The 56,038-nt window shown below is 69.2% G+C and carries 54 protein-coding genes, 4 tRNA genes and 1 pseudogene (2 of these 59 only partly in view); 25 read left to right on the top strand and 34 right to left on the bottom strand.

Translation table 11 applies throughout. The annotated features are described in order from the left end of the window. The 3 genes from ACFVAV_RS08375 to ppgK all read right to left on the bottom strand — a co-directional run. Positions 1-56, bottom strand: the beginning of a protein-coding gene (locus ACFVAV_RS08375; RefSeq protein WP_379032029.1) for an MHYT domain-containing protein. Its footprint begins 850 nt before the window's first position; the window shows 56 of its 906 coding nt (coding positions 1-56); its start codon is at positions 54-56; its stop codon lies beyond the left edge, outside the window. A 248-nt stretch (positions 57-304) separates the two neighbouring features. Further along, positions 305-1,672, bottom strand: coding sequence for an RNA polymerase sigma factor (locus tag ACFVAV_RS08380; protein ID WP_379032032.1), 1,368 nt, complete (start codon positions 1,670-1,672; stop codon positions 305-307). Positions 1,673-1,916: 244 nt separating this feature from the next. After that, positions 1,917-2,675, bottom strand: a complete 759-nt coding sequence (ppgK, locus tag ACFVAV_RS08385) for a polyphosphate--glucose phosphotransferase (RefSeq protein ID WP_379032035.1) — start codon at positions 2,673-2,675, stop codon at positions 1,917-1,919. Positions 2,676-2,771: 96 nt separating this feature from the next. Here ppgK and ACFVAV_RS08390 point away from each other — a divergent pair, with 96 nt between their 5' ends. Beyond that, the gene (locus tag ACFVAV_RS08390) at positions 2,772-3,668 is read left to right on the top strand and encodes an inositol monophosphatase family protein (protein WP_379032038.1); all 897 of its coding nucleotides are present in this window, start codon (positions 2,772-2,774) and stop codon (positions 3,666-3,668) included. A gap of 44 nt (positions 3,669-3,712) precedes the next feature. Here ACFVAV_RS08390 and cei read toward each other — a convergent pair whose 3' ends face one another. Further along, positions 3,713-4,396: an envelope integrity protein Cei gene (cei, locus tag ACFVAV_RS08395; protein ID WP_379032042.1), complete on the bottom strand. Its 684-nt coding sequence runs from the start codon at positions 4,394-4,396 to the stop codon at positions 3,713-3,715. Between the two features lie 374 nt (positions 4,397-4,770). Between cei and ACFVAV_RS08400 the strand changes: the two genes are divergently transcribed. Further along, positions 4,771-5,073 (top strand): DUF4193 domain-containing protein, encoded by a 303-nt coding sequence (locus tag ACFVAV_RS08400; RefSeq protein WP_218716942.1) that lies wholly within the window; start codon positions 4,771-4,773, stop codon positions 5,071-5,073. A gap of 13 nt (positions 5,074-5,086) precedes the next feature. Here the strand turns inward: ACFVAV_RS08400 and ACFVAV_RS08405 are convergent, their stop codons facing one another. Beyond that, positions 5,087-5,623, bottom strand: a complete 537-nt coding sequence (locus ACFVAV_RS08405; RefSeq protein WP_379032045.1) for a DUF3093 domain-containing protein — start codon at positions 5,621-5,623, stop codon at positions 5,087-5,089. A gap of 72 nt (positions 5,624-5,695) precedes the next feature. On the opposite strand from ACFVAV_RS08405, the gene dut reads away from it, so the two are divergent. Continuing rightward, positions 5,696-6,166 carry a dUTP diphosphatase gene (gene dut / locus ACFVAV_RS08410; protein ID WP_218716944.1) on the top strand — a complete coding sequence of 157 codons (471 nt, stop codon included), beginning with the start codon at positions 5,696-5,698 and terminating at the stop codon, positions 6,164-6,166. A gap of 5 nt (positions 6,167-6,171) precedes the next feature. After that, positions 6,172-7,065 carry a DUF3710 domain-containing protein gene (locus ACFVAV_RS08415; protein WP_379033528.1) on the top strand — a complete coding sequence of 298 codons (894 nt, stop codon included), beginning with the start codon at positions 6,172-6,174 and terminating at the stop codon, positions 7,063-7,065. Positions 7,066-7,199: 134 nt separating this feature from the next. Here the strand turns inward: ACFVAV_RS08415 and ACFVAV_RS08420 are convergent, their stop codons facing one another. Then, complete coding sequence (locus ACFVAV_RS08420) at positions 7,200-7,937, bottom strand: alpha/beta fold hydrolase (protein ID WP_379032047.1); 738 nt, start codon at positions 7,935-7,937, stop codon at positions 7,200-7,202. 74 nt (positions 7,938-8,011) lie between these two features. Here ACFVAV_RS08420 and ACFVAV_RS08425 point away from each other — a divergent pair, with 74 nt between their 5' ends. The 3 genes from ACFVAV_RS08425 (at position 8,012) to ACFVAV_RS08435 (ending at position 9,917) form a co-directional block, all read left to right on the top strand. Beyond that, a complete protein-coding gene (locus ACFVAV_RS08425) occupies positions 8,012-8,419 on the top strand; it encodes an OB-fold nucleic acid binding domain-containing protein (protein ID WP_189023975.1) in 408 nt (135 codons plus the stop codon). Between the two features lie 3 nt (positions 8,420-8,422). Beyond that, positions 8,423-9,169, top strand: coding sequence for a DUF3159 domain-containing protein (locus ACFVAV_RS08430; protein WP_379032051.1), 747 nt, complete (start codon positions 8,423-8,425; stop codon positions 9,167-9,169). A 127-nt stretch (positions 9,170-9,296) separates the two neighbouring features. Continuing rightward, entirely contained in the window at positions 9,297-9,917 is a 621-nt protein-coding gene (locus ACFVAV_RS08435) for a sigma-70 family RNA polymerase sigma factor (RefSeq protein ID WP_379033530.1), read from the top strand. A 41-nt stretch (positions 9,918-9,958) separates the two neighbouring features. Here the strand turns inward: ACFVAV_RS08435 and ACFVAV_RS08440 are convergent, their stop codons facing one another. Then, complete coding sequence (locus ACFVAV_RS08440) at positions 9,959-10,630, bottom strand: potassium channel family protein (protein ID WP_379032054.1); 672 nt, start codon at positions 10,628-10,630, stop codon at positions 9,959-9,961. A 5-nt stretch (positions 10,631-10,635) separates the two neighbouring features. Continuing rightward, complete coding sequence (locus ACFVAV_RS08445) at positions 10,636-11,301, bottom strand: potassium channel family protein (protein WP_378854333.1); 666 nt, start codon at positions 11,299-11,301, stop codon at positions 10,636-10,638. A gap of 173 nt (positions 11,302-11,474) precedes the next feature. On the opposite strand from ACFVAV_RS08445, the gene ACFVAV_RS08450 reads away from it, so the two are divergent. Together ACFVAV_RS08450 and ACFVAV_RS08455 are read left to right on the top strand one after the other, a co-directional pair. Further along, positions 11,475-13,472 (top strand): APC family permease, encoded by a 1,998-nt coding sequence (locus ACFVAV_RS08450; RefSeq protein ID WP_379032057.1) that lies wholly within the window; start codon positions 11,475-11,477, stop codon positions 13,470-13,472. Then, positions 13,469-14,839, top strand: a complete 1,371-nt coding sequence (locus tag ACFVAV_RS08455) for a class I SAM-dependent RNA methyltransferase (protein ID WP_379032060.1) — start codon at positions 13,469-13,471, stop codon at positions 14,837-14,839. Before ACFVAV_RS08450 ends, ACFVAV_RS08455 begins: the two co-directional genes overlap by 4 nt. A gap of 256 nt (positions 14,840-15,095) precedes the next feature. On the opposite strand, the gene ACFVAV_RS08460 is transcribed toward ACFVAV_RS08455, so the two are convergent. Together ACFVAV_RS08460 and glsA are read right to left on the bottom strand one after the other, a co-directional pair. Then, positions 15,096-15,764 carry an SIMPL domain-containing protein gene (locus tag ACFVAV_RS08460; RefSeq protein WP_379032063.1) on the bottom strand — a complete coding sequence of 223 codons (669 nt, stop codon included), beginning with the start codon at positions 15,762-15,764 and terminating at the stop codon, positions 15,096-15,098. 77 nt (positions 15,765-15,841) lie between these two features. Next, the gene (gene glsA / locus ACFVAV_RS08465; RefSeq protein WP_379033533.1) at positions 15,842-17,650 is read right to left on the bottom strand and encodes a glutaminase A; all 1,809 of its coding nucleotides are present in this window, start codon (positions 17,648-17,650) and stop codon (positions 15,842-15,844) included. 316 nt (positions 17,651-17,966) lie between these two features. On the opposite strand from glsA, the gene dxs reads away from it, so the two are divergent. After that, the gene (gene dxs / locus ACFVAV_RS08470) at positions 17,967-19,859 is read left to right on the top strand and encodes a 1-deoxy-D-xylulose-5-phosphate synthase (protein WP_379032065.1); all 1,893 of its coding nucleotides are present in this window, start codon (positions 17,967-17,969) and stop codon (positions 19,857-19,859) included. A 308-nt stretch (positions 19,860-20,167) separates the two neighbouring features. On the opposite strand, the gene ACFVAV_RS08475 is transcribed toward dxs, so the two are convergent. The 3 genes from ACFVAV_RS08475 to ACFVAV_RS08485 form a co-directional block, all read right to left on the bottom strand. Next, positions 20,168-20,686 carry a hypothetical protein gene (locus tag ACFVAV_RS08475; protein WP_379032068.1) on the bottom strand — a complete coding sequence of 173 codons (519 nt, stop codon included), beginning with the start codon at positions 20,684-20,686 and terminating at the stop codon, positions 20,168-20,170. Between the two features lie 169 nt (positions 20,687-20,855). Continuing rightward, positions 20,856-21,476, bottom strand: a complete 621-nt coding sequence (locus ACFVAV_RS08480; protein ID WP_379033536.1) for a response regulator — start codon at positions 21,474-21,476, stop codon at positions 20,856-20,858. A 50-nt stretch (positions 21,477-21,526) separates the two neighbouring features. Then, positions 21,527-23,413 carry an ATP-binding protein gene (locus tag ACFVAV_RS08485; RefSeq protein ID WP_379032071.1) on the bottom strand — a complete coding sequence of 629 codons (1,887 nt, stop codon included), beginning with the start codon at positions 23,411-23,413 and terminating at the stop codon, positions 21,527-21,529. Positions 23,414-23,579: 166 nt separating this feature from the next. Here ACFVAV_RS08485 and ACFVAV_RS08490 point away from each other — a divergent pair, with 166 nt between their 5' ends. Genes ACFVAV_RS08490 through ACFVAV_RS08500 form a run of 3 tightly spaced genes read left to right on the top strand, consistent with a single transcriptional unit; the run spans position 23,580 to position 26,319 of the window. Continuing rightward, complete coding sequence (locus ACFVAV_RS08490) at positions 23,580-24,386, top strand: ABC transporter ATP-binding protein (protein ID WP_365006852.1); 807 nt, start codon at positions 23,580-23,582, stop codon at positions 24,384-24,386. Then, complete coding sequence (locus ACFVAV_RS08495) at positions 24,376-25,263, top strand: ABC transporter permease (RefSeq protein ID WP_379032075.1); 888 nt, start codon at positions 24,376-24,378, stop codon at positions 25,261-25,263. Before ACFVAV_RS08490 ends, ACFVAV_RS08495 begins: the two co-directional genes overlap by 11 nt. Positions 25,264-25,266: 3 nt before the next feature. Further along, positions 25,267-26,319, top strand: coding sequence for an ABC transporter substrate-binding protein (locus ACFVAV_RS08500; RefSeq protein ID WP_379032078.1), 1,053 nt, complete (start codon positions 25,267-25,269; stop codon positions 26,317-26,319). Positions 26,320-26,371: 52 nt separating this feature from the next. Here the strand turns inward: ACFVAV_RS08500 and ACFVAV_RS08505 are convergent, their stop codons facing one another. Further along, positions 26,372-27,619 (bottom strand): HRDC domain-containing protein, encoded by a 1,248-nt coding sequence (locus tag ACFVAV_RS08505; RefSeq protein WP_379032081.1) that lies wholly within the window; start codon positions 27,617-27,619, stop codon positions 26,372-26,374. A gap of 22 nt (positions 27,620-27,641) precedes the next feature. Continuing rightward, positions 27,642-28,193 (bottom strand): DUF3000 domain-containing protein, encoded by a 552-nt coding sequence (locus ACFVAV_RS08510; protein ID WP_379033539.1) that lies wholly within the window; start codon positions 28,191-28,193, stop codon positions 27,642-27,644. Positions 28,194-28,546: 353 nt separating this feature from the next. Here ACFVAV_RS08510 and hemE point away from each other — a divergent pair, with 353 nt between their 5' ends. The 4 genes from hemE (at position 28,547) to hemQ (ending at position 32,043) form a co-directional block, all read left to right on the top strand. Then, positions 28,547-29,611: a uroporphyrinogen decarboxylase gene (gene hemE, locus ACFVAV_RS08515; RefSeq protein ID WP_379032084.1), complete on the top strand. Its 1,065-nt coding sequence runs from the start codon at positions 28,547-28,549 to the stop codon at positions 29,609-29,611. 41 nt (positions 29,612-29,652) lie between these two features. After that, on the top strand, positions 29,653-31,011 hold the full coding sequence (locus ACFVAV_RS08520; RefSeq protein WP_379032088.1) for a protoporphyrinogen oxidase: 1,359 nt from the start codon (positions 29,653-29,655) through the stop codon (positions 31,009-31,011). Positions 31,012-31,125: 114 nt separating this feature from the next. Further along, positions 31,126-31,287, top strand: coding sequence for a hypothetical protein (locus tag ACFVAV_RS08525; RefSeq protein WP_379032091.1), 162 nt, complete (start codon positions 31,126-31,128; stop codon positions 31,285-31,287). A 60-nt stretch (positions 31,288-31,347) separates the two neighbouring features. Then, positions 31,348-32,043, top strand: a complete 696-nt coding sequence (hemQ, locus tag ACFVAV_RS08530) for a hydrogen peroxide-dependent heme synthase (RefSeq protein WP_189023939.1) — start codon at positions 31,348-31,350, stop codon at positions 32,041-32,043. Positions 32,044-32,088: 45 nt separating this feature from the next. Here the strand turns inward: hemQ and msrB are convergent, their stop codons facing one another. From msrB to ACFVAV_RS08550, 4 genes are all read right to left on the bottom strand, one after another. Beyond that, the gene (gene msrB / locus ACFVAV_RS08535; RefSeq protein WP_379032095.1) at positions 32,089-32,511 is read right to left on the bottom strand and encodes a peptide-methionine (R)-S-oxide reductase MsrB; all 423 of its coding nucleotides are present in this window, start codon (positions 32,509-32,511) and stop codon (positions 32,089-32,091) included. Positions 32,512-32,566: 55 nt separating this feature from the next. Continuing rightward, a complete protein-coding gene (locus tag ACFVAV_RS08540) occupies positions 32,567-33,895 on the bottom strand; it encodes a glycosyltransferase family 87 protein (protein ID WP_379032098.1) in 1,329 nt (442 codons plus the stop codon). A gap of 84 nt (positions 33,896-33,979) precedes the next feature. Then, entirely contained in the window at positions 33,980-35,533 is a 1,554-nt protein-coding gene (locus ACFVAV_RS08545; protein ID WP_379032101.1) for an alpha/beta fold hydrolase, read from the bottom strand. A 32-nt stretch (positions 35,534-35,565) separates the two neighbouring features. Beyond that, the gene (locus ACFVAV_RS08550) at positions 35,566-36,327 is read right to left on the bottom strand and encodes a pyrimidine reductase family protein (protein ID WP_379032105.1); all 762 of its coding nucleotides are present in this window, start codon (positions 36,325-36,327) and stop codon (positions 35,566-35,568) included. A gap of 35 nt (positions 36,328-36,362) precedes the next feature. Here ACFVAV_RS08550 and zapE point away from each other — a divergent pair, with 35 nt between their 5' ends. Next, positions 36,363-37,382 (top strand): cell division protein ZapE, encoded by a 1,020-nt coding sequence (gene zapE / locus ACFVAV_RS08555; RefSeq protein ID WP_379032108.1) that lies wholly within the window; start codon positions 36,363-36,365, stop codon positions 37,380-37,382. A 45-nt stretch (positions 37,383-37,427) separates the two neighbouring features. Here zapE and ACFVAV_RS08560 read toward each other — a convergent pair whose 3' ends face one another. Next, complete coding sequence (locus ACFVAV_RS08560) at positions 37,428-37,967, bottom strand: GNAT family N-acetyltransferase (protein WP_379032111.1); 540 nt, start codon at positions 37,965-37,967, stop codon at positions 37,428-37,430. Positions 37,968-38,038: 71 nt separating this feature from the next. Here ACFVAV_RS08560 and ACFVAV_RS08565 point away from each other — a divergent pair, with 71 nt between their 5' ends. Together ACFVAV_RS08565 and ACFVAV_RS08570 are read left to right on the top strand one after the other, a co-directional pair. Further along, positions 38,039-39,547, top strand: coding sequence for a flavin-containing monooxygenase (locus tag ACFVAV_RS08565; protein ID WP_379032115.1), 1,509 nt, complete (start codon positions 38,039-38,041; stop codon positions 39,545-39,547). A gap of 66 nt (positions 39,548-39,613) precedes the next feature. Next, positions 39,614-40,546: a LysR family transcriptional regulator gene (locus ACFVAV_RS08570; protein ID WP_379032118.1), complete on the top strand. Its 933-nt coding sequence runs from the start codon at positions 39,614-39,616 to the stop codon at positions 40,544-40,546. Here the strand turns inward: ACFVAV_RS08570 and ACFVAV_RS08575 are convergent. Beyond that, positions 40,543-43,059 (bottom strand): hypothetical protein, encoded by a 2,517-nt coding sequence (locus ACFVAV_RS08575; RefSeq protein WP_379032121.1) that lies wholly within the window; start codon positions 43,057-43,059, stop codon positions 40,543-40,545. The genes ACFVAV_RS08570 and ACFVAV_RS08575 overlap by 4 nt on opposite strands. A 384-nt stretch (positions 43,060-43,443) precedes the next feature. On the opposite strand from ACFVAV_RS08575, the gene ACFVAV_RS08580 reads away from it, so the two are divergent. Beyond that, the gene (locus tag ACFVAV_RS08580; protein WP_379032124.1) at positions 43,444-44,397 is read left to right on the top strand and encodes a hypothetical protein; all 954 of its coding nucleotides are present in this window, start codon (positions 43,444-43,446) and stop codon (positions 44,395-44,397) included. On the opposite strand, the gene ACFVAV_RS08585 is transcribed toward ACFVAV_RS08580, so the two are convergent. Both ACFVAV_RS08585 and mraY read right to left on the bottom strand, forming a co-directional pair. Further along, positions 44,363-45,553, bottom strand: coding sequence for a hypothetical protein (locus ACFVAV_RS08585; protein WP_379032127.1), 1,191 nt, complete (start codon positions 45,551-45,553; stop codon positions 44,363-44,365). The genes ACFVAV_RS08580 and ACFVAV_RS08585 overlap by 35 nt on opposite strands. Positions 45,554-45,619: 66 nt before the next feature. After that, positions 45,620-46,693 (bottom strand): phospho-N-acetylmuramoyl-pentapeptide-transferase, encoded by a 1,074-nt coding sequence (gene mraY / locus ACFVAV_RS08590; RefSeq protein ID WP_379032130.1) that lies wholly within the window; start codon positions 46,691-46,693, stop codon positions 45,620-45,622. Between the two features lie 292 nt (positions 46,694-46,985). On the opposite strand from mraY, the gene ACFVAV_RS08595 reads away from it, so the two are divergent. Further along, entirely contained in the window at positions 46,986-48,146 is a 1,161-nt protein-coding gene (locus tag ACFVAV_RS08595) for an NAD(P)/FAD-dependent oxidoreductase (RefSeq protein ID WP_379032133.1), read from the top strand. Positions 48,147-48,214: 68 nt separating this feature from the next. On the opposite strand, the gene ACFVAV_RS08600 is transcribed toward ACFVAV_RS08595, so the two are convergent. From ACFVAV_RS08600 to ACFVAV_RS08610, 3 genes are all read right to left on the bottom strand, one after another. Then, positions 48,215-48,289: transfer RNA gene (locus tag ACFVAV_RS08600), tRNA-Val, on the bottom strand. A gap of 1 nt (position 48,290) precedes the next feature. Continuing rightward, positions 48,291-48,361: transfer RNA gene (locus tag ACFVAV_RS08605), tRNA-Cys, on the bottom strand. A 46-nt stretch (positions 48,362-48,407) separates the two neighbouring features. Then, positions 48,408-48,479: transfer RNA gene (locus ACFVAV_RS08610), tRNA-Gly, on the bottom strand. 430 nt (positions 48,480-48,909) lie between these two features. Here ACFVAV_RS08610 and ACFVAV_RS08615 point away from each other — a divergent pair. Continuing rightward, positions 48,910-48,984 (top strand) — tRNA-Val (locus ACFVAV_RS08615). A gap of 207 nt (positions 48,985-49,191) precedes the next feature. On the opposite strand, the gene ACFVAV_RS08620 is transcribed toward ACFVAV_RS08615, so the two are convergent. After that, positions 49,192-49,503 carry an excisionase family DNA-binding protein gene (locus ACFVAV_RS08620; protein ID WP_379032136.1) on the bottom strand — a complete coding sequence of 104 codons (312 nt, stop codon included), beginning with the start codon at positions 49,501-49,503 and terminating at the stop codon, positions 49,192-49,194. On the opposite strand from ACFVAV_RS08620, the gene ACFVAV_RS08625 reads away from it, so the two are divergent. Then, on the top strand, positions 49,455-49,739 hold the full coding sequence (locus ACFVAV_RS08625) for a VOC family protein (protein ID WP_379032139.1): 285 nt from the start codon (positions 49,455-49,457) through the stop codon (positions 49,737-49,739). The two genes, ACFVAV_RS08620 and ACFVAV_RS08625, sit on opposite strands and share 49 nt — an antisense overlap. A 75-nt stretch (positions 49,740-49,814) precedes the next feature. Here the strand turns inward: ACFVAV_RS08625 and ACFVAV_RS08630 are convergent, their stop codons facing one another. The 7 genes and pseudogenes from ACFVAV_RS08630 to ACFVAV_RS08660 all read right to left on the bottom strand — a co-directional run bounded on the left by ACFVAV_RS08630 (position 49,815) and on the right by ACFVAV_RS08660 (position 54,905). Beyond that, positions 49,815-50,072, bottom strand: coding sequence for a tyrosine-type recombinase/integrase (locus tag ACFVAV_RS08630; protein ID WP_379033542.1), 258 nt, complete (start codon positions 50,070-50,072; stop codon positions 49,815-49,817). Between the two features lie 110 nt (positions 50,073-50,182). After that, positions 50,183-50,496 (bottom strand): annotated as a pseudogene (locus tag ACFVAV_RS08635) (DUF4158 domain-containing protein); the annotation flags it as partial. Positions 50,497-50,668: 172 nt separating this feature from the next. Continuing rightward, positions 50,669-52,084, bottom strand: a complete 1,416-nt coding sequence (locus ACFVAV_RS08640) for a cytochrome P450 (RefSeq protein WP_379032142.1) — start codon at positions 52,082-52,084, stop codon at positions 50,669-50,671. A gap of 10 nt (positions 52,085-52,094) precedes the next feature. Then, entirely contained in the window at positions 52,095-53,306 is a 1,212-nt protein-coding gene (locus ACFVAV_RS08645) for an MAB_1171c family putative transporter (RefSeq protein WP_379032145.1), read from the bottom strand. After that, entirely contained in the window at positions 53,290-53,796 is a 507-nt protein-coding gene (locus ACFVAV_RS08650) for a hypothetical protein (protein ID WP_379032148.1), read from the bottom strand. Before ACFVAV_RS08650 ends, ACFVAV_RS08645 begins: the two co-directional genes overlap by 17 nt. 27 nt (positions 53,797-53,823) lie before the next feature. Continuing rightward, complete coding sequence (locus tag ACFVAV_RS08655; protein ID WP_379032151.1) at positions 53,824-54,147, bottom strand: hypothetical protein; 324 nt, start codon at positions 54,145-54,147, stop codon at positions 53,824-53,826. Positions 54,148-54,245: 98 nt separating this feature from the next. Next, on the bottom strand, positions 54,246-54,905 hold the full coding sequence (locus tag ACFVAV_RS08660) for a hypothetical protein (protein WP_379032154.1): 660 nt from the start codon (positions 54,903-54,905) through the stop codon (positions 54,246-54,248). A 761-nt stretch (positions 54,906-55,666) separates the two neighbouring features. Here ACFVAV_RS08660 and ACFVAV_RS08665 point away from each other — a divergent pair. Continuing rightward, on the top strand, positions 55,667-56,038 hold the 5' portion of the coding sequence (locus ACFVAV_RS08665; protein WP_379032157.1) for an SMI1/KNR4 family protein. Its footprint extends 69 nt past the window's final position; the window shows 372 of its 441 coding nt (coding positions 1-372); it begins with the start codon at positions 55,667-55,669; its stop codon lies beyond the right edge, outside the window.

Consider the following 56,038-nt stretch of genomic DNA (forward strand, 5'->3'; position numbering starts at 1 on the left):
AAATACGCGAGAACGGGGGTGAACCAGCCGTAGCTGAAGTGATAGATGTCGAGCACGCCGCGAAAACCCTCAATGCCGTACCGGAGACCGGCGGCGGTAGAACGAAAAACTGTCTGTGACAATACGGTGAAGATCGCGAATCCGCGGCGTTCACAGTGCAATTCAGCACTGTGCGTTTGATCACGAAAAGGTTACCGTATCCGGTTTATTGGCAATACAGACCGTTCGGCATTTTTGTTCGGAAATGAAAAGAGGCCCGTATCCATCCGGATGAATGGATACGGGCCTCGCGGAGCCTGTGCGGTCAGTCGAGGTAGTCGCGCAGCACCTGCGACCGGCTCGGGTGCCGCAGCTTGCTCATCGTCTTCGACTCGATCTGGCGGATGCGCTCGCGTGTCACGCCGTAGACCTGACCGATCTCGTCGAGGGTGCGCGGCTGACCGTCGGTCAGGCCGAAGCGCAGCCGGACCACGCCCGCCTCACGCTCGGACAGCGTCTCCAGCACCGACTGCAGCTGATCCTGCAGCAGGGTGAAGCTCACCGCGTCGACCGCGACGACGGCCTCGGAGTCCTCGATGAAGTCACCGAGCTGGCTGTCGCCCTCGTCGCCGATGGTCTGGTCCAGCGAGATCGGCTCACGCGCGTACTGCTGGATCTCCAGCACCTTCTCCGGCGTGATGTCCATTTCCTTGGCCAGCTCCTCCGGGGTGGGCTCACGGCCCAGGTCCTGGAGCAGCTCGCGCTGGATGCGGCCGAGCTTGTTGATGACCTCGACCATGTGCACCGGGATACGGATGGTGCGGGCCTGGTCGGCCATGGCGCGGGTGATGGCCTGGCGGATCCACCACGTCGCGTAGGTCGAGAACTTGTAACCCTTGGTGTAGTCGAACTTCTCGACCGCGCGGATCAGACCGAGGTTGCCCTCCTGGATCAGGTCCAGGAACGCCATGCCGCGACCGGTGTAGCGCTTGGCCAGCGAGACGACCAGGCGCAGGTTGGCCTCGAGCAGGTGGTTCTTGGCGCGGTTGCCGTCGCGCACGATCCAGTTGAAGTCGCGGCGGGTGGTCACCGACAGCTTCTCGCCCGCCTCGGCGAACTCGCGCATCTTCTCCGCGGCGAACAGGCCGGCCTCGATCCGCTTGGCGAGTTCGACCTCCTCCTCCGCGTTCAGCAGCGCGACCTTGCCGATCTGCTTGAGGTAGGCGCGCACCGAGTCGGCGGAGGCGGTGAGCTCGGCGTCCTTGCGCGCCTGACGCAGCGCCTCGGACTCCTCCTCGTCCCAGACGAAATCGCCGGAGGCCTTGTCCTTCTCGGACGGCTCCTCGGTCTCGGCTTCCTCGGTGGTGTCCTCGGCCACCTCTTCGACCAGGGCGTCGCCGTCGGTGAGCTCGTCCTCGGAGACCTCGAGATCGCCGAGATCGTCGAGTTCGATCGCCTCGTCGTCGAGCTGTTCCTCGCCACCCTCGGCCGAGGTCGCCTTCTTCGCGGCGGTCTTCTTGGCCGGTGCCTTCTTGGCGGCAGCCTTCTTCGCCGGTGCCTTCTTGGCAGCGGCCTTCTTCGCCGGCGCCTTCTTGGCGGCGGCCTTCTTGGCCGGCGCCTTCTTGGCCGTGGTGGTGGCGTCGGCGTCGGCGTCGGCCGAGTCGGCGGTCTGACGGGTATTCGTGGCTACCACGTACGCCCTTTCGTGACGGTCTCGTGCGGCGTCACGCCAGAGTGGTTTTCCGGCGGAGCGGTCGGTCGGGTTGCACCGGCGGTGCGTCGGTCGGGTGAAGCCGGTATGTTCACCGGTCTTCTCGCGACCGGCCGCGGCCGGAAGGTTTCACCGGCTCACCGCCGGACGTGTTCCATTGTAACGATCCAACCAGGGTACTCATGGCACGATGCCACCGAGGCGTTGCGCCGCCCTGCGCGCCGCGCTACGGCGCGATGCCCGAATCGATGGCCATGGCGGCGCCGACGATACCCGCGGTGTTCTTCAGAACGGCCGGAATCACCGGAGTTCGGTTGGTGAGCAAGGGTATCCACTGGTCGTGATCACGGCTGATGCCGCCGCCCGCCACGATCACGCTCGGCCAGAACAGGTCCTCGATGTGGCCCAGCACGGTGCTCACCCGCTCGGCCCACTGCGGGTAGGTCAGCTCCTCGCGGTCCTTCACCGAGGCGGCGGCCAGGTGCTCGGCCTCGGCGCCGGTGACCACCAGGTGGCCGAGCTCGGAGTTGGGCACGAGGGTGCCGTTGTACATCAGCGCCGAGCCGATGCCGGTGCCGAAGGTGAGCAGCAGCGTCAGCCCGGTGAGGTCGCGGGCGGCGCCGTAGCTGTCCTCGGCCAGGCCCGCGGCGTCGGCGTCGTTGAGGACCGTCACCTCGCGCCCGTCCAGCGCCTTGGCGAACAGCGAGCGCGCGTCGGTGCCGATCCACCCGTGGTCGACGTTGGCGGCGGTCCTGGCGTGTCCGTCGAGCACCACGCACGGCAGCGTCAGGCCGACCGGACCGTCCCACTGCGCCTGCGCGACGAGCTCGGCCACCGCACCGGCGACCGCGTCCGGGGTGGACGGCTGTGGCGTGGCGATCTTGATTCGGTCGTGGGTCAGCGTGCCGGTGGCCAGATCGACCACCGCGCCCTTGACGCCGCTGCCGCCGATATCGATACCGAAGGCGTGCCCTCGAGCAGACATGGTTCAACCCCTCGCTGGTGCGGTCGATGTGCCTGACAAAGAGTAGCGGTAGTCACGTCCCGGGCGAGTCGACCCGGCATGTGATGGCATGGAGTGGTGCCCGAACCCGCAGCCTTCGAGACCACCGCCCCCACCGTCGCCGCCGATTACGACGAGTTGCGTTCGCTCGCCGTGGAACTCGCCGAAGCGGCCGCCGCGCACGTGCGTGCCCGCAGACCCGAGGTGTTCGCCGACGGTGGTCCCGCCGAGGGCGCCGTGGCCACCAAGGGACACGTCACCGATCCCGTCACCGTCGTCGACACGGAGTCCGAGCAGCTGATCCGTGGGCTGCTCGCCGTGCGCAGGCCCGCCGACGCGATCCTCGGCGAGGAGGGCGGCGGCGATGTCGGGGCGAGTGCGCCGGGCACTGTCACCTGGGTCGTCGACCCGATCGACGGCACCGTCAACTTCCTGTACGGGCTGCCCGGCTACGCCGTCTCGGTGGCCGCGGTGCGCGACGGCAGTCCGGTCGCGGGCGCGGTGGTCGACGTGGCGACGGCCACCACCTACAGCGCCGCGCGTGGCGGTGGCGCCACGGCGGTGCGTGCCGACGGCACCAGCACGACCTTGACCTGTGCCAGGGAGGACTCCCTGGCGGTGGCGCTGGTGGCCACCGGCTTCGCCTACGGCAGGCAGCGCCGGGCCCGGCAGGCTCAGCTGCTGACCGAGATCCTGCCGGAGATCCGCGACATCCGCAGGCTCGGTGCGGCGGCCATGGACCTGTGCCACGTCGCGGCGGGCGAACTGGACGCCTACTACGAGCACGGCCTCAACGCCTGGGACTGGGCGGCGGGTGCGCTGATCGCCGCCGAGGCGGGCGCTGTCGTGCGCGTCCCCGAGGTCACCGTCGGCGGTGCCGCGGGGGAGATCACGATCGTCGCCGCTCCCGGAGTGGCCGGGGAGCTGACCGCGTTGCTCGAGCGCGTCGGCGCCACCGAGTCGCTGCCGGACTGAACCGCGACGACGTTCCCGGCGTCAGCGCCGGGAACGTCGTCGGTTCAGCACTTGACGTCGCGGGCGGCGTCGATCAGCGCGGGGTCGATCGACGACGAGCTGGCGCCGGGCGCCAGGTTCTTCAGTGCCCGCAGGACCGCCTCGGCGTCGGCGCCGGGCCGCAGCGATTCGCCGAAGGCCAGGCCGAGGACCAGGTCGACCGAGTCGTCGGTGCGCGGGTCCTCGATCAGTTCGGCGCACGGTGCGATCAGCTGGACCGAAGCGGCCGCCGGCCTGCCGTTGACGCCGAAGCGGATCTGCCCGGTGCAATTGAGGTCGCCGCTGACATAGACCGGATCGTTACCGACCTGTGTCCCCGGCGCGCCCGCGAAGCCGAGGTCGCCCAGCGCGGAGGCGATGTTGCCGGCCTGACCGCTCTTGCCGTTGGCGTTGAAGACCCTGACCTTCGACTCCGCCAGTGCCGCGGGATCGACCTCGTCGAGGCGGGCGGGGCCCACCCGCGTGCCGAGGGGCGCGGGCTGGGCCGCGTTGGTGGCCGTCGGCGTGCTCGGTGCGTTGCAGGCCATCGGCTCGTTGCTGTCGTCATGGGTGCGAAACGCCGTGATCCAGACGAGCAGGCTCACCAGAGCCAGCACGAGGACCAGCGCAAGCCAGACCTCGGGCCGCCGTCGCGGGAAGGGTTTGCCGTCGCGATCGGTCGCGCTGCCTTCGGTGATCAGTGAAACCACGCGCTCACTCTACGAGCCCGGCGGCCATGTGCGGGTGCGGGATGTCTCGGCGAGTTTCCCGGCAGGTGAAGATTCGTCGTCGGTTTCGACTCGGCCGGGTTTTGATTGCGACATTTGTCCGTAGGTCCGCTATTGTCTGCCCGCCCAGATCGAATAATCACCGGTGAAACGGTGGTCGGTCGCGGGAACAACAAGGGCATGTCCTGCGTTAACCGAACGCTGTCGGAGTGATCGATCGCCGATCGACCCTGATAGGCGACCGGTGTACGTGTGAGGTGCACCACCGGCGGGGCGGTACGAACGCCGGACCCCTGCGGGGTACGGCAATCGAACTGATCCGGGATATACGGAGTAAGGACTGAGGGGAAGACGACATGGCAACCGACTATGACGCACCGCGGCGCACCGAATCCGACGAAGTGTCGGAGGATTCGCTCGAGGAGCTGAAGGCCCGCCGCAACGAGGCGCAGTCCGCCGTCGTGGACATCGACGAATCCGATACAGCGGAATCGTTCGAGCTTCCCGGCGCGGACCTGTCCGACGAAGTACTCAGCGTTCGGGTGGTCCCGAAGCAGGCCGACGAGTTCACCTGTTCGAGCTGCTTCCTCGTGCACCACCGCAGCCGACTGGCCAGCGAGAAGGGCGGCCAGCTGATCTGCATGGACTGCGCCGCTTAGGCGACGCGACGGGTCAGCCCGCGCTCGGGAGTCCGAGCGCGGCCAAGACCCGGTCCGGCCTGCGCGTACTGAGCAACCAGTACGGCGTCGGGTCGTCCGGGTCGTCGAGAACCAGCAGCACCATCGGGCCGATCCAGGCTCGGTGCTGCACATACGCGGCGGGGTCGAGCTGTCGGCCCAGCGCCGCACTCTTGGCCGTCGGTGCGACGGCCGCGGCGCGCGCGACGAAGCCCACCGGCAGATGGGCGCGGTCGACGCGCAGTTCCGCGGCGCCGTCGGGCGCGACGGTCACTTCCAGGCGATGCCTGCTCATCCACAACAGAATCCAGACCGGTACCGGCGCGAGGAGCACGTAGGGCAGCCAGGCGCGCACGCCGGGGGCTCCCATGTGGATCTCGGCGGCCAGCAGGCCCGCGATGGCGAAACCGATCGGCCACCACCACAGCGGCACCCACAGGCGTTCCCGGTAGGGCGAGGCGCCGTGCGCCGAGGGCGCGGGGCGGTCGGTGTCTGCGGTGTCGGTGGTCGGCGAATGGGGCTGGTCGGGCACCCCTCAACACTAGGTCACCACGCTGGGGCGGCAGCGAGAAGGTCCGGGGCCGACCGCGTAGGCTCGACCGATGTGAACGCACTTGCACCGATTCCGCTGCGGCGGCTCGATCCCGGCATCCCTGTGCCGACGCGTGCCCATCCGGGTGATGCGGGCGTCGACCTCTGTACCACCGAGGACGTGATCATCGAACCGGGCGAGCGGGTGCTGGTCGGGACCGGGATCGCGATCGCGCTGCCCGTCGGCACGGTCGGGTTGATCCATCCCCGGTCCGGCTTGGCCGCGAAGGCGGGCCTGTCGGTGGTCAACACCCCCGGCACGGTCGACGCGGGCTATCGCGGCGAGATCAAGGTGTGCCTGATCAACCACGACCCGCGCACGGCGATCGAGCTGCGCCGCGGTGACCGCATCGCGCAGTTGCTGGTGCAGCGGGTCGAGCTGGTCGATTTCGCCGAGGTCGACGATCTCGACGAGACCGCCCGTGGTACCGGCGGATACGGGTCGAGCGGCGGGCATGCCAGCCTGGCCGGCGAGGAGGCGTAATGGGTCTGTTCGGCAAGAAGAAGCGCGCACCGCGCGAGGACGAGTACGCGGCCTACGACGACGCGGTCGACTACGACGAGGCCGACGAGTTCGAGGACTCCGACGAGTACGACACCGACGAGTTCCAGCGTCCCGACTTCGCGCACCTGGACTTCGACGACGCGCCGACCGACGAGCGCATCTACGGCAATTTCGACCACGAGCCGGATGCCGCCGCAGGCCCGTACGACATCAGCGAGGTCTCCGACGAGATGATCGCGCGCCGCCTCGATCTGGGGTCGGTGGTCATCCCCGTGCCCGAGGGCGGGCAGCTGCAGGTGGAGATGAGCCCGGACGGGACCCCGCAGGCGGTGCATCTGGCCACCGAGCACGGCAGGCTCACCGTCGCCGCCTACGCCGCGCCGAAGTCGGCCGGGCAGTGGCGCACGGTCGCCGCGGATCTGGCCGAATCGCTGCGTGGGGACGGCGCGAGCGTCGCCGTGGAGAAGGGTCCGTGGGGTCGCGAGGTCAAGGCGATCACCGAGGGCGCCGATCTGCGCTTCATCGGTGTCGACGGTCCGCGCTGGATGATCCGCCTGGTCGCCGCGGGCCCGTCGGGCGCGGTGGACGAGCGCAGCCCGCTGATCACCGCGGCGCGCGCGGTCCTGGCCGATGCCGTGGTGCGTCGCGGTGAGGAACCGCTGCCCGTGCGCGATCCGCTCCCGGTGGTGCTGCCGCAGGAGCTGGCCGAACAGCTGGCCGCCGCCCACCAGCAGCAGGTGCTGGCCCAGCAGCAGGCGCTGGCCGCGCAGGCCGCCGCCGCGCAGGCCCCGCCGACCTCGGCGCTGCCCCCGAAGCTGCCCGACGAGCCGCGCCGCGGTGCGGACGGGTCCGCGATGCAACAGCTCGGCCTGAACTAGGTAGGTGCCCGCTGCGAGATAAGCAGCGGGCAATCCTGCAGGACAACTGATTTCGCGTGTACATGGGTAACTCGCCGGGCACGCCCAGCACACAACCCATCCCCGACTGCCAGCCCGGTCAGTAGGCGGGCCACCTAGTCGCGACCGGCAAAAGTCGCGGAGAGGCGGGGGAGCAGCGCGTCCAATTCGGCTAACCCGGCATGCCCGAGTACCGCTGGATCGGCACCCAGCTCGTCCAGGGTCACCCGATGCAGCCGCGCCTGCGGCAGGGTGGCGGCCCACTGTTCGGCCACGGCGATCGGGTGCACCGGGTCGTCGCTCGCGCCGACCACGGCCACCGGCACCGCGCTGCTCGCCAGCTGTTCGAGTGTCGGCCAGGCGTAGGCGGCGGCCTCGTCGAGTGCCTGCGGCAGGTGCGGCCACTGTCCGCGCCAGGATTGGGTGAGCGCGTCGGCGAGCCATCCAGGGCTCGAGGCCCGCATCCGGGCGATCACCGCGTCCAGTCCGTCGGCACGCAGTTGCTCGGCGGTAACCGAGGCGCTCAGCGCGGCGGGGCAGGCGGCGGTTTCGGCGCCCGTCCAGGCGGGTAATGCAGTGATGACACCGACCACCGCGGTGCGGTGGTCGGCTGCCCAGTCGAGCGCGATCGCGGCGCCGAGGGAGATGCCTGCGGCCAGGACGGGGCCGCGCGCTGCGGCGGCGTCCAAAGCCGCGGTACAGCTCGCGATCACGGCCTTCGGGTCCGGTTCGACGGCCTGGAACGCCAGTCCGTGCGCGGCTGCGGCCGGTCCGAACGCACGGGCGGCGAAATCGGCGTCGGATCCGGTTCCGGGCAGGGCGACCACGGTGACCTGGGGTGGGGTGCGCAACACGGACCGAGCGTAGCGGCCGCCCGTTTGCCCATCTACAGTGGCGGTGTACGGCCAACTAGCGGGAGAAGCGTGCCATGTCGTCATCCACGGGCGGACACAAGTCGGGATCGGGTCCGGACTCGGGATATTTTCGTCGACTCGGGCGCCGCTTGACCGCCGATATCGATCAGCTCGACGCCGAGGAGCTGGCGGAGACGGCCGACGCCTCCGGAGCCCGGCGCGCGGCAGACTGTTGTCGCGGTGAAGAAGCTACGATTCTGGGCAGGCTGCGGAGCGTCGAGGCGTGTCCCAAGGCCGCGGGCGCTACCGTGCAGGCAGAGTTCTTCGACGGCACCGACGCGATCACCCTCGTGTGGATCGGTCGCAGGCGTATTCCCGGTATCGAACCGGGCAGGCGCATCCTGGTCCGTGGCCGTGTGGGCGACCGTGACGGCCGCAAGGTGATCTTCAACCCCTACTACGAATTGCGCGGGAACAGCTGACGTATGCCCTCCAGCGACGAGTACCGCACTGCCGCGGACCCCGAACCCACCGTGGCGCTGCCGGTGGCGACTGATAACCCGGTCGACCCCGAGATCGACGGCGAGGTCGAGCAGGCCCAACAGACCCTGCTCGAGCAGCTGGGCGGGATCAGCGGCCTGATCTACTCCACCCTGCCCGTGCTCGTGTTCGTCCCTGTGAACACCGTCGCGGGCCTCACCGCGGCCATCTGGGCCGCACTGGGCGTGGCCGCGGGCGTGCTCGGGTGGCGGCTGTTCCGCCGCAGCCCGGTGCAGCCGGCGATCTCCGGTTTCCTCGGTGTCGGCGTGTGCGCGTTCATCGCCTCCCGGACGGGGGAGGCCAAGGGCTTCTTCCTGTTCGGCATCTACACCAGCCTGGTGTACGGGGGCGTGTTCGCGGCGTCGATCCTGTTCCGGTGGCCGCTGGTCGGCGTCATCTGGGGCGCCCTCAACGGGCACGGCACCGCCTGGCGCGGCGATCGCCGCATTCGCAGGCTCTACGACCTGGCGACGGTCGTGTGGGTGGTCGTGTTCGGCGCCCGCTACCTGGTCCAGTCGCAGCTCTACGACACCGACCACACCACCTGGCTGGCGGTGGCCAGAATCGGCATGGGCTGGCCGCTGACGGCGGTGGCGCTGGTGGTCACGGTGTGGGCGGTGCGCCGGGCCGGTCACCTGCCGGTCGGGAAATCCGATTCCGCCCGCGCCGGAACGGATTCCGCGCGCGCCTGAGCCGTGGCCGAAGCGCCGCAGGAGGTGGGGATCTACCCACCCTGGGGTGCCTGGTCCGGCCGTCGAGTTCGTCGCACGATCAATGTGTACGCAAAACGCAGTGATCGTGAAAGGACCGGCGACCATGATGGCTCCCGAGCACCGTCCCTCCGGCGCATCGAAGAACTCCGCCTCCGTGCTGTCCGAGAGCAAGCGCATCGGGGCCGAGCTGGACGCGCTGATCGCGCCCGCCGCGGCCGGTGACCGCGACGCCGTCGCCGAGATCGTGCGCCTGGTGCATCCGCTGGTCCGGCGCTACTGCTCGGCCAGGATGGGCGCCACCGGCCACCTGACCGTCACCGCCGACGATGTCGCCCAGGAAGTGCTGATGGCCACCGTCACCGCCATCCCGCGCTACCGCGATCAGGGCAAATCGTTCCTGGCGTTCGTCTACGGCATCGCCGCCAACAAGGTGTCCGACGCGTTCCGCCGCGCCAAGCACACCGCCTACCCGATGGCCGAGCTGCCCGACACGGCCAGTGGGTCGGCGGGCCCGGAGGAGTGGGCCCTGGCCCGCGAACGGGGCGTGGCCACCCGCGAACTGATGCAGGTGCTGGCGCCGAACCACCGCGAGGTGCTGGTCATGCGGATAGTGCTCGGTTGGAGCGCGGCGCAGACCGCCGAGGCCATCGGCACCAGTCCCGGCGTGGTGCGGGTGATGCAGCATCGCGCGCTGAACAAGCTGCGCGCGGAGCTGCAGGTCGCCTGAGCGGCACCGCCGCTCAGGCATCGTGAGCCGTATTCGGGGAGTTACGGTTTGATGCCGTGGGTGGCCAGTGTCAGGCGCAGGTCCTCTTCGGCTTCCACCGACGTGACGAACAGCAGTTCGTCCTCGCCTTCGAACGGGTCGTCGGGCTGCGGCACGATCACCCGGCCGCCGCGCAGGATCGTCACCAGGGCGGTGTCGCGCGGCATGACCAGGGTCCGGACCGGCTTGCCCGCCAGCTGGGTGTCGGCGGGCAGGGTGATCTCGACCAGGTTGGCCTGTCCCTGCCGCAGCGTCATCAGCCGGACCAGGTCACCCACCGACACGGCTTCCTCGACGAGCGAGGCGAGTAGCCGCGGCGTCGACACCGCCACGTCGACGCCCCACGACTCGTCGAAGAGCCATTCGTTGCGCGGATCGTTGACCCGCGCGACCACCCGGCGCACCCCGAATTCGGTCTTGGCGAGCAGGCTGTGCACCAGGTTCGTCTTGTCGTCGCCGGTGGCCGCGATCACCACCTCGTAGGTCTCGAGCTGAGCGTTCTCGAGCAGCGACAGCTCGCAGGCGTCGGCGTGCATCCACACCGCGTCGGGGATGGCGGCGGGGTCGATGTGGTCGAGCTGACGTTCGAGCAGCATCACCCGATGCCCGCCGCGTAGCAGTTCCCTGGCGATCGAGCGCCCGACGGCGCCCGCTCCGGCGATGGCCACCTTCATGTTGTTCAGTCCTCGCTCAGGGGAGCCTTGGCGGCCAGGGCGACCGCCTCACCGACACTGCCGGACGTCGCCGCGACGTAGACCACGTCGTCGGCCTGGACGATGGTCTTGGACTCGGGCAGCAGACCCTGGCCGAAGCGCAGGATGAACGCCACCCGCACCCCGAGCTCACGTTCCAGGTCGCGCACCGTGCGCCCGGACCAGTCCTCGTGCAGGGTGAGCTGCGTGACAGCCACCGCGCCGGTCGGATCGCGCCAGGTGGTGGTCGAGTTGTCGCCGATGAGCGTGCGCAGGAACCGGTCGGTGGTCCACGGCACGGTCGCGATGGTGGGGATGCCGAGCCGTTCGTAGACCTCGGCGCGCTTGGCGTCGTAGATCCGGGCGACGACGCGCTCGACGCCGAACATCTCCCTGGCCACCCTGGCCGAGATGATGTTGGAGTTGTCACCGGAGGACACCGCCGCGAAGGCGTCGGCGCGCTCGATTCCCGCGCGGGTCAGCACATCCCGGTCGAATCCGACACCCACCACTTCCTGCCCGGTGAACCCTTCACCCAGGCGGCGGAACGCGCTGGGATCGCGGTCGATCACCGTGACCTCGTGTCCCACCCGGACCAGGGCGCGCGCCAGCGACGAGCCGACCCGTCCGCACCCCATGATCACTACGTACACCGTGCACCCTCGTTCCTTGCCGAACCCGTGGCGTCCGGCAAGGACCGTACCCGCCGGATGCCCCCATCGCCCATTTTCCCCTGGGCGAGGCGACGCAAACAATCACGACACCGCTGCCGGGCCGGGCGAACGTGCGCGCGATGGCGCCGGTGAACTCCTCTATGCTCAGCCCGGTGTCCAAGTTGACGACGGCAGCCAAGCGTGTGCTGCTGGGCAGGCCGTTCCGTAGCGATTCGCTCGGCCACACGTTGTTGCCCAAGCGTATCGCTCTTCCGGTGTTCGCCTCCGACGCGATGTCCTCGGTGGCCTACGCGCCCGAGGAAATCTTCCTGGTGCTGTCGGCGGCGGGCATCTCGGCCTATATGTACGCGCCGTGGGTCGGGCTGGCCGTCGCGTTCGTGATGGCCGTGGTGGTCGCCAGCTACCGGCAGAACGTGCACGCCTACCCGTCCGGCGGCGGTGACTACGAGGTCGCGACCACGAACCTGGGGCCGACTGCCGGTCTGACCGTCGGCAGCGCGCTGCTGGTCGACTATGTGCTCACGGTGGCGGTGTCGATCTCCTCGGCCGCGTCGAACATCGGCTCGGCGATTCCGTTCGTCGCCACGCACAAGGTGTTGTTCGCCGTGGTGGCCATCGCGGTGCTCACCGCGATCAACCTGCGTGGTGTGCGCGAGTCGGGCACCGCGTTCGCGATTCCGACCTACGCCTTCATCTTCGGCATGGCCGTCATGCTCGGCTGGGGACTGTTCCGGCTCTACGTCCTCGGTGACGATATCCAGGCCGTGTCGGCCGGGTTCGGGCTCAATGCCGAGAACGAGCACCTCTACGGTCTGGCTTTCGCCTTCCTGATCGCGCGCGCCTTCTCCTCCGGCTGTGCCGCGCTGACCGGTGTGGAAGCCATCAGCAACGGCGTGCCCGCGTTCCGTAAACCCAAGTCGCGCAATGCCGCGACCACCCTGCTGCTGCTGGGTTCCATCGCGATCGTCTTGCTGATGGGCATCATCATCCTGGCCCAGAAGATCGGGGTCGTGTACGCCCACGACACGGCGAACCTGATCGGCGCGCCCGCCGACTACCACCAGAAGACACTGATCGCCCAGATCGCCGAGACCGTCTTCCACGGCTTCCCGATCGGCTTCTTCTTCATCACCATCGTCACCGCGCTGATCCTCGTGCTGGCCGCGAACACCGCGTTCAACGGTTTCCCGGTGCTCGGCTCGATCCTGGCGCAGGATCGCTACCTGCCCCGTCAGCTGCACACCCGCGGCGATCGGCTGGCCTTCTCCAACGGCATCCTGTTCCTGGCGGGTGCGGCGATCGCGTTCGTCGTGCTGTTCGACGCCGAGGTGACCAAGCTCATCCAGCTCTACATCGTCGGTGTGTTCGTCTCGTTCGTGCTCAGCCAGACCGGCATGCTGCGGCATTGGACGCGGCTGCTGCGCACCGAGACCGATCCGGCGCAGCGGGCGAAGATGAAGCGGTCGAGAGTGATCAATGCGATCGGCCTCACGTTGACCGGCACCGTGCTGGTGATCGTGCTCGTCACCAAGTTCTTCGCGGGCGCCTACATCGCGATCATCACGATGGTGGCGATCTTCATCGTGATGAAGCTCATCCGCAAGCACTACGACTCGGTCTCGCGTGAGCTCGACGAATCCGACTGGGACGGTGTGCTGCCCAGCCGCACCCATTCCATCGTGCTGGTCTCCAAGCTGCACCTGCCGACCCGGCGCGCCCTGGCCTACGCCCGCGCGACCCGTCCCGACACCCTCGAAGCGGTGACGGTGAACGTCGACGACGCCGACACCCGCAGGCTCGTGCGCGAGTGGGAGAACAGCGAGATCAACGTGCCGCTCAAGGTGATCGAATCGCCGTACCGCGAGGTCACCAAGCCGGTGCTGGATTACGTGAAGCGGGTGCGCAAGGACGCCCCGCGCGACGTCGTCACCGTGTTCATCCCCGAATACGTGGTCGGCCACTGGTGGGAGCAGGTGCTGCACAACCAGTCCGCGCTGCGGTTGAAGGGCAGGTTGCTGTTCGAGCCGGGCGTGATGGTGACGAGCGTGCCGTGGCAGCTCAGTTCCTCGACGCGAGCCAAGCAGCCCGCCGACGTGAACGCGCCGGGCTCGGTGCGCCGCGGCTTCGAGCAGCCGGGCCGCCGCGGATGAGCGACTGGCGCGGACAGGAATTCGAGATCCGGCTCGGGCCGCCGGGGCACGGCGGATTCTGTGTCGGCAGGCACGAGGGCCGCGTGGTGTTCGTGCGTCACGGCCTGCCGGGTGAGCTGGTGCGGGCCAGGGTCACCGAGGACCGGGGCGGATCGTTCTGCCGGGCCGATGCCGTCGAGATCATCGAGGCGTCGCCGGATCGCGTCCCCGCGACCTGCCCGGTGTCCGGTCCTGGCGGCGCGGGCTGCTGTGATTTCTCCTTTGCCACGCCCGCCGCGCAACGCGCGCTGAAGGCGGCGGTGGTGGCCGAGCAGCTGCGCAGGCTGGCCGGGGTGGAACAGGACGTGACGGTCGAGCCGATCGCCGGTGATTCCGGCGAGGGCACCGGCGGCTGGCGGACCCGGCTGCGGCTGGTCGTCGACGGCGCCGGTCGTGCCGGGGTGCACCGCTTCCGCAGCACCGCGGTGATCCCGGATCTGCGGTGCCCGCAGCCCGTCGCCGGCGCGCTCGACGGTGTCGCGGACCGGCTGTGGACGCCGGGCGCCGACCTTGTCGTCGCGGTCGACGGCGACGGGGTGCGACACATCGTAGAGCTGGCCGCGGTGCCCGACACCGTCCAGGCAGGTGGCCGTCCGGAGACGCGGCGTGGCGCGGGTCGCGGCCGTGGTCGCCAGCATCCCACCCGGCGCCGGGAATCCAGCGGCCCCGGCGGTGATGACCGTGGGGCGGTCCGCGACCGTGCGGCCGCGCGCAAGTCGGCTACCAACGCGCCGCGCGAGGAATGGGTGATGGCCGGGACCGGCCGGGCGGTGGAGTACGTCGCCGGGCGACGCTGGGAACTGGCGGCGACCGGCTTCTGGCAGGCGCATCATCGTGCCGCGCAATGCTATTCGGACCTGGTCGCCGAGTGGTCGGGGCTGACACCAGGCGGGTCCGGCTGGGACCTGTACAGCGGTGTCGGCGTCTTCGCCGCGCGCTTGGCCGAGCAGACCGGGCAGACCGGCGCCGTCGCGGCCGTCGAATCGGCGCGTTCGGCCGTCGCCGACGGCACCGCCGCCCTGCGCGATCTGCCCTGGCTTGACCTGCGCGCCGACCGCGTCGAACGCTGGGTGCGCACCCACAGCGCCGCCGGCACACCGGACGTCGTCGTCCTCGACCCGCCGCGCGCGGGCGCTGGCAAGGAGATCGTCGCCGCCGTCACCGACGCCGACCCTCGCCGGATCGTCCACATCGGCTGCGACCCCGCGTCGTTCGCCCGCGACCTCGGCCTCTACCTCGACGCCGGCTACCACCTGGCCGACCTGCGCGCCTTCGACGCCTTCCCCGCCACCCACCACGTCGAATGCGTCGCGCTGCTCGACCGCTGAGTCACACCTCGACGCTGCTGCGAGGCTGGTGCCTTCGCCGGCGCGCCTGAGGCGATCGCCACGGGTCCCTGCCTGCTCGCCGACGTACCTGACAGCTAGTCCAGTGGGTGGGGAGCCATCGTCGGGCTCGGCCGTCGACAGGACGGCGTAGGCGATCGCCGCTGACGCCCATCGGTCCCGCACGCTCGCCGACCTGCCTGACAGCTGTCGGGTCCGCTGGCCGGCGGACTTCGGCCGACGGAGGTGTTGCCGGAGGTCAGTCGAAGGCCCAGGTGACCCGGACGGTGGCGCCGATCTCGGTCTCGCCCGGCACCACCGGTACCGGGGAGCTCGCCCGGGCCATCAGCATCGGTGCGCTGTCCATCTCGGCGATCTCGTAGGCGCGTGGCATCGGTGTGGCGATGTCCTCGGTGATCTGCATGACCTCGCCGAGTCGCACACCCGCGCGGGCCGCGTACTGCTCGGCCTTGGCCTTGGCGTCGTCGAAGGCGGCGTCGCGTGCCTGCGCGAGCAGCGGCTCCGGCTCGGCGATGCCGCGGGTCAGGCCGCCGAGGCGGACATCGTCGCCGCCCGCGGTCACCGCGGCGGCCACGGTATCGGCGGGCTCGGTGCCGGTGCCCTCGCGCAGTGACACGCTCAGGCCCGTCGATGCCAGGTATCCGGAGATCTCGCTGCGCCCGTTGTCGGTGTAGACGGTCTCGGTGCGCACGCTCAGCCCGCTGGTCGCCATGTCGGCATCGCTCACCCCGGCCGCGCGCAGAGCGGCGACGACGGCGCTCACCCGGTCGCCTGCCCGCCCGTAGGCGGCGGCCACCGTGCCGGCGCGCGACTCCACCGACAGCGTGACCCGGATCAGATCGGGGACGGCGCGCACCGTGCCGCGCCCGAACATCGTCGTGCTCGCCTGCCAGGACTTCTTGCCCACCGCGCTACTCCTGTCGGTCGAGGGATGCTGTGCTGCCCAACGTCTCGCGGTGGGCCCGAGTTCCGCTCAGCTCGCGGTCAGTAGTTGCCCGCGTTGCCGGAGATGGTCCGCACCGCGGCGTCCATCTGCGCGTAGGCGCCCGCGGCGAGGCCCTGCAGCAGTGCCAGTTTCAGCTGCGGGTGCCCTTGGGTGAGCTGATCGAAGACATCGGGCAGCATCACCGCCACTCGCACCGGTGTCTCGGCGATGATCTCGTTCACGAACGGTTTCCCGATCAGCATCGGGATCTCCCCGAACGACATCCCCGCCGACAGCGTCAGCAGCCGGTGGACCCGCCCGTCGGTGCCGGAGAAGGTCGCCCGCACCCGCCCGTCCAGGATCAGATACAGCCCCGAGCGCGGGTCACCCCGGTCGGCGATCAGTTCACCCCGTGCGAAGGTGCGCGGCTCGAAATCGGCGGCCAACCGGGTGCGATAGCCGGCGTCGAGCCCGGCCAGCAGCGGGTGCTCGTCGAGGCCGATCGAGGTGCGGGCGCGCTGCCCCGGCGGACGATGCAGGTCCAAGACGATGTCCTCGCACCACTCGGCCGCGGTGTCACGGTCGATGAACACCCGCCCGCGCGGATCGCCGGGATCCAGGCTCGATGCCTCGTGACCCAGCTTGGCGTCGGGATCGACCAGCGCGACCCGGCTGCCGCCCCGGACGAGTTCGGTCTGCAGGGCGTCGAGCATCCCGGCTGCCACCGCGCTCACCTCGCCGACCCGGCGCAGGTCGATCACCAGGGCGTCGACCGCGCCGACATTGCTCTCGATGGCCCGCACCGCGCGTTCGGCGCCGGCGAAGAGCAGGTCGCCGTGCAGTTCGTAGACCCGGGCGCGGTCACCGTGCGCCGCCAGCACCTCGGCGTCCTCGGGCGAGCGCCGCAACCGCGACGGCACCTGCGCCACCGAGTAGTCGGCGCGGATGGCGGTGCGCGCCGAGCGGGTCACGTGACAGAAGTGCAGTTCGAGCCGCCGAGACAGTTCCCGGCACGCGGCGACGCCGCGCACGCTGTTGCCCTGACCGTCCAGGCGAGGCGAGTACACCGAGATCCCGATCTGGCCCGGCAGCACCGCGATGATCCCGCCGCCCACCCCGCTCTTGGCGGGCAAGCCGACCGTGGTCACCCAGTCGCCCGCCGCGTTGTACATGCCGCAGGTCGTCATCACGCTGAGCACCCGCTCGGTCAGCGCGGTCGACAGCGCCCGTTCCCCGGTCTTCGGGTTCACCCCGTTGTCGGCCAGCGTCGCCGCCATCATGGCCAGGTCGGCGCAGGTGATCTCGATCGAGCACTGCCGGAAGTAGCGGTCGACCGCGTCGTCGGGGTCGACGTCGATGATCCCGACCGAGCGCAGCATGTAGCCGATCGCGCGGTTGCGGTAGCCGGTGCGCGCCTCCGACTCGTAGACCGCCTGGTTCATCCGCAACTCCCGCCCGGCGAAGCGCGAATAGCAGCGCCGGACCCGCTCGAACTTGTCGGCGGCGTCGCGCCCGTGGATCAGCGAGGCCGCCGTGATCGCCCCGGAGTTGATCATCGGGTTGCTCGGCCGCTGGGTCTCCGGTTCCAGGCTGATCTCGTTGAACGGCTCACCCGACGGTTCGACGTCGATGTGCTCGGCGACCCCGGCCAGGCCGCGATCGGCCAGCGCGAGCGCATAGGTGAACGGCTTGGAGATGGACTGGATGGTGAACCCGATGCCGGTATCGCCCACCGCGTAGACCAGGCCGTCCGCGGTCGCCAGGCACAGCCCGAACGAGTCGGGCGCCACCGCGGCCAGTTCGGGGATGTAGTCGGCGGGCGTGCCGGAGGTGTCGGCACGGCAGTCCGCGTACACCTCGTCGAGCATGCCCGCCACCACGCCGGGGTCGATCGTGCGCGCAACACCGTCCGGTTCGGCCACAGCGTCACTGTAGGTCGCGTCGTCGCGGGCCCGGTGGGGACGCGCGGGGAGATAGTCCTCACAGCCGATCGGTGGCCGCGGGGAGGGCGGCCGGCTCGCGGCTCGCCGCCGGGCGCCCAGTTCAGCGGGCGCGTTGCGGGCGGCCTCGCCGGGTGCGACTAGGGTCGGCACGACGGACCGGGAAGGGCCCGCGAGCCGGGTCCGCCCGCACGGCCAAATACACTGGGCGGATCACACAGTAGTCCGGAGGGAGCGAGTTCAGGTGGGAGTGCTGTCGCGGGTGGATTCACCCGAAGATCTGCGCCGGCTGAGCGTGCCGCAACTGCGGGAGCTGGCGGAGGAGATCCGCGAGTTCCTGGTGCAGAAGGTCGCCGCTACCGGAGGCCACCTAGGCCCCAACCTAGGGGTGGTCGAGCTGACCATCGCCCTGCACCGGATCTTCGATTCCCCGGCCGACCCGCTGATCTTCGACACCGGTCACCAGGCCTACGTGCACAAGATCCTCACCGGCCGCAAGGACCGGTTCGACTCGCTGCGCATGCGCGACGGCCTGTCGGGCTACCCGAGCCGCGCCGAGAGCGAGCACGACTGGGTGGAGTCCTCGCACGCCTCGGCGGCGCTGTCCTACGCCGACGGCCTGGCGAAGGCGTTCGCGCTGTCCGACCAGAACCGCACCGTCGTCGCCGTCGTCGGTGACGGCGCGCTCACCGGCGGCATGTGCTGGGAGGCGCTCAACAACATCGCGGGCGCGCCCGACCGCCCGGTGGTGGTCGTGGTCAACGACAACGGCCGCTCCTACGCGCCGACCATCGGCGGCCTCGCCGACCGGTTGACCGCGCTGCGCACCCAGCCCGCCTACGAGCATGCTCTCGACGCCGGAAAACGCATCCTGAAAAGCATTCCCGCCGTGGGGGATTCGGCGTATTCGATGGTCCACGCGCTCAAGGCGGGGATCAAGGACGCGGTGAGCCCGCAGGAACTGTTCTCCGATCTGGGCATGAAGTACGTCGGCCCGGTCGACGGCCACGATCTCGTCGCGCTCGAGGCGGCGATGCGGCGCGCCAAGGACTTCGGCGGTCCGGTCGTCGTGCATGTGGTCACCCGCAAGGGCAACGGCTACGAGCACGCCGAGAACCACATCGCCGATCAGATGCACGCCTGCGACCCGATCGACCCGCTCACCGGCCGCCCGCTCGCGGGCAAGAAGGCCAAGGGCTGGACGGCGGTGTTCTCCGAGGAGCTCATCGACCACGCGTCGCGGCGCGAGGACATCGTCGCCATCACCGCGGCCATGCCCGGCCCCACCGGTCTGGCCCCGTTCGGCGAACGCTTCCCGAACCGCATGTTCGATGTCGGCATCGCCGAGCAGCACGCGATGGCCTCGGCCGCCGGCCTGGCGCTGGGCGGCATGCATCCCGTCGTCGCGATCTACTCCACTTTCCTCAACCGCGCCTTCGACCAGCTGCTGATGGATGTGGCTCTGCTGAAGCAGCCGGTCACGGTGGTCCTCGACCGCGCGGGCATCACCGGCCCCGACGGCGCCAGCCACAACGGCATGTGGGACTTCTCGCTGCTCGGCATCATCCCCGGCATCCGGGTCGCCGCTCCGCGCGACGGCGCCACCCTGCGTGAGGAACTCGCCGAGGCGCTGGCGGTCACCGACGGACCGACCGTGCTGCGCTTCCCGAAAGGCAGTGTCGCCGAGGACATCACCGCGGTGGAACGTGTCGACGGCATCGATGTGCTGCGGCTGGCCGTCCCCGGCGCGGGCTCGGCGCAGTCCCAGCACGGTGACGTCCTGATCGTGGCCGTCGGCCCGTTCGCCGAGACTGCCATGCAGGTCGCGGAACTGCTTGTCCCGCAGGGCATCGCGGTCACCGTGGTCGATCCGCGCTGGGTCATCCCGGTGTCGGACACCCTGGTCAAGATGGCCGAGAACTACCGCCTCGTCGTCACCGTCGAGGACGGTGGCCTGCACGGCGGCATCGGTTCGACGGTCTCGGCACGCCTGCGCGACGCCGGCCTCGACGTGCCGACCCGCGATCTCGGTGTGCCACAGCAGTTCCTGGACCACGCCTCGCGCGGGGAGATCCTCGAGGAACTCGGCCTCACCCCCGACGCGATCGCCCAGCGCATCGGCGGCTGGCTGCAGTAGCGCTGACAGCAGCAGAGCACACGATCCTGCGCGCCCGGTGACGACCGCCGGGCGCGCAGTCCGTTCAGTGCGGACGTCGGGCGACGACGGCGAAATTCAACGGAATCCGCGCCTTCCCGGGAGGTAGCGTCCAGCACCGGGATCGCCGGACGCTCGCTGCTGCAACCTGGGTGGAAGGCGGCGCCCGGTTCGCCTCCGCCGTCCTCGACCGGCAGTTCGACACTGTCGCGGCCGGGTCGGTCAGGAAGGCGTCTACGTCGTACATCCGCGAGCACGCGTGGACATCCGCCGGGTCGAGGGAATTCCGGTCAGTACGAGGGTCGGCGGTGGGCCAGCCAGCGACCCGTGCTCGGCAGGAACGTCAGCACCAGCAGCCCGATATTGAACAGGAACCCGATCGCGTTGAACACGCTCAGATCGGAATCGAAGGACACGGTGATCGACGTGGAATCGTCGGTCTGCGCGTCCAGATGGTTGTACAGCGCGATCGTGGTGACGACCGACAGCGCCAGCGTGCCGGTGCCGCCCACCCCGATCAGGACGCGCGAGATCTTCTTGCGCGCCAGCATCAGGCTGCCGCCGACGAGCAGGATCAGCGAGCACAGTGCCGAAACGCCCAGCAGCACTTGGATCTTGCTCCAGAACCCGGTCGGGTCGAAGTCGGAGTCGGTGGTGAGAAACGGGATGGCGACGGCGCCGAACACCCCGCGCAATCCGCCGAGGATGGCGAGGATGCCGGCGAAGATCGCGGTGACGGCGTTCGGTTCGGGTGGGCCCGGCGGAAATCGGGGCGGCTGATAGGGCTGCGGGAAGCGGGGGTCGGTCAAGGCCGTACTCCAAACCGTGTGGGGCGTAACCCCGTTCAATACCCGGGCGTGGCCGTTCGTACACCTCGAGACCGGCACGGCGGCGCGTCGTCGGCGCCGCGCCGACCACGGGTCACGGTGCGGTCGCGCGGCGCGCTGGGCGCGGGCCATGGTGCGGTCGTCGCGCGGCTCAAGAGGTGCGCCGGGCGGGGGAGTACTCCTGTTCGGGGCGTCCGGTCGCGCCGTATCGCAGCTGCATACGCAAGTCGCCCGTGGTGACGAGCGCCGCGAGGTAGCGCTGGGCGGTGGCGCGGGAGATGCCGATCGCGGTCGCTATCTCGCCCGCCGACATCGGCGCGTCCGCGGCATGCGCTGCCCGCAACACCAGTTCCCGGGTGGGGGAGGGCGCGGCGGTGGCACGGTCAGGGGCGGGCGCGGCCGGTCGCAGTGCGTCCCAGGCCGCGTCGACGTCGCGGGCGCCTACCTCCGGTGCGGACAGGATCCGCCGGTAGCGCGCGTATCCGGCCAGGCGGGCGGCGAGCGCGGTGTGATCGAACGGCTTCACCAGGTAGGCGAGCGCGCCCGCCGCCGACGCCGCGCGAACCGTGGCGGATTCGGTGGCGGCGGTGAGCATCATGGCGTCGCAGCGCAATTCCCGGACCAGGTCGATCCCGGACCCGTCCGGCAGGTACACATCCACCAGCGCGAGATCGAAGGCGCGCTCCTCGAGCGCCTGGTGCGCGGCGGCCACGGTATTGACGACCGCCCCGACGGTGAATCCCGGCAGCGCGCCGACGATTCCGGCGTGCATGTTCGCCACCCGGAAATCGTCGTCCACGACGAGCACGGTGTATTCCGTCCTCACGTCGGCTCTCCTTCGGTCAGCACGCCGGGCAGGCGTGCGATGAACTCCGCCCCGGTCAGTTCTCCCTCCGGCGACCCGGCCGAGGCCAGCCACACCTCCCCGCCGAGCGCTCGGGCGACTTGCCGCGACAGGGCCAAGCCGACCCCTCGCCCGCCCGGTACTCCCGCCCCTGACTTCGACGAGACGCCTTCGGCGAACAGCGAGTCCGCCATCTCCGGCGCCACTCCGTCCCCGCTGTCCGCGACGGTGATGTGCAACGTCGAACCTTCCTGTACCAGTTCGACTTCCACCAAGGCTGTGAACCCGGTCGGTGACGCGACGGCCCCGGTTCCACCCGGGGTCTCCGGGACGACCCCCTCGCGCGGCGCGGACGCGGACTCTGTCGGCTCGGTGCCGGACCGTCCGGCAGATCCTGTGCCGACCTGGGCCGATCCGGCCGAACCGTCTATGGGAGAGTGCGTGCGGACCGCTGCCGTATCGGTCGGCGAGCGCAGGGCCGGCGCGTCCGTGATGATCGATGGCGCGCCCTGGCGCGCCGCATCGATCGCATTGTCGAGCAGATTACCCAGGACAGTCGTGACATCCACGGGCGCAGCAAGATTCGCGTCGACCCAGGTGCTGGGCCCCAACCGCAACAGCACGCCGTTCTCCCTGGCGTGCGCGGCTTTCGCGGCGAGGAAGGCCTGCAGATACGGGTCGCGGACCGCGTCGATCCCCGGCATGGCGGCACCGAGCGGGCCCGATCCGAGCAGCTCGTCGATGTAGCGCGCGGCCGCGCCGGGCCGATCACCGTGCAGCAGCCCGCTGAGCAGGTGCAGCCGGTTGGCGAACTCGTGCCGCTGGGCACGCAGGACGATGCTCATCGATTGCACCGCGTCCAGTTGCCGGGTCAGCGATTCGACGTCGGTGCGGTCGCGCACGTCGAGCACCGCTCCCAGCGACCGTCCGTCGCGGGTGACGGTCCGTGCGGTGACGACCACGATCCGGTCACCGACCGCGGCCTGCGCCGGCTGCCCGTCGGCGGTCCGGAACGCCTCGAGCACCCGCGGGGTCAGCCCGATCGTTTCCACCGGGCGACCGCTCTCGCCGTCGATCCCGAGCAGCGTGCACGCCTCGTCGTTGATCACCGTGGTGTGCCACCGGTCATCCACCGCGACCACGCCCACCCCGATGCCGTGCAGCACCACATCCTGTTCGCGCACCAGCTCGGCCAGCTCCGCGGGCTGCAGACCCAGGGTCAGCCCGTGCCAGCGCCGCGCCAGCAGCACCGATCCCGCGATTCCGGCGAACAGCGCACCGAGCACCAGGACACCGGCCCGGCTCAGGTCGCGCGTCAACTGCTCGCCCACCGCCTCGGTGGAGATACCGACACTCACCTCACCCACCACACGATCCGAACCGGCCTCGCGCACCGGCACTTTCGCGCGCACCGAGTCACCGAGGGTGCCGTGCTCGCTGATCACGACCTCGGCCCCGGCCAGCGCCTGCGACGGGTCGGTGCTCACCTTCTCGCCCAGCCGGGCCGGGTCCGGATGCGCCAACCGCAACCCCGCCTCGTCGGTGATCACCACGAACAGCGCGCCGGTCCGCTGCCGCGCCGCCTCGGCGGTCCGCTCGAGCTCACCGGCCGCGAGTTCTGCGGTCAGTGGCGGGCCCGGCGCGAGCGGCAGCGCCGCGTAGCGGGCGACTTCGGCACGCACCACCGGATCACTGGCGACGGTCCGCGCGATCGCCAGCGCCCGCTGCCCGTACTCGGCCGTGAGCCGCTGATCGCTGAGGTAGGCGAACACCCCGAACGCGAGCCCCAGGGTCAGCGCGACCAGCGCGACCTGCAGCAACACGATCTGCGTCCGCAGCCGGACGCCCCGGGGGAACAGCCTCACCGGCCCAGTCTAGGCACGAGCCGAGCCCGTGAGCATAATGCGCACAACCTGTCGAATCGCTGCTTGCGCTGGTTGTGCGCACAAGCACGCGCCCTGTGACCCAGCCCACTTATCTTTCGATAGCGGCCGCGTATCACCTCCAGCGGCGCCGGACACAGGAGCAGCAATGAGCAATCCACTCATCGAACTCCGGGGCGCGACGAAGCGCTTCCCCGGAACCGACGGTGGCATCCACACCGCGGTGAAGAACATCGACTTCACCGTCGCCGCAGGCGAATTCGTCGCGGTGGTCGGCCCGACCGGCTGTGGTAAGTCCACCACCCTCTCGCTGGTGTCGGGTCTCGAGCCCACCTCGGCGGGCCGGACGCTGGTGCGCGGCAAGGATGTCGACGGCATCCCCGACGGCATCGGCTACATGTTCCAGCAGGATGCGGTGCTGCCCTGGCGCAGCGTCATCGACAATGTCGCGCTCGGGCCGCGCTTCCGTGGCGTGTCGAAGGCGCAGGCCAAGGCGAAGGCCGCCGAGTGGGTGCGCATCGTGGGCCTGGCCGGTTTCGAGGACTACTACCCCCATCAGCTCTCCGGCGGCATGCGCAAGCGTGTCGCGCTGGCCCAGACGCTGGTGAACGAGCCGGAGATCATCCTCATGGATGAGCCGTTCAGCGCGCTCGACGTGCAGACCCGCCAGCTCATGCAGGACGAACTGCTGCGCGTGTGGGCGGGCACCGACGCCGCGGTGATCTTCGTGACCCACGACCTGGAAGAGGCCATCGCCCTGGCCGACCGCGTCGTGGTGATGACCGCGAGCCCGGCGACGGTGTGCGGCGACTTCCGCGTCACCCTCGAGCGGCCGCGCAATGTCGAAGAGGTGCGCCTCACCGAGGAATTCCGCGACCTCTACCGCGAAATCTGGGAAACGCTGCGCGATCAGGTCGAGGCGGCTCGCACGAAGGGAGCGACCCGTGTCGCTTGAGACGATGGACAAGATCGCGGTCACCGCACCGGAAGTCGAGCTGGAATCCGAGGACCAGATCCTGGCCCGGGTCAAGGCCAAGAACCGCAAATCCAAGCTGCGGGTGTGGGGTCTGCGGGCCGCCCTGATCGTGCTGTGGCTGGGTTCCTGGGAACTGGTCGCCAGCCTGTGGATCGACCCGTTCTTCTACTCCAAGCCCTCGCTGATCTTCGACCGGCTGGTCGAATGGTTCACCGAGGGAACGCAGTTCGGCTCGATCTGGCTGCAGATCTTCACCACGGTCCAGGAGGCTGTGCTCGGCTTCGTGATCGGCACCGTGGCCGGCGTCGTTCTGGGCACGCTGCTCGGCCGTAGCCGCTACTGGGCCGACGTGCTCGCGCCCTTCATCAAGGCGCTCAACGCTGTTCCCCGCATCGTGCTGGCCTCGCTGTTCATCATCTGGTTCGGTCTCGGTCTGTCGTCCAAGGTCGCGACCGTGGTGGTGCTGGTGTTCTTCGCGGTGTTCTTCAACGCCTTCACCGGCGCGCGGGAGGTCGACGGCAATGTCATCAATAACGCCCGCATTCTCGGGGCGAGCAAGCGCCAGATCCTCGGTTCGATCGTGCTGCCCAGCGCCACCACCTGGATCCTGTCCAGCCTGCACACCGCCTTCGGCTTCGCGCTGATCGGCGCGGTCGTCGGTGAATACGCCGGTGCCAGTAAGGGTTTGGGTCTGCTGATCTCCAACGCCCAGGGCACTTTCGACGCGGCGGGCATCTACGCGGGCATGATCATCATCACGGTGGTCGCGCTGATGGCGGAATGGCTGATCGGCGTCGCGGAGAACCGGCTGCTGAAATGGCGTCCCTCGCAGGCACAGTCGGGGCACGGGGTGTAGACGATGAGATACCGCAAGCCCTTCGCCGTCGCCCTGCTCGCGATCAGCTCGCTGCTGCTGGCCACCGGGTGCCGCGACTCGCGCGCCATCCCGATGGCCGACGGCAGGCCGCAGATCACCATCATGGTCGGTGGCCTGGAGAAGGTGATCTACCTGCCCGCCATGCTGGCACAGCAGCTCGGCGCCTTCGAGGCCAACGACCTCGATGTGAAATTGCTCGGCGAGCAATCCGGCGCCAGCGCGGAAACCGCGCTGCTCACCGGTGACGTGCAGGCCGTGGTCGGCTTCTACGACCACACCATCGACCTGCAGGCCAAGGATCAGTGCCTGCAGACCGTCGTCCAGTTCGCCGACGTGCCGGGGGAGGTGGAACTGGTCGCCACGGCCGACGCCGCCACCATCCGCACCGCCGCCGACTTCCGCGGCCGCAAACTCGGCGTCACCTCGCTGGGCTCGTCCACCGACTTCCTCACCCAGGCGCTGGCCGGTCAGGCGGGCCTGACCACCTCCGACTACACGCGGGTGAAAGTCGGTGCGGGCCAGACCTTCATCGCCGGCATGAACCACGACGGCATCGACGCGGGCATGACCACCGACCCCACCGTGGCGAAGATGGTCCAGTCCGGCGACGCCCAGATCCTCACCGACATGCGCAACGAGGAAGGCACCCGCGCCGCGCTCGGCGGTCTGTACCCCGCCTCCTCGCTGTACATGAAGTGCGACACCGTCGCCGCGCACCCGGAGATCGTGCAGAAACTGGCGAACGCGTTCGTCCAGACGCTGCGGTGGATCGACACGCACACGCCGGAGGAGATCGCCGCGACGATGCCCTCGCAGTACGCGGGCAGCGACCCGGCCCTGTACGTGAAGTCCATCCGGGACTCCGTCGGCATGTTCAACGGCGACGGCTTGATGAAGCCCGAAGGCGCGCAGAACGTGCTGCGCATCCTCGGCCGGTACTCCCGCAATGTGGCGCCCGTCCGGGACCGCATCGATCTGGCCGCGACCTACACCAACCAGTTCGTCGAGCAAGCCCACCAGGCCCCAGCTCCGTAGCGTGATCCCGTCGGCCCTGTCGCAGGAAACCTGTGGCAGGGCCGTCGTCTGCCTACTTGCCGGGTGTCAGCGCCTTGGTCAGGGCCGGGACCGCGAGGTTGCGCTGCCAGGGCCGCGCACCGCCCGCGCGCAGGAATTCCTCGATCGTGGCCGACAGGTCCTCGGGTTCGCCGACGTTCTTGTAGTCGGGGAGCCCGTCCCAGCACAGCCGCCGCACGAGATCGGGGGACAGGAGGTTCTCCACCGGGATGACGTATTCGGTGGAGAGCTCGCCCATGGCGAGGCGGGCGGTGGCGAGGCGGGCGGCGGCGGCGGGGTCGCGGCGTTCCCACCGGTTGACCGGGGGTGGCCCGTCGAAGGGGAGGGTCAGCGGCGGGAGCTCTTTGTCGGGCAGGGTGCGGCCGCGTTCGATCGCGCCGAGCCAGTCACGGGAATAGCGGCGCTGGCGCGGGCCGCCGAAGACGGCCAGGGTGCGCAGCTGGGCGATGCTGCGTGGCTCGGCGGTGGCGGCGGCGACGATCGCGGAATCGGGCAGGATCCGGGCCGGAGCGACGTCGCGGGCGCGGGCGAGCTCGTCGCGGGTGGTCCACAGTTCGCGCACGATCGCCAGCTGACGGGTGCGGCGCAAGGTGTGGATACCGGAGGTGCGCCGCCACCGGTCGGCCTTCGGCGCGGGCGGCTCCATGGTGCGGACGTGCTCGAATTCCTCGGCGGCCCAGTCGATTTTGCCCTGTTCGGCCAGGTCGGCGGCGACGGTGTCGCGCAGTTCCAGGAGCAGCTCGACATCGAGGGCGGCGTAGTTGAGCCATTCGTCGGGCAGCGGGCGGGTCGACCAGTCGGCGGCGCCGTGCCCCTTGCGCAGCGAGCGGCCGAGCAGGTTCTCCACCATGGCGGCCAGGCCGACGCGTTCGTAGCCGGCGATGCGGCCGCCCAGTTCGGTGTCGAACAGGCGGGCCGGGCGCAGGCCGAGTTCGGCGAGACCGGGCAGGTCCTGGTCGGCGGAGTGCAGGACCCATTCGAGGTTGTTGATGGCCTCGGCGAGCGGGGTCAGCGCGTCGGTGATCGGGATCGGGTCGATGAGGAAGGAACCGGCGCCCGCGCGGCGCAGCTGGATCAGATACGCCCGCGCCGAGTAGCGGAAACCGGACGCGCGTTCGGCGTCGACGGCCAGGGGGCCGGTGCCCGCGGCGAGTTTCTTGGCGGCCTGAGCGACGTCGTCGGCGGTCGACAGCACAGGTGGAACCCCCTCGGCGGGGGCGAGCAGGGGCTCTGCTGCGGTTGGTTCCTCGGCGACCGACATAACCGTGAACTCTACGTGGCGTTCAAGGGCGATCGGTGCGGGTATACGACTCCGGCCGCAAATGGGTGATCCCGGCGGGCGGCAGCCCGGCGGCGAAGGCCAGTACCTCGCAGAACGCCTCCACGTGACGGCGCATCTCGGTGTTCATCGCCGTCCAGGAGGCGCGCAGCTCCAGCTGGTGGGCCCGGGGCGGGCCCGCGATGTCGCCGTAGCGGACCGAACTGGTGGCGGTGACCGTGCCGCCGAGGGCGGTGAACGGCTCGCCCCGTGACTCGAGGGAGTCGACCAGCCAGCTCCACGCCACCTCGGGCAGCAGCGGATCGGCGGCCAGCGCGGCATCGATGTCGGCCTGGATGTAGGCCACCAGCCGGAACACACCGTGCCAGGCCGCGTCGCCGTCGGGATCGTGCAGCAGGATCAGCCTGCCGAACGCGTCCCCTTCGGAATCGATCGGCACGACGGCGCTGTCGGGGTGGGTGACCTCCGCTCCGAGCGCGTAGGAGAACGGCGCCAACCGTTGCGGGGGACGGATAGGCGCCAGCGCGATTCGAGGGTGCACGGTTGCGGTGCCCATCGCATCGACCGCCGCCCGAAAAGAAGCAGGCTCGCGGGGCGTTCCCCCGGTCGGTGCGGCGCCGTCGCGGATGTCGAGCGGTGTCACGAGGAGAGACGGTAGACGGTGTGCGCCCGGCGCCGTCGGAGGCGCGCCGCCACACGTGGTCGGGTACGGGCTGCGTTGCGCAGAGCGCATTCTCGGCGCTCGTGCGGTGCACGATGCGCGATGGCCGCCCGGCGATCCGTATCCGTAGACCGACGCATGGTCGGTTCGTCCGATTTCCGCTGGTCGGCGCGGTGCGGATGTCGCCTCTCACGGGGAGCACGGCGGCGGGCGACCTCGGACCGGATTCGGTCGCGGGGCGGCTTAGGATGGGCGTGATGAGCACTTACACCCGCCGCCGGTTGACCGATGCCCCGTTCCTGGCCGCCGCCACCGGCGCGACGCCGAGCAGGCGGCCCGTCTGGTTCATGCGTCAGGCAGGCCGGTCACTGCCGGAATACCGGGAACTGCGCAAGGGCATCGGGATGCTCGAGTCCTGCTTCGATCCGGAGCTGGTGTGTGAGATCACCATGCAGCCGATCCGCAGGCACGGTGTCGACGCGGCAATCCTGTTCTCCGACATCGTCGTTCCGCTCAAGGCCGCCGGCATCGACCTCGATATCGTGCCCGGCGTCGGCCCCGTGGTCGCCTCGCCCGTGTGCACCGCGGCCGACGTGCGTGCGCTGCCGCGGCTGCGGCCCGAAGAGGTCGGCGCGGTCGCCGAAGGCGTGCGCCTGCTGACCGACGCGCTCGGCGACACCCCGCTCATCGGCTTCGCCGGCGCACCGTTCACCCTGGCCTCCTATCTGGTGGAAGGCGGGCCGAGCAAGCATCACGAGCGCACCAAGGCGATGATGCACGCCGACCCGCAGACCTGGCACGCGCTGCTCGGCACGCTCACCGATATCACCATCGCGTTCCTGCAGGCCCAGCTGGCCGCGGGCGTCGACGCGGTGCAGCTGTTCGATTCGTGGGCGGGCGCACTGTCGCTGGCCGACTACCGCGAGTACGTGCTGCCGCATTCGGAGCGGGTCTTCGCCGAGGTCGCCGCGGCCGGCGTCCCGCGCATCCACTTCGGCGTCGGCACCGGTGAGCTGCTCGGTGCGATGGGTGAAGTGGGCGCCGACGTGGTCGGCGTGGACTGGCGGGTGCCGCTCACCGAGGCCGTGCGCCGTGTCGGGCCGGGGAAAGGCTTGCAGGGCAACCTGGATCCGGCGATCCTGTTCGCCGGGTTCGACGCGGTCGAGAAGGAGACCCGGCGCATCGTGCGCGAAGCCGACGAGGCGATCACGATGGGCGCGAGCGGGCACATCTTCAACCTGGGGCACGGGGTGCTGCCGGACACCGATCCGGGCGTGCTGACCGCGCTGGTCGAGTTGGTGCACTCGCTGTAGCCGCTGTGCGGCGGTGAGTCCGGCGCGGCTACGGTCGAGGTATGCGGATCGCGGTCATCGGTGGCGGAATCAGCGGGCTCGTCGCGGCGTATCGGTTGCGGCAGCGGCTGGGGGACAGTGCCGACATCGTCGTTGTCGAGCAGGCCGCGCGGCTCGGTGGGGTGCTGCACACCGGTGAATTGGCCGGGGAGCCACTGGATCTCGGTGCCGAGGCCTTCGTCGGGCGGCGGCCCGAGGTCATCGAGCTGATGGCCGAACTCGGGCTGGACGAACAACTCGTGCGGCCCGCGGGCACACGGCCCCTGGTGTGGGCGCAGGGCTCGGCGCATCCGCTGCCGGGGCGCACGCTGATGGGTATCCCGTCCGATGCCGAGTCGCTGCGCGGCCTCGTCGACGACGCGACGCTGGCCCAGGTCGCGGCCGAGCCGGAGCGCCCGCTGGCGTGGGAGCCGGGCGCGGATACCGACGTACACAGTCTTGTCGCCGATCGCTTCGGCCGCCAGGTCGTCGAACGCAGTGTGGACCCGCTGCTGGGCGGCGTCTACGCGGGCACCAGCGCATCGATCGGCGTCCGCGCCGCCCTGCCCGCCCTCGCCGCCGCCCTCGATCGCGGCGCGCGCAGCCTCACCGACGCCGTCCGGGACGCCCTGCCCCCGCCGAGTGCCGCACCGGTCTTCGGCGGTCTGCGCGACGGCTACGGCGCCCTGCTCACGGCACTCGTCGAGGCCTCCGGCGCCCGGTTGGTCACCACCCTGGCGGCGACCAGGGTGGCCGCCGCGCCCGGCGGCTGGGTGGTCGACCCGCTCGGCCTGGTCGACGGCGTCGTCCTGGCCACCCCGGCCCCCGTCACCGCCCGCCTCCTGCACTACGTCGCCCCCGCCGCCGCCGAGGCCGCCGCGGGCATCGAACTGTCCTCGTCGGCCCTGGTCGCCATGGCACTGCCGCGCGACACCGGGCTGCCCGACAACTCGGGTATCCTCGTCGCCACCGGAGAACCCCTGCGCGCCAAGGCATTCACGCTGTCCAGCCGGAAATGGCCGCATCTGGGCGCCCGGGACGTCGCGCTGGTCCGCGCCTCCTTCGGCCGGTTCGGCGACGAATCCCCGCTGTCCTGGTCCGACGACGACCTCGTCGCGGCTGCCGTCACCGACCTGACCACCGTCACCGGCATCGAGATCAGCCCGATCCAGTCCGTCGTCCAGCGCTGGCCCGGCGGCCTGCCCCAATACGCCCCCGGCCACACCGACCGCATCGCCACCCTCGAATCCGCCGTCGCCCCGCTCGACGGCCTCGCGGTGGCCGGCGCCTATCTCCACGGCGTCGGAGTCCCCGCCTGCGTGGCTTCCGGTACCGCGGCCGCCGAGCGCGTCGCTACCGCGCTGGTGCCACACGTCGAATAGCTGCCGACGATGTCGGCCGAGTTCACCGGGCTGGACGGCGTCTCGGCGCACCACCGCATGACCTGCGGCGTGTCGCGGACCTCCGGCAATAGCGATGGCGCATGATCGCGCGCTGTGACCACCACCGGTGAGCAGACGACCAGCGCCCGCACCCTCTTCCTCGACCCGGAGCTCGGCCCCGTGGAACTGCACGCGGGCGAAGTGACGACGGTGACCTCGGTCTTCGGCAGCGAGGAATCCTCGCCGTGGCGGGCGACCAGGCCGGTGGCAGGCTGACCGAGGCCGCAGCGCCCGCCCACCCGGCGGGCGAAAACGCCGCAGTGGCACCATAGATCCATGGCGCGACTCGACTACCAGGCCCTCAACTCCACCATTCGCTACCTGATGTTCTCGGTGTTCCAGGTGCAGCCGGGCGTGCTCGGCGAGGACCGCGCCGAGGCGATCAAGGAAGCGCAGGCCTTCTTCGACGGCCTCGCCGACAAGGGCGTCGTGCTGCGCGGCATCTACGACGTGGCGGGCCTGCGCGCCGACGCCGACTTCATGCTGTGGACCCACGCCGAGCGCGTCGAGGACCTGCAGGCCGCCTACGCCGACTTCCGCCGCACCACCGAGCTGGGCAGGGCCAGCGCGCCGGTGTGGAGCAATGTCGCGGTGCACCGGCCCGCCGAGTTCAACAAGAGCCACATCCCGGCGTTCCTGGCCGGCGAGGACCCGGGCAACTACATCTGCGTGTACCCGTTCGTGCGGTCCTACGAGTGGTACCTGCTGCCCGACGAGGAGCGCCGCAAGATGCTCGCCGACCACGGCAAGGCCGCCCGCGGCTACCCGGACGTGCGGGCCAACACCGTCAGCTCGATGGCACTGGGCGACTACGAGTGGATCCTCGCCTTCGAGGCACCGGAACTGCACCGCATCGTCGACCTCATGCGCGACCTGCGCGCCACCGAGGCCCGCCTGCACGTGCGCGAGGAGATCCCGTTCTTCACCGGCCCCCGGGTCGAGGTCGAACAGCTCGTCACCGCGCTCCCGTAAGCAAACGAAGAAGGGCCCGGTCGTCGGACCGGGCCCTTCTTCGTGTCAGTCTTCGCTCGGCTGCAGGCGCAGCGCGATCGAGTTGATGCAGTAGCGCTGGTCGGTGGGGGTGGGATAGCCCTCGCCCTCGAAGACGTGGCCGAGGTGGCTGTGGCAATGGGCGCACAGCACCTCCACCCGGCGCATGCCGAGGGTGTCGTCGGCGCGCAGGATCACCGCGTCGGAATCGGCGGGGTCGAAGAACGACGGCCAGCCGCAGTGGGAATCGAATTTCTCTGTGCTGCGGAACAATTCGGCATCACAGGCGCGGCAGGTGTAGACGCCCTCGGTCTTGGTGTCGGTGTACTCGCCGACGAACGGGCGCTCGGTGGCGGCCTCACGGAGAACGGCGTATTCCTGCGGATCCAGTTTCGCCCGCCACTGCTGCGGCGTCAGCTGGATGCGCGGCGTGGGCAACGATGAGCTCATCACTCCACGCTAATGGTTTCGGCCGGTGCGCGCCGCGAGCGTCACCGGCCGATACCTACTTCAGCGCGGGTTCGCGATCCTCGACGGGTTCCTCCGGCGCGACCGGATCGTCGCGATCCGGGGCGGGGGCCACCGGCTTCTCGTCCTCGGCGCCGTCGCGGGAGTCGGGCGCGCTCGCCATCCACGCCGGGTCGATCCCGAACTGCAGCCTGCCTTCGCGGCGGGCGGCCAGGTAGCGGTCGCCGAGCACGCAGAACACGACGATGAGCAGCAGACCCCAGCCGAAGGTCACCCGCAGGTACTCGAGCGTGCGCCCGGTGCTCTGCCAGCGGTCCGACAGCCACTTGTCGTAGGTCATGAACCCGAAGATCGCCAGCCAGGCAGGCCAGTTGCGCAGCACGGAATTGCGCAGCACCACCGTCATCAGGAACGGGAACAGCATCATCGAGTAGTACATCTGGCCCAGCGAGGGCAGCAGGAAATTCGCGGTGAGCAGCACACCGGAGAACGTGGTGACGAAGAACAGCTCGTCGTGACGGTAGTAGCGCCACAGCAGCCACAGCGAGACCGCGACGACACCGGCCATCAACACCTGGATCAGCAGGATCATCCAGTGCGGCAGCCCGAAGTAGAGCCCGTTGCCACCGACCGAACTGTTGAAGTAGTCGCGCGTCTGAGCCAGATAGGGCACGACCCGGGTGAAGAATTTCTCGGGGTCCGCCGACAGCGGCCAGGCGATCGCGGTGAGCGTCAACGGCACACCGAGCGCGGTGATGAAGACCTTCCACTGGCCGCGAACGGCCGCGACGAGCAGCATCGGCGCCAGCGTCGGTTTCACCGAAATGCTCAAACCGAGTGCTACACCGGCCCAGAGATCCCGACGCGCCAGCAGCAGGTGGATGAACACCAACTCGGCAAGCAGCAGGCAGCCGTTGACATTGGTGAAGACCAACGTGTTGGTCACCGTCTCGGAGGCGAACATCGCCAGCAGCAGCGCGGGCGCCGCGATGGAGCCGAGACCGAACTTGAACAGGCGAAGCAGCAGGTACCAGGCGAGCAGAATCGCGATGGCGTTGAGCCCGATGAACAACCAGCGCGACAGTTCGTAGTCGATGATCGCCACCGGCGCGATCAGCAGTGTTCCGCTCGGATAGTAGAGATAGTGCGGGTCGACCGAGGAGAAGTCGGCGGTGTACAGCGGCCTGCCGTTCAGGAACTCGAACGAGGCGTTGTAGACCGGACGGTAATCGTCGGTGACGAATCCGTTGATCGCCTTGATGAAGACACGGTTCAGCACCGTCATGACCGCGAACGGCCACAGAGCGAACTTGATCACATCCGCGGTCGTGCGCGCGGTACGGGGCTCGAGCTGTCGGAACAACACTGGGGCACGGTACACCGGATCGGGTAGCGATGGTGTCGCCGGACCCGGCGGACGCGCCGGAACCACATGGTCGTCCGACCGGGATCAGGCGGGGCAGGCGCCGCCGTCCGCGGGCAATTTCGCGTCGGCGAGATAGTCGGCGACGGCCTTCTGCGCGCACCCGGAGTGGGCGATGACCGGATGTCCCCAGCCCTGCCAGGTCATCGTGGCGTGCCGGGCGCCCGCCGCGCCGAGCGCGCCGGTCACCGAGGCCGCGGCACCGCCCACGATCGGGTCGGCGGCGCCGGCGAACACCAGCACCGGCAGCTCGAGCTCGGTCGGCAGCGGCGGGGCGGTGGAGACCGGCCAGGCCGAGCAGACCATCAGCTCGATCGCGGCGGTCCGGCCGAAAACCGGATATTTGCCCGCCCATGTTCCGGCGAGCTCGCGCGCCTTGTCCGGCGTCGGCGGCTGCTGGCTGTCGGTGCACCGGTTGACGAACTCGCCGTCGGAGTTGATCGCGGCGGATTCGCGCACGACCAGCATGGCCAGCGGCGCGCGATCACCGCGGTCGGCGGCGGCGAGAATGTCGGCCAGTGCGGTCACCCGGCTCGCCTGGTCACCGCGCGGGCTGGACAGGAATCCGGTGAGCGCGGTCGAGAGGTCGGCGGCCGAGATGTCGCCGAGCGCGCCGGTGGCGGCCTTGTTCATCAGTGCGACGATCGCCGCGCGCGGGTCGGGGCCGAGCGCGCAGTTGGCGGCCTTGCAGCGCTGCGCGAAGGCGGTGAGGGCGGCCTCGGCGCCGATGACGGCGGCCTCGGCCATCGTGGTCGCGTCGGCGCCGACCGGTTCGGGGGCATCGAGCACGAGCCGGGCCAGGTGGTCGCCGTAGCGGCGGGCGTAGCTGAGCGCGACCTTGGCACCGTTGCCGGTGCCGATCAGGTTGATCTTCTCGACCTGCCACTGCTTGCGCAGTTGCTCGATGTCGTCGGCGGCGTGCGGGGCGTCGAAAGTGCCCTCGTAGGGCTGCAGGAAGTCGCGGCAGGCGATGGTCGCGTCCTGGCTGTAACCGGCGACCGCGCCGACCTGATCGTTGCTGCCCACCCCGAACTGGCCGAGATCGGTCATCACCGCGCGCAGCTGGGCGGGAATGCAGTCGATGGGCTGGGAGGCACCGACCCCGCGCCGGTCGACGGCGACGATCGGCTGTGCCGCCAGCAACGCGCTGTTCGGGCCGACGGCCAGACCCGCCAGCGTCGACGCAGACGAGCGGTCGGCGCCGGAGGTGAGCACCAGCGGTGCCGCGTCGGCGGGCGTCTGCGGCAGCCGGGCCCGCAGCGCGCCCGCCCGGAACGTGCCGAGCACGGTGCCCGCGGTATCGATCGGCGTCGCGAAATCGGCGCACTCCAGGACCAGGCCGGCCGGAGCCGCACCGAAATCGAGCGAACCCAGGGTCGACGCGGTGCAGTCCTTCCAGGCCAGGTCGGTTTTCGGGACTTCGGCCTTGGCGAGATCCTGCACGGCCGGTTCCACGGTCTGCCCGCCGCCCGCCCCGGGGCGCTCGACGGCGACGACGGGCCGATCCGACGGTCCGGCCCCGCAGCCCGCGAGCATGATCGACAGTGTCGCGGCCGTCGCCGCGGCCCGAGTCCAGCGCATGGGTTACACACTGCCAGGTTCGGCGCCAGGTTTCATCGACGGGCCCACCGGGCCAGCACGGTGCCGTCCTCGGCGAGCACCAGCTGCTTGCGGCTCATCGGGATGTCGAAACTGCTCGCCGACAGCGAGATTCGCCCGCCCGCCCCGCCGACCAGCATCGGTGCGGTACTCAGGCACAACTCGTCGACCAGATCCGCCTCGGCCAGCTGCCCGAACAGATGCGGCCCGCCCTCACACAGCACCCGATACAGGCCGTGCTCGGCGAGCACCCGCACCAGCGCGGCAGGCATGATCGCGGCCTCACCGGCGATCACCACCTGCGCGCCCGCCTGCTCGAGCGCGGCGACCTGGTCCAGGTCGGCGTGGGCGGTCGTGATGATCAGCGGCGCGACGTCGGCGTCGGTGAAGAACTTCGACGCCGGATCGAGCCGCGCGCTCGCGGTGACCACCGCGATCGGCGGCGGCGTGCCGTCGGCCGATCCGCCGATGCCGTGCTGGTAGTGCGCGCGGCGCCGATCCGGATCCGGATGCGCGCCACCGTAGTTCTCCGCGCGCACCGTACCCGCGCCGACGACGATCACCTCCGCCAGCTCACGCAGCAGCGTGAACACCCGGTGGTCGGCGTCGGTGCCGAGCCCGGCCGACACCCCGTCTACCGTGAACGCGCCGTCGATACTGTTCACGAAGTTGGCCCGCACCCAGGGTCGCTCCAGGTGGCGGGGATAGGCATAGCACCTGGCCAGTGCGTCGTCGTCGAGGTCTGCGAGCTGGGTCACATTGTGGATACGCTGCATAGGAACCGATGCAACCACGTCCGTACGATTCGCTCATGCAAGAACGCCTCGTCGATCGCCATCCGGAGGTCCCGGCCGACCAGCTCGTCGCGCAGATGGTGCCCCCGCCCATGTTCGACGAGGTCAGCTTCGCCTCCTACATTCCCGACCCCAAGGAACCCAGCCAGGCGGCTGCGGTCAGCAAGGCCGAGGAATTCGCCGGTCAGGTCGCCAAGATCCACAAGGCCGGATCCAAGAAGAGCCTGTTCGGCAAGAAGAAGGCCGTCACCGGCGCGGGCCTGTACCTCGACGGTGGCTTCGGCGTCGGCAAGACCCACCTGCTCGCCTCGATCTTCCACAGCGCGCCCGCGCCCAAGTCGTTCGGCACCTTCGGTGAGCTGACCAACCTGGTCGGCGCGCTGGGCTTCGTCAACGCCGTCGAGCGCCTCTCCGACAACAGCCTGCTGTGCATCGACGAATTCGAGCTCGACGATCCGGGCGACACCACGATGGTCTCGCGCCTGCTCACCGAGCTGTCCGCCGCGGGCGTCTCCATCGCGGCCACCTCGAACACGCTGCCCAGTCAGCTCGGCGAAGGTCGTTTCGCCGCACAGGATTTCCTGCGCGAGATCAAGAAGCTCGGCTCCATCTTCGAGCCGGTGCGCGTCGACGGCCCCGACTACCGCCACCGCGACCTGCCGCCCGCCCCCGAGCCGACCTCGCCCGACGTCCTGGCCGAACGGGCCGCCACCACCGCGGGCTCCACCCTCGACGACTACGACGCGCTGCTCAAGCATCTGAGCACGCTGCACCCGTCGAAGTACGGCGCGCTCATCAACGGGGTGTCCTCGGTGTTCATCTCCGGCGTGCACCCGGTAACCGACCAGGCCGTGGCCCTGCGCATCGTCGTGCTGGCCGACCGCCTCTACGACGCCAGCATCCCGGTGACCGTCTCGGGCGCCAAGCTCGACGAGATCTTCTCCCAGGAGATGCTCGACGGCGGCTACCGCAAGAAGTACCTGCGCGCGATCTCGCGTCTGCTGGCGCTCTCGCGCTTCGAGGCCGCCGCCGCGTAGCCCGCGGGGGTCGCCGCGCCGCGGTCGGCACTGCTCAGCCGAACTTCACAGCGCCCGCTCGAACACGTAGTCGGCGTGCACCTGATTGCCGACGGTGTTGGTCTTGGTGCCCACCCGCACGAAGCCGTGCTTGGCGTAGAAGTTCTGCGCGCGTTCGTTGGCCTGGTTGACACCCAGCCACACCGCGGCGGCACCCGATTCGCGCGCCGCGGCGACCGCCGCCTCCATCAGCGCATCGGCCACGCCGCTGCCGTGATGGCCCGGCAGCACGTACATCTTGCTCAGCTCGACCACCGCGCCCGCGCTCACCTGGGCCGCGACCTCGGGGTCGCCCGGCCTGCCCGCGACGAGCATGGCGTAGCCGACGATGTCGTCGCCCTCGACCGCCTTGAGCACGGTCCGGTGCGGGTCCGACAGGTACTCGCCGAACCGTTCGCCGGAGAGCATCTGGTCCAGGAAGATCTCGATGTCGCCCTGGGTGGCCTCCGGCGGACAGGCGAGCGGAAAGGTGGCCGCGGCGACATCGCTGAGCTCCTCGGCATCCCAGAGCCCGGCCCGATCGACGACGACGGAACTGTTGGTCATCTTTCCAGTACAGCACGGGTCGGCTCGGCGGCGGTGGCAGGTTGACCGCGGTGCCGAGTACTCTCCTCGCCATGACGAGCGGTAGCCGCATCGGGATCGTCGGTGCGGGAGTTGCGGGTTTGGCCTGCGCGAAAGTGTTGAGTCGGGCGGGTTTCCCGGTCGAGGTGTTCGACCGGGCCCCTGATGTCGGAGGTGTGTGGAGCGCCACCCGTCGCTATCCGGGTCTGCGCGCGCAGAACAGCAAATTCACGTACCACTTCAGCGATCACCCGATGCCGGAGGACTTTCCCCGCTGGCCCGACGGTCAGCAGATCCAGGCCTACCTCGCCGGGTACGTGCACGAGTTCGGCCTGGCCGAGCACCTGCGCCTGGGCACCGAGGTGATCGCCGCCGACCCGGTCGACAGCGGCTGGCTGCTCGAAGTCCGCGACGGCAACGGCGTGCGCCGCACGTCCTGCGATCACCTGATCGTCGCCAACGGCGTGTTCAGCGATCCGGTGATGCCCGAGCTGTCCGGAGCGTCGGCGTTCCGGGCCGCGGGCGGGCGGCTGTGCCACGTCTCGGAGTTCCACAACCTCGAACAGGTGCGTGACCGCTCCGTGGTCGTCATCGGCTACGGCAAGTCGGCCACCGATGTCGCCGAGGCGATCAGCCACTTCGCCGACGACACCAGCGTGGTCGCGCGCAGGCTCACCTGGAAGATGCCGCGTCGGTTCGGCGCCGGCCTCGACTACGAGCGCATGCTGCTGACCCGGATGGGCGAGGCGCACTTCCGGTCCAGGGAACCGCGCCTGGCCGAGCGCCTGCTCGACCGGCTCAGCCTGCGCGAGGCCAACATGGACCTGGTGCAGGAACGGGTGACGCGCAAGCTACGGCTGCGTGAGCTCGGTCTGCTGCCGGAGGGCAGGTTCGAGGAGATCGCCACCAGCAGTGCGAGCCTGGCGACCGAGGGCTTCGCCGAGCAGGTCGAGGCGGGCCGGATCACCGTGCACCGCGATACCGACGTCACCGATCTGATCGGCGGGCAGCACGGGCCCGCGGTGCGGCTGTCCGACGGCAGCCTGAAGCTGGCCGAGATCGTCGTGTGCGCCACCGGATACCGCCAGGAGGTGCCGTTCCTGACCCCGTTCGTCCGGCGCAGCCTCACCGACGAGGTCGGCGACTTCCGGCTCTACCGCAACATCCTGCCGGTCGAGATCCCCAACCTGACCTTCGCGGGCTACAACAACTCGAACGTGAGTACGCTCAACGCGGAAGTCGGCGCGCACTGGATCGCCGGACTGCTCACCGGGAAGTTCGTGCCGCCCATGGCCGAGCAGATGAACTCCGAGATCGACGAGCGACTGTCCTGGTCGCGGGAACGCACCGAGGGCAACCATGCCCACGGTACGACGGTGGTCCCGTTCTCCCTGACCACTATCGACGAGATGCTCGACGACCTGCGCACGCCCCTGCCGTTGACCAGCAGGCTGGCGCAGTGGGTGCGTCCCGTGCGTCCCGCGTCCTACCGCCGGGTCCTGCGCGAACGCCCGCTGGCCGTCCCCGCGGCGCCCGCGCCCGCGCCGATTGCCGAGGGATAGCCGACACGCCGGGTCGCTGTCGGCGCGACACTTGGCGGCGATCTGTGCGTTGGTGATAATCCTCGCGTGGATGCGCTGGATCTGAACCTGCTGCTCGCCCTCGACGCGCTGCTCGACACCAACAGCGTGACCGAGGCGGCCCGGCGTCTGCACACGTCGACCTCGGCGATGAGCCGCGCCCTCACCCGGTTGCGTGCCGTGCTGGGCGACCCGCTGCTCGTGCGCTCGGGCAGACAGCTGGTGCCGACACCACGCGCACTGGAGTTGCGCCACGATGTCGCGGGCCTGGTCGATCAGGCGCGTTTGCTGCTGACCACCCGCGACGGGAACGGGGCCGGCCGCCATCGGGATTTCGTTGTCCGCGTTGCCGATTCGGTGGTCGCGCGGCTGACCGGTCCGCTGCTGGCCGCGGTCCGTGCGCAGTTGCCCGGCGTGACGGTGCGACTGCTGGCGGCCGACGCGGGCGACGCCGCGGTCGCCCTGCGGGACGGGCGCGTCGACGTCGAGGTCGGCATGATCGGCCAGACCGACCCCGAAACGGTCGTCAAGCGCCTGTTCGCCGACCGCTGGGTCGGCGTCGCCGCCGCGGGCCACCCGTTCGGCGCACACCGGCCTACCGTCGCCGCCTACGCCTCCGCCCAGCACCTGGAAGTCTCGGCCACCGGCCGGACCCACAGCCCCATCGACGACCGGCTGGCGCTGCACGGCCGCACCCGGCGCGTGGTCGCCACGGTGCCCGATCTGGCCACCGCCCTGTTCACGGTCGGTTCGACCGAATTGGTCTGTCCCGTACCGGAACTCCTGTCCCGACCCGCCCGCGCCGCCCTCGGCCTGACGATGTTCGAAATCCCCCTCCCGCTCCCCGCTCCCGTCGTCGCGATGGCCTGGCATCCGCGCAACACCGCCGACGCGGGCCACCGCGCCCTGCGCGACCTCATCGGCACGGTCCTGCACGACACACCGAAACCCGGCCCGGTGCCCGTAGCAGCACCCGCCTAGCCGGCCTCCGTCGTCGGCGGACCGAACACGTCCCGCCGCCCCGGCGGCAACCCGGCCGACCGCTTCAATTCGTCGAGCATCGCCTGCAACTTGTCGACATGCGCGCGCTCGATGTCGAACGCGCGGAATGTCCCGGTCACGGTGATCCCCGCGGCATCGGTCGCACTCGGCGGAACCGGATCGGCGACCACACGATCGAGCGGACTCGTCGCCGGGGAGACCTCGCCCGCGCTCACCGGTGCGCCGAAGCCGGACGGTGCGCCGTCGTTCACCGCGGGATCGAAGGACGCGGGCCCGCGACCGTTGACGGAAGCATTCGGATTCGTCGGTCCGCCGAAACCGGTGGGCGTGCTGTGGGTGAGCTCGCCGGGTCCGCGGCCGTTGCCGGAAGTTCCGAGGTGCGTCGGAGCGCTGAAATCGGTGGGTGTGCTGGGGGTGAGCTCGGCGGGCCCGCGGCCGTTGGTGGAAGCGTCGGTACCAGCGGGTGCGCCGACGTCGGAGGAGGTGCCGTGGGGGAGCGCGGGATCGAGGCCCTGGGTCGCGGCGGCGAAACCACCGGTGCCGGGATCGGCGTGGCTGTTGGGCGCGGACAGGCGTGCCGGCGGGTCCGCGGGGGTGGGCGCGTCGTTGCCGGACGGGGTGGTGAGGCGTTCGCGGGGAGTGAAGTCGTCGAAGATCGACTCGGTGCGATGCGGCGAGTCGCCGCCGGTGAATCCGTTGCGGGCGTGCCCGTTCCGGCTCGGGGGTGGGAGGGTCGCGTCTTCGTCGGTGAATGTCCAGTGGATGCCGTTGGCGGTGGATCCCGAGGTGGGGGTCGCGGGTGTCGCGGTGAGCGGCGCGCCGAATCCGTTGACCGGGTGGCCGTTCGTCACGGGCTCGGTGCGGCCGCCGGCGGTGAGACCGGCCGACCGTGGGTCGTTCATGGCGCGGGTGGTTGCGATCTGGGTGGCGTCGATGCCGGTGCCGGACAGCGCATCCGGCGATCCGGGCCGCGCTCCGGTGTCCCCGACCGGTGCGGCCGTGCTCTCGGCGGGCTTGCCCACCGGCCGCGCCCGCTCGACGCCGGCCTCGGCGAGCGGACGGTGTCCGATGTCTGCCCGCCCCTCCGGAATCGTCTTCATGGCAGCGGTATTCGCCTGATCGGCGGTGACGCCGGACAGAGTCACGTCACCACCACGCACGACGTCACCGACTTCCGCGCTGCCCGGAAGCGAGGAACCCCCACGCGATCCGAGGGTCGTCGAACCGCTGGACTGCGTCGCCGGGGACGTGTCGTCGCGTCCGAGCGCCGAGATCGCCCCTGTCTGCGCGGCAACGCGGCCGGGCACGGTGATCTCGGTGTCGTCCTGTTTCCGTCCACCAGCCGCCGGAAGGCGGTCAGGATGCGCGGCCGAGAGTTGGTCGGCGTCTGCCTGCAGCGTGCCGATGGCCGCGGGCGTAGCGCCGGTCGAGGCCGGCACTCCGAGCGTCGATGACGCCGGGACGTGGGCGGTGTTCGACACAGCGGCGCCAACCGGGTCCGATCCGTGACCGATGGGCTGCCCGTTCCGGGTGTGCCCGGCTTCTGCAGAGTCAGCACCGCCGGCTACAGCCGACTGGGTGCCGCCGTCCGGTGCCGGCACCGCGTCGCGGAGGGGCGCAGACACCTCGTCGCCGACCTGTGTCGACGCATGGTTCGTCGGCCGCGCCTCGATCGGCTGAGCATCGTCGATCGCCGTCACGCCATTCACCGTCGCTGCGCCGTTCGCCGCCTGCGTATTGCTCAGGGGCGCCGCGCCGTTCAGCACCAGGGCGCCGTTCGCCGCTGCGCCGTTCCGCGTGGGGCGGTCCGCTGCCCGCGCACCGTTCACGGCGGTGTCCGCCGACCGCGCTCCGTTCAGCCGCTGCGTGCGGTCGATCGGCTGCGCGCCGTTCACCGTCTGCGTGCTGTCGGTGAACGGTGACCGCGAAGCACCCTCGGACCCCAGCATCGCCGCGACACCGGTCGCCGCCCCACCGACCTCACCGGCCGACTCGAACGCGGCCGCGGGCCGGGGAATCGGGGCGACGGTGATCGGCCAGGTCGGGTCACCGAGGTGATCGGTGCGGGAGTGGCGGCGTTCCAGTGGGGGACGGGCGGCGTCGACGGCGCGGTCCGGCTCGGCCGCCCCGCCGTCCGGTGCTCCCTCGTCCAGGTCGGCGGCCGCGCGCTCGGCGGCCTCGGCGGCCTCGCGGACCTCCCGGCGACTGCGCGTCCCGCGGCCCGCGCGCGGCGTCGTCTGCTCGGGCTCTCCGCCGTCGAGTGCGTCCAACCGGGCACTGAGGCGCGAAATGTCCTGTGACGCATGAAATGCCCAGGATTCGAGCCTGCGGATCCTGGTCTGGTCGGGGAGGTCCTCGTCGGCGGGGAAGACCGGAACTTCCTGCTGCACCCGGGCGGCGACGATATCGAGCTTGTCACTGACCTCACGCAGCGCCGCGGCGATACTCGCCAGCATCGACCCGATGGATTCGTCGTGCTCAGCGTGGTTCATGCACACCCTACTTCCCGTGCTCGGCGAGCGTGCCCGCCCCGGCCGCAGCGATCATATCCACCGGCGGCCCAGACCGTGTCCCCGCGATGTCCCGGTGACCGGATCGGCGACGCGCCGAACCGATCGGCAATCCGGATGAAACAGACAGGCAACAGGCCGGGTCTGTGTATCGAAATGATCAAGATCTCGGCGACGTTCTGCGACGTTGGCACAATGAAATAGCTTGATATACAAGCAGAGTCGCTGGTGTGATCTCGATCACCGAACGGTGACGCACCCGAGCGCGGGTCAAGGGGGCTGGCGGTGTGTCGGCGGCTGCGTCAACCTGGAGATCAGGGCGTGGGCGCGAGCACACGTCAGGGTGCCCGGTGAGGGAGTGATGGTGTGAGGACGAAGCGGCGAAGCGACACCCGGGTGGTGTGCGGACGACAGGCGCTGCTCGACGAACTCGGCATCTCCGAGGGCACCCGTCGCGCGGCACCCGAACAGACCGGCTACGGCTGTGGTTGCCCCGAATGTGTGGCGACGCAGTGGAATACGCAGCGACTCGAACACTGGATCTGCGGCAGGCTGACGGCGGCGGGCGCCGACGAGGCCGAGGTGGACACCCAGATCGGTGACATCCCCGTCGACATCTACTGGCGTCGCGGCGACCGCCGCTGCGTTGTCGAGGTGCACAGCGGTCCGCTCGACATCACCGCGGCCAGGGCCCACCGGAAACGGCTGCAGGCCGCCGGCATCGATGACGTGCTGTGGGTGTGCCCGCAGGGCTACTGGGTGCCGCTGGTCCCCGCGGTCGGCATCGCCGATTTCGCGCCCGCGGCGGCCGACTACCGGATCGATCAGGGCATCCTCGCCGCGGGCGAGACGGGCTTCGCCGCGCCGTCGCGGGCGAACTGGGAATTGCGTGACTTCCTCGAAGGCTGGGTGACCGGCGAGATGCACTGGGGTCACGCGGATCTGACAACAGGAGGGTGGGCCGAGGTGGGCACCTGGGAACGGCATACCGCGGCGCAGGCCGCCATGATCGAGCATCAGCGCGGGGAGCTGCGTGACCAGCGGGTGGAGCTGGCGGTGTCGCGCCAGACCGTGCGGGACAAGCAGAAGCTGGTCACCCGCCTGCACCACCGGATAGACCGGGCTGGCGTGCACGCCGACGCCGACGCCATCACGCTGGCCGGGGTGCGCAGCGAACTCGTCGCCCAGCAGCGGATCGCGCTGGGCTTGCGCGCGACGATCGGGCGGATGGATCGCACGATCAATCAGTGGCAGTGGCTCACCTGCTGCGCGATGCTGCTGGTCGTCACGGTGATGACGGGCGCGCTGGTGATGCGCTGAGCCGCAGGGGCGTCCGGTCCCACTGCCAGTCGTTGCGCAGCACGAGTCCGGCCAGGTCGAGCAGTTCCAGGCCGGTCTCGGCGCGCACGGCTGCCAGCGCGCGCCGATCGTAGGGGCCTCGCGCCAGATCGGCGGCGATGCGTGCCTCGATCGCCGGGTCGGCCGCCCTGGCGCGCAGCCGGGCGGGGTCGAGGGCGCTGCCGGTCCAGGTCAGCCAGCCCCAGCCGTGCTCGTGGGCGTAGGCGCGACCCAGTTCGCTCTGGATTCTGGTGTGGTGGAAGGCGATCCGGCCCAGCGGGACGACATCGACGAGCACGATCCGGCCGTCGGTGAGCTGGGCGGCGACCGCCGGATAGTGCACGTGGTCCTCGCCGGCGAGGCGATAGGTGAGCGCGGTCGGCTCCTCCTGGAACGCGGTCACCAGCGGGTCGGCGTCGAGGGTCCGCAGTAGGCGCGCCGCCAGGGCGGAGTCGTAGGCGACGTCGCGTCCGACGGTGGCGAGGTAGAACCGGCCACGCCCGTCGTCGTCACCGTCGGCGACGCGGGCCGACGCGGTCGGCAGGGGAGCGGGGTCGCCGGTGGACCACTCGACGTCGTCGAGCAGTGGCCCCAGCTCGCCGGTCTCGTCGAGTGGCTGCAGCTTGGCCAGGATGCTGGCGGTCTTCTTCTGCCAGCCCAGGATTCGCTGCATCACATACCCGGCGACGCGCTTGGCGTCGGCCTGATCGTGCCCGGCCAGGCGCAGCTTCAGATAGGACCATTCCATCGCCACCAGATCGGTGTCGGTGGCATAGGTCTCGGCGAGCAGTTCCCGCACCAGGCGCAGATCGCCCGCGTCGCGCGGGTACCGGTGGCCGAACACCTCGCCGCAGCGGTGCCCGGAGCGGGCCGCTTCCCGCACGATCTGCCCGATCGCCTTGGCGTAGAGCTGGCGGACCCGGTCGCGGGCCAGGTCGTAGCGGGCGCCGATGCGGGTGAGGGTTTCCGGGCGCTGCCCGCCGATGCCCAGGCGCAGGGCGACGATCCGCGCGTCCCTGGCGGCGCGTTCGGCGTGCTCGGTGAGCAGTTCGGCGACCAGCTCGTCGAGGTCATCGAGCTCGAAGGAGACATCGGCGGCGATGTCGTGGTCGAGTTCCCGCCCGCTCCCGGCACTCAACTGGGCAACCTCCCGCTCGGCTCGCTGTGTCGGGTCAGCGTAGCGGGGGCTACCGACAGTCCCGGGCTAGAGCGCGGTGATGTATTCGCCGTAGAACAGACACAGCCCGATCGCCGACGCGATGCCGCCCAGCACCCAGAACCGGATGATCACCGCCGTCTCGGGCCAGTTGTTCAGTTCGAAGTGATGATGGAACGGCGCCATCCGGAACAGTCGCGTGTGGGTGGTGCGGAAGACGACGATCTGCAGCAGCACCGACAGAATCTCCGCGACGAACAGCGCGCCGAGCACCACCGCGAGCAGTTCGGTACGGCTGGTGATCGACAGCCCGGCCACCAAACCGCCCAGGCCGAGCGACCCGGTGTCGCCCATGAAGATCTTCGCGGGCGCCGCGTTCCACCACAGGAATCCGATGCAGGCGCCCGCCGCCGCGGCGCTGACCACCGCCAGGTCGAGGGGGTCGCGCACGGTGTAGCAGCCCCGGCTTGGACTGAGCTCGCACGAGTTCTCGAACTGCCACAGCGTGATCACCACGTACGCGCCGAGGGTCAGGCTCATCGATCCCGCGGCCAGCCCATCGAGCCCGTCGGTGATGTTGACCGCGTTCGACCAGGCCACCACCAGCAGGCAGATGAACGCGACGAAGATCAGTGAGCCGAAGGCGATGGTGTTGATGTCACGGACATAGGAGAGGTTGTTCCCGGCCGGGGTCAGCCCGGTGGCGCCGGGGAAACGCAGGGCCAGCACCGCGAACACGACGGCGGCGCCGATCTGCCCGAGATACTTGCCCGCCGCGGTCAACCCGAGATTGCGGTGCTTACGGAGCTTGATCGAGTCGTCGAGGAACCCGACGATGCCCAGTGCCGAGGCCAGCAGCAGCACCAACACGCCGGAGGCGCTGGGTCCCGGTGCGTCCCACAGCAATCCGATCAGGTGCGAGCCGAGGAACCCGGCCCACACACCCGCCCCGATCGCGAGCCCGCCCATCGTGGGCGTGCCGCGTTTGGCGTGGTGACTGGCCGGGCCGTCGATCCGGATCTCCTGCCCGAACCCGCGCCGGGCGAACACCCGGATCAGCCCGGGGGTGAGGGTGATGGTGACGAACAGGGAGATCCCCGCCGACAACAGGATCTGCCTCAACTGCTCACCCCTCCATACCGCCGTTCCGCGCCACCACTGCGGGCCCGGCGACGCCGAGTGCCGATCCTAGGGGAGCGCCGACGGAATCCGGGCCGTGAGTGACCTGGGTTACATCAGTGCCCACCGCATGGCCTCACGGGAAACGCCGTGACGTACATCGAGCCGCAATCTGTCGGCAGCTTCCCTCCGGCTACCTCTGCGCGCACAATGGACGGACAAACCAACCCGTTCGGCCGAGCCGGCTGCGCTGTCTGTCGACTGGCTGTCGCTCGCGAACGGAGAGGAGTGTGCGATGTCTGTTGCCGGTAACGGCCGAACACCGACGGTGATGATCCTGGGTGCCGGCTTCGGCGGGCTGGAGCTGGCCGCTTGCCTGTCCGAGTCGCTGTCCGGCGAGGTCCGCGTGGTGCTCGTCGACCGTGCGGCCGGGTTTACGTTCGGTTTCGCGAAACTGGACATTCTGTTCCGTGACCGGGTACCGGAATCCGTCCTCGTCCGCTACGCCGATCTCGCCCTTCCCGGCGTCGAGTTCCGGCAGGAACAGGTCACCTCGATCGACCCGCAGACCCGTCACATTGTCACCGACACCGCCGAATACGACCCGGACATTCTCGTTGTCGCGTTGGGGGCCGAGTACGACCCCGCCGCCACCCCCGGGTTCGTCGAGGACGGCTACGAGTACTACTCCATCGAGGGAGCGTGCCGCCTGCGTGATCGGCTGGCCCATTTCGACGGCGGGACCATCCTGATCTCAGTGCTGAGCGTGCCGTTCAAGTGCCCGCCCGCGCCCTACGAGGGTGCGATGCTGCTGCACGAGTCGCTGACCCGGCGCGGCATCCGCGATCGAACCGACATTCACCTGACTACCCCGATGGACTCACCGATTCCCGTTTCCGCGGACACCTCCGCCGCACTCGTCGACGCGCTCGCACTCCGGGGGATCGACTACTCGCCGGGGCGGCGAGTCCGCGCCCTCGACCCGGCGAATCACGTCGCGGCCACCCGTGCCGGAGACCTGCCGTACGACCTGTTCATCGGCATTCCGACCCACCGTGTCCCCGCGGTGGTCGAGGCATCAGGGCTGACCGTCGACGGCACCGACGGCTGGATCCACGTCGACCCGCGGACGCTGGCCACTCCGTATCCCGGCGTCTACGCGATCGGTGACTGCGCGGATGCGCCGGTTCCCCGCGCCGGTGTCTTCGCCGAGGATGCCGCCCGCACGGTCGCAGCGCACATAGCCGCGCAACTGCGGGGAATGCCCACCCCCGGAAAGTATCTCGGCCAGGGCGCATGCCACATCGAATTCGGGGACGGCCTCGTCGGGAAGGTCGACGCCGATTTCCTGTCGGGGCCGACGCCGATCGCGCCGTTCGAGCCGCCCTCCACGGAACTCGCGGTCGAGAAGGCCGAGTTCGCCGCCGAGCGGCTTCGGCGCTGGTTCAACCGGTGAAAGCCGACCTCGTAGCAGGGCCTACCTACACAAACACGTCAGGCCCCCTCGAAAGGGGGCCTGACGTGTGGTGCGCGATACTGGGATTGAACCAGTGACCTCTTCCGTGTCAGGGAAGCGCTCTCCCGCTGAGCTAATCGCGCGAGGTGGAGACGGGAATCGAACCCGTGTGCACGGCTTTGCAGGCCGTTGCCTCACCACTCGGCCACTCCACCGCGCAAAGGAGGATGGCGTATTGCTTAGTGCCGAACCTACCTCTCGAGCGGATGACGGGATTTGAACCCGCGACCCTCACCTTGGCAAGGTGATGCGCTACCACTGCGCTACATCCGCATTCGCACTTCCGGAGTCAGTCGGCCTGGCGGCTTAGCTGCTCTCCGTGGTGCGAGGAAAACATTAGCCGACGGTCGGCGCAGACTACAAATCGGCTGGTAGATGGGCCTAAATGTGAATTACAGGGATGTTGTTCGGGTGGTCGAGGGGGTGTGGGCGGCGGATGGGCCCCGAGTCGTCCTTGCCGGCGGCAGGGGAAGGCTGATCTTGAATGAGTGGCGCCATGGCAGGAACATGAAACAACGTAGATATGCGCATCAAAATATGTATGAACGGTCAACCTGCCGGCCCTGTGTACACGCGGCGGTCCACAGAGCGGCCAAGGAACCCGAAGCCCCCATTCACGAGGCGATTTGGTGTCACATGGGTCCACCGTGCTAATGTTCCATCTCGTTCGAGAGGCTCTCCAAAGCCCCTCGGCACAGTGTTCGGTCCCATAGCTCAGCGGGAGAGCGTCCGCCTCACACGCGGAAGGTCGCTGGTTCGAAACCAGCTGGGACCACCATAAAACAGCAGGTCAGAGCCGTGAGGGCGATGGCCTGCTTTTTTCGTGCAATATACGTGCAATATCGGTCGCGGCTGCGATGGCGGAGTCCGCAATTAGCGAACCCCTGGCCCTGGATGTGTGCCCTCCCGGTCGTGATTCTCGTCACTGTTGTGCTCGCGCTGGCTGAAGCACAACGCAAGTTGTCGCGCCGGAGAGGTGTCGACGTCAGTTGATAGGCCGCATAGCTGCGTCGACGTCCTCCACTGCGATCCGTATCTGGCCACGGAACCGGTAGGCAGGAAGCGTGCCGTCGGCGATCATCCGTCGGACGGTGTCCACACTGACGCCGGCTCGCTCGGCGGCGAACCTCACTGAGACGTAGTGGCTCGGGTTCGAAGTCCGCTTCGGGGCTACGCCGGGACATGGCCCACCGGTCCGGGCTGCCGGCTGTGGGTGTCGGATCCCCGGCATGTTCGACCGCAGTGCGGATGATCGCAGATGGTGAGGGAGTACCGGGCGGTGTAGTCGCCGGTCCATTCCGGGAAGGTGAGGACGTCGACCATCAGGAGCCCCCGGACTGGCCTGGCCATCAGCTCCCCAAGCAAATGCATCTCGATCTGTTTGTCACCGATCTCGACACCGCGGAGAGGGCGGCAATCGGCTGCGGCGCGATCAAGGCGGACTTTCAGCCTGCGCCCGATCGCAGGCGAGTGCTCCTCGACCCGGCAGGGCACCCCTACTGCCTCACGCTCCCGCCCAGGGCCAGTGTGTGAATCGGGGTCTGGGCAGTCATAAAGCCTCCGGACACAGCAGAATTCCTACGCGCCGGACGGACAGGGCCCGACCGATCAGCGACCGGAACGACGCCGCGCCGCCGGGTCACTGTCGGCCTGATACCGCCGCAGCCCCTCGTCGGATACCCGCGCGTACTTCGCGAGGCTGCGCACCGAGGTATGCCCGGACAGCTTCATCAGCACCGGGGTCGACGCGCCTTCCTCTGCGGCATGCGTAAGCCGGGAATGCCGCAATGGATGCAGCGTGTACGGGGTCCCGGTAGTAACCGCGCGAAAGCAACGGATATGGCGTAATGCCCTGCCGGTAGGCAGTTTCCACGTTCAGTGTGCGGCCCCACACGCACACCGAGCGCGGAAACCGCTGCCCAGCAGGCGACTACGCCATATCCGCCCGATTTTCGGCGGATGCTACGGCTACCCCCAACATGCTCCGTGCGCGTCTGTGCTCGCTTCCCGTACCAACAAAGCTGCGCCGCATCGACTTCCAGCTGCTGCGCCAGACGCGCCACCACCACCGTCGGTGCCGCGGTCACCTCGTCCGGCACGAACCCCAACCACGGCAGCGTGCACAACGCCACCGCCAGGCCGAGACGGACTACCGGGCCCCGCCCACGCGGCGCGACGAACGCCAAATCCGTCGGGGTCAACGTGAGATACCGGAACAACTCCTCACGGCTGATCTCCGGGTACCCCGCAGACGCTCCAACTCCTCGCTCGCGAACACTCGCGTGGCCACGAACCCGACCCTCCAGCACACCGACCAACCCCGTCAGCAGCCAAGCCAAGCACCAAACACCACGCACCGCAGTCAGAACCATCAAACGCCCTGACCGGCCGCTACCCGAACTTCGTTGGTTTCTGCGCGGTTACTACCGGTTCCCCGTGCGCTCCGGCCTCGGCGCTCGCAGCTACCGTCGGGGGGTGACTCGCAGCTTGAAGCCTCGCGGCTTGAGGGTGATCTGCTCGGCGATGTCGAGCGCGTAGTCGGGCTCGTGCTCGAAGTCGAACTGATGAAGGATGTAGGTCAGCGCGAGCATGATCTCGTGGTAGGCGAATTGGCGGCCGACGCAGGCGCGCAGCCCGGTGCCGAAGGGTTTGTAGATTCGACGGTTGTCGGTCTCGGCGAGGTTCGTCCTGAGCCAGCGGTCGGGCTCGAACTGGTCCGCGTCCTCGCCCCAAGCGCTCTTATCGCGATGGGCTTGCAACGTGAGGACGAATACCCAATCGCCGGGCTTGAAGTGGTAGCCGTCGCCGATAGTGACGTCGGTGATCGCCTCCCGGAAGTATCCCGGGGCCACGGGCCAGAGCCGGAGTGTCTCATCGACGACGCGACGGACCGAACGCAACTTGGCCACGTCCTCGAACGCGATCGTCGGCCGGTCGCGGCCGGGGAAACGTTCGTCGATCTCGGCGCGTACCTTCGCCGCTGCCTCCGGGTTTCGCGCGAGTTCGTAGAGCGCGAACGCCAGGGCTCCGGCGCTGGTCTCGTGGCCGGCGACCAGGAACGTGAAGATCTGATACCGGATGTTGGTGTCGGAGAGCCGCTCGCCGGTTTCGGGGTCCTCCACCGTGAGCATGCGATCGAGCAGGTCGCCGTGTTCACCGACGGTGCCGCTGGCTTTGCGGGCCGCAATCACCTCGTCGACGATCGCGTGTGTCGTGGCGATGTCGAGCTTGTGCTGAGCAGCTGCCCGGCGCCCGACGGTCTTCTCCAGGAAGGTAGGCAGATTGGCATAGCTGTTGATGTAGCGCAGCGAGCGCAGCATCGCGGCGACGAAGGGGTGAGGGGTGTCGCGGCCGAAGGACTCGAAGTCGTAGCCGCCGAAACCGGCTCGAGCGATGACCTCCAGAGTGAAACGGTTCATGTCTTCGGCGGTGTCAACCCACTGGCCGGCGCGATCGCTCCAGTAGTCCACCAGCTCGTCGGCTACTCCACACATCGTGTCGTGGTAGCTGCGCATCGACTGCGCGGTGAAACTCGGCGCGAGGATGTTATGCGCTCGGTGCCAGTTCGGCTCATGGTTGTAGGCCGTGAACAGGCCGTCACGAGCGATCGGCCGCAGCTTCTTGAACAGGACCCCGACGTGCTTGGTCCAGAACTTCTCGTCGTTGACCTCGTTGATCAGGTCGGTGCCCGAAACCACGACCATCGGCCAGTTCATGATCTTGCGCTCGAAGATCTCGCCGAGGTTCTGCGCGTCCCGCCACGACATCTGGACAGGCTTGACCGGATCGGTGGTCAGCAAGTCGCCGAACCACGGAAGCCGGAACTTCGGGTGGGGGAGAGCGCGGTGGGGCGCCGGGGCCGAGGTGGTGGTCACCATGGCGTAGCTCCTATCTGGCCACAGACAGATCGAGACGTCTGCAGTCATCGGTTGTAAGCATGCCGCGGGCGCGCGGCCATGCTGTGGCCAGCGCCAGCAGCTCCAAAAGCTCTGCAGTGAGGTCGTGGGTCCCTGGCTGGATTTCGGTGCGGAATGATGTGAGGCCGATCCGCGGTTCGCGGCCACCGGCTTTGGCGGCCATCGCCACCGCGATCCGCCGTGCGTTGTCCTGTGCAGCGCCGCTGCCGGGCCGAAGAGTCTCGCCGGCATCGGTGTAGCGCTCGAGGTCCAACAGGCTGTCGCGGATCTCCACGGTCATGCGATGCAGAAGAACCGCTGGGTCGATGTCGCTGCCTCGGCCCCGCGGCAGATCCAGCACGACCTCGGGTACTGCAGCGGTCAAATCCGCCCACAGGGGGTGCAGGCGTCGCCGGTACCGGCTGACGCGGTCCCAGCCCAGCCTCGTGATGAGAGTACTGACCAAGGGGACTACCGTGACGCCGACCAGGAAGACCGTCGCGGCCACGAACGTCGCTGCGTCTCTTCGCATCTCGGGATCGGAGATCGGCTGGTCGGTCAGGACGCAAGTGATCGCCTCGACCACGCTGAAAGTTATGTCGGCGCAGAGCCCGACGCCGGTGATCAAGATGACAGCGAAGACCGCGCGTTCGTAGACGGTGGTGTCCTCATGGCGCATCTCCCGGATGCAGATCCGGACGAGCAATATCATGGCGGCCGCGATGGGAAGGCAGTAGACGGTCAAGAAGACGACCGCCGGCCAGCCCAGAAGCTGATCGACGAGCAGGTTCGCTCGCCGCGCGGGTGTCCCGGCGATCATGAGGATCACGGTGCAGGCGACAACGAAGAGGTCGTATCTGCGCTGTCGTTTCCATGCTGTTGCAGGGTCGGCGCCGCCCCACAGTTTGGCGATCCCGTAGAGGCTGGACACGATCAGCAAGACCGGTCCATGCGACACCTGTCTAGCCAGATTCACGACGTTGTTGTCGTCTCCCGGCAGCATCCAGGCCAGGGCGTGTTCGACCCATGACTCGCGCAGCAGCATGCCGACCAGCGCGGCAGTGATCGCGCGGTTGATCAGCCGGTCCACCGTGGTCTCGTTCAGCAGCAGTGCGCGCCCGATCAGGGTCGCAAAGATGCCTACGATGATCGGCACGCTCAGATACAGCGGAATGTGGGAAGTCATCTCACCGGTGCCGAGCACGGAAGAGCGTCGAGCGGATCCGGCTCGGCGTCCGTTGGGGAAGCATGGCGTGGACCATCAAGAGGTCGGCGAAAGTCTCGGCGTCACGCTCGCGGTCGCTGCCGTAGTCCTGTCTCCGCAGTACGCTGCGGATACTTTCGGCTGTCAGGGACGGCATCAAGTCGTTCAACGGCAGAGCATCGGCAGCCTCGGTCGAGCCAGCCCCCGCCTGGTCGTGGCCGAGCAGCATGTGCCCGATCTCGTGGGCGATGATGTGGTAGGCGTGCGACTCGGTTGCGCCGCCGTACATGATCACGTCGTCGTGTTCGCGCGCGATCCACAATCCGCTGCCGGTTCCGCATCCGGTACCTGCCAGCGCTTGTGGATCGATCGGGCACAGCACGATCGGACGTCCGCGGGCTTCGGCGACGCGGTTGACGTACTCGGTCGGATCCCACGGGTAGGGGATCGGCGCCGTGCGCGTCAGTTCGTCGAATTTCTGTTGGTCCATCGTCACCCCCTGTCGGCCCTGGCCGACTTAACGCTTCTCGTCGATCTCTGCAAGATGGGCCAGCGCCGCGGCGAGCTGTCCGGCATCGACATTGGCACCTCGCAACGCGATGTGCTTGACACCGGCATCACGCGCGGCGGCCAGCAATCGTAGGTCCTGGTCGATACCGGCTACGACATGCGGCTCGGTGCCCAAGTAGATACCAGACACCGAGAAATGCTGCGCAATGCCGGAAAGCAGATCGGGGTCGGCGCTGCCGTCGTCGTGATCGCCCGCCCGAAGTCGGACGATCTCGATCTCCTCGACAGATCTGCCGATGAGGTGGCTGATGGACCGCGCGACGATGGTCACGGATTGTTCAGGTTCCGACCTCGAATGGAAGGTCCTGAACAGCTGGTTGACCCTTGCACTCAAGGGAGGCAGCAGTGGACTGTCACTCGGCATGCGTGTCACCTCCTCTGCTGCTTGGCCCGACGCTCGAACTTCTGCCGCAAGTCCGCAGAGAGATTCTCGGCGTACCTACCGCCGGCGAGGTATCGCCGATATAGCCGATCCTCAGCGTTCGGGTCGTCGCTCGCAACGGGAGCCGACAGCGCCTCCCCGAGAACAACCTCCAGTCCTGCGTGGAGAGTTCCCTGAGATCGGTTGCGCGCCATCATATCTGAGACCCATTGCCCGACAATCAGGTTGACCTCGTAATCGAGGCGCTCGGCGAGTCCGCGTAAGCTGCCAAGTTCGGGATCACCATCGAGGGCAGTGTGGAAATCGGCTTGGATCTCCATCAACCCCGAGACCCGTTCGAGCGGAACCTCGATTGTCCCGCCGGTCAGCCTGAGCGGCTCACCGCCTCGACGCTCATCCTCCAGCCCGACCGGTGTGGCCGCATACCAGTAGGCGCCCGCCGCCGAGCCGGGCACCCATCGCAGGGACGTGTCAAGGCGGTTGAAGGTCGTCTTCTTGGGGCTGGTGATCTCCCCGGCCTCGATCTTGACCATCGTCGGCTTCGACGGCCCACCAGCATCGGCCACATCGGCGAAGGACATGTTGAGCTTCTTCTCGCGGCGGTCTCGGACGAACCCCGCGAGGATCTCGGCATGTCCTCCTGGCATGGAGCACATCGTAGCGATAGTTGACCGATTTTTCTCCTATATCTCACTGTTTGTGCGCGCCACCAAAGGTTCTTTGTTTATTTTAACCGAAATTTCTTGCCGGTAGTCGTTGCTGTGACTAGGCTCGGCGGTGTCGCCTCCGGGCTGAGATCGAAGGTCGAAGAGAGACAACAAGAGTCGAACGTTCGGGGGCGAGATACCGAGGAGACGGAACAGAGTCAGCCGGTCTGGTCCGCGCCGATGTGCGCGACAGGCCCGACCCATTGCGTGTCTGAGGACCGGGCCACGCGAGTCGTGGTGCGCGGGCAGGCCGTGGACGCAGGAGGGGGGCGTCCACGGCCTGCCGCACGGGATGTCGACACGGTTCATCGGCGAGTGGGCGGCTACGAGCATCGGCCTCCGCCTGGGACCTGCTCGACCGATCGCAGGTCGCGGCCGGCCCGCCGGGAGAGAGAACTGAGTACTGATGCCACCGCCCCGGCCGAATCCGGTATTCGGCATGTACATCCGGCTGATGCGGACGCGTCACAAGGTGATCCAGGGCAAGACCGGGCTCGGCCACTGATGTGACTCACAGCAGTGGATGGCGGTGTTCTCGCACCGTCAGATGGCGCCGATGAGGCCGAACGTGGGCTCTGTGGCCTGTATTTGAACGTCCCGTAATGCCGATGAGCGTGCAGCTGGACGGCTCCCACTGCGATGCGAGGTTGAGGCCGTAGGAGCCATCATGACTGTGTTCGCCTCGTGGCAGGATCTGGCATATGTGGAAGGACCTGATCGGAGGACTCTATGCGGATGCCGAATTCGCACCACCGGCCTCCGACACCGAGATCGATCAGATCGAGGGGCAACTCGGCCAGCCGGTGCCGAACGAATTGCGGGATCTGCTGCGGCGCACGAACGGTGTGCAGGCCGAGTGGGGGTCCGGGCTGGTGTGGTCAGTGCAGGAGATCATCGATCAGAACATCGAGTTCCGGCGCAACGCCGAATTCGCCGAGCTGTACATGTACTTCGACCAGCTGATGTTCTTTGGCGACAACGGCGGTGGTGACCAGTTTTGCTACGTCCGGCTGCCACCTGGACATAACACCGGGGTGCATGTGTGGGATCACGAGTCCGATGACCGCAAGTGG

The sequence above is a fragment of the Nocardia sp. NPDC057663 genome (assembly GCF_042799895.1).
GTDB lineage: Bacteria > Actinomycetota > Actinomycetes > Mycobacteriales > Mycobacteriaceae > Nocardia.

Excerpts from the sequence above, each read along its gene's own strand:
- ACFVAV_RS08425 (WP_189023975.1), top strand. The coding sequence starts at position 8,012 with ATGTCGTCATCCACGGGCGGACACAAGTCGGGATCGGGTCCGGACTCG.
- ACFVAV_RS08455 (WP_379032060.1), top strand. The coding sequence starts at position 13,469 with ATGAGCGACTGGCGCGGACAGGAATTCGAGATCCGGCTCGGGCCGCCG.
- ACFVAV_RS08640 (WP_379032142.1), bottom strand. The coding sequence starts at position 52,084 with ATGGTGACCACCACCTCGGCCCCGGCGCCCCACCGCGCTCTCCCCCAC.
- ACFVAV_RS08575 (WP_379032121.1), bottom strand. The coding sequence starts at position 43,059 with ATGAACCACGCTGAGCACGACGAATCCATCGGGTCGATGCTGGCGAGT.
- ACFVAV_RS08510 (WP_379033539.1), bottom strand. The coding sequence starts at position 28,193 with ATGGGCACCGCAACCGTGCACCCTCGAATCGCGCTGGCGCCTATCCGT.
- ACFVAV_RS08490 (WP_365006852.1), top strand. The coding sequence starts at position 23,580 with ATGAGCAATCCACTCATCGAACTCCGGGGCGCGACGAAGCGCTTCCCC.
- hemQ (WP_189023939.1), top strand. The coding sequence starts at position 31,348 with ATGGCGCGACTCGACTACCAGGCCCTCAACTCCACCATTCGCTACCTG.
- ACFVAV_RS08565 (WP_379032115.1), top strand. The coding sequence starts at position 38,039 with ATGACGAGCGGTAGCCGCATCGGGATCGTCGGTGCGGGAGTTGCGGGT.
- ACFVAV_RS08550 (WP_379032105.1), bottom strand. The coding sequence starts at position 36,327 with ATGCAGCGTATCCACAATGTGACCCAGCTCGCAGACCTCGACGACGAC.
- ACFVAV_RS08595 (WP_379032133.1), top strand. The coding sequence starts at position 46,986 with ATGTCTGTTGCCGGTAACGGCCGAACACCGACGGTGATGATCCTGGGT.
- ACFVAV_RS08545 (WP_379032101.1), bottom strand. The coding sequence starts at position 35,533 with ATGCGCTGGACTCGGGCCGCGGCGACGGCCGCGACACTGTCGATCATG.
- ACFVAV_RS08660 (WP_379032154.1), bottom strand. The coding sequence starts at position 54,905 with ATGCCAGGAGGACATGCCGAGATCCTCGCGGGGTTCGTCCGAGACCGC.
- hemE (WP_379032084.1), top strand. The coding sequence starts at position 28,547 with ATGGGCGTGATGAGCACTTACACCCGCCGCCGGTTGACCGATGCCCCG.
- ACFVAV_RS08440 (WP_379032054.1), bottom strand. The coding sequence starts at position 10,630 with ATGAAGGTGGCCATCGCCGGAGCGGGCGCCGTCGGGCGCTCGATCGCC.
- ACFVAV_RS08650 (WP_379032148.1), bottom strand. The coding sequence starts at position 53,796 with ATGGACCAACAGAAATTCGACGAACTGACGCGCACGGCGCCGATCCCC.
- ACFVAV_RS08430 (WP_379032051.1), top strand. The coding sequence starts at position 8,423 with ATGCCCTCCAGCGACGAGTACCGCACTGCCGCGGACCCCGAACCCACC.
- zapE (WP_379032108.1), top strand. The coding sequence starts at position 36,363 with ATGCAAGAACGCCTCGTCGATCGCCATCCGGAGGTCCCGGCCGACCAG.
- ACFVAV_RS08560 (WP_379032111.1), bottom strand. The coding sequence starts at position 37,967 with ATGACCAACAGTTCCGTCGTCGTCGATCGGGCCGGGCTCTGGGATGCC.
- ACFVAV_RS08435 (WP_379033530.1), top strand. The coding sequence starts at position 9,297 with ATGGCTCCCGAGCACCGTCCCTCCGGCGCATCGAAGAACTCCGCCTCC.
- msrB (WP_379032095.1), bottom strand. The coding sequence starts at position 32,511 with ATGAGCTCATCGTTGCCCACGCCGCGCATCCAGCTGACGCCGCAGCAG.
- ACFVAV_RS08505 (WP_379032081.1), bottom strand. The coding sequence starts at position 27,619 with ATGTCGGTCGCCGAGGAACCAACCGCAGCAGAGCCCCTGCTCGCCCCC.
- ACFVAV_RS08400 (WP_218716942.1), top strand. The coding sequence starts at position 4,771 with ATGGCAACCGACTATGACGCACCGCGGCGCACCGAATCCGACGAAGTG.
- ACFVAV_RS08520 (WP_379032088.1), top strand. The coding sequence starts at position 29,653 with ATGCGGATCGCGGTCATCGGTGGCGGAATCAGCGGGCTCGTCGCGGCG.
- ACFVAV_RS08620 (WP_379032136.1), bottom strand. The coding sequence starts at position 49,503 with ATGGACCGGCGACTACACCGCCCGGTACTCCCTCACCATCTGCGATCA.
- ACFVAV_RS08625 (WP_379032139.1), top strand. The coding sequence starts at position 49,455 with ATGATCGCAGATGGTGAGGGAGTACCGGGCGGTGTAGTCGCCGGTCCA.
- ppgK (WP_379032035.1), bottom strand. The coding sequence starts at position 2,675 with ATGTCTGCTCGAGGGCACGCCTTCGGTATCGATATCGGCGGCAGCGGC.
- ACFVAV_RS08480 (WP_379033536.1), bottom strand. The coding sequence starts at position 21,476 with ATGCACGCCGGAATCGTCGGCGCGCTGCCGGGATTCACCGTCGGGGCG.
- glsA (WP_379033533.1), bottom strand. The coding sequence starts at position 17,650 with ATGCTCGACGAGGTGTACGCGGACTGCCGTGCCGACACCTCCGGCACG.
- ACFVAV_RS08500 (WP_379032078.1), top strand. The coding sequence starts at position 25,267 with ATGAGATACCGCAAGCCCTTCGCCGTCGCCCTGCTCGCGATCAGCTCG.